Consider the following 57,671-nt stretch of genomic DNA (forward strand, 5'->3'; position numbering starts at 1 on the left):
AGAACCTGTTGAGGAAGAGCCAACTTGGACTCCGCCCGCATCTTCAGAAACACCAACGACGCCAGTAGCGCCGACTCAACCAACACAACCAACTCAACCAACTCAACCAGTTCAGCCAACACCAACTCCAACGCCGACAGAGCCTACTCCAGATCCAGAACCAAAGCCGGATCCAGAACCAACGCCGGATCCAACCCCAGAACCAGATCCGACTCCGGAAGAACCAACCGATCCGGAAGTTCCAGCGTCCTCTGAGGTTGAAGACAGCGCTGAATAATGAAATAACTCTCATAAATATCAAAAAATTAAATATCCGTCTTTAAACTTAAACAGGGAAAGTTTTCTAATAACTTTCTCTGTTTTTTTGCATTCTTTCGAACCTTATCTACTACCTACAACCCTAATGTTTCGAAATAGAGATAACAAACAAATGTTATAAAATAAGCAAAAGTTCAAAAGTAAATATCCGCTAAATTTAGGGCAAAAAGCTTAAAAAGCCCTAAAAGTTGCTGTATAATACCAATATAGAAATTATTATAATTATAAAATACCGATAGGATTAACCGAATTAGTTTTGCCGTTCAGAAAGGATTAAAACATGAATAAAAAAGTGAGACACTACAGAGACCATGCAGGAGCTTCTTATGCTATGCCCATTACAGACATCTATTCGCCAGAGACTGACCGCCTAAAAATCGGGCCAGCCTTTGACGAGTTGTTTGCATACGATGGTGTGTTAGGTGTGCAATATTCACCGCAAGCTTCTTTATTTCGCCTGTGGTCACCGGTCGCTGTTAGTGTTGATTTGGTTTTATATGACGTTTTGTATAGTAATCGCAAGCGCCATTTGCCGATGCAGGAAGTGGCCAATGGGACCTTTGAGATTGAGGTAACCGATGACTTAGATAACACAGCTTATATGTACGCGGTTCACTATCCAGATGGCAGCTTTATTGAAACGGTGGATCCTTACGCAACGGCTGTAACCCTTAACGGTGAGCGCTCGGTCGTTGTTAACTTAGCTTCTACTAATCCTGAAAACTGGACAAATCGCATGACCGCCTTCAGTGCACCAACTGATGCTATTATTTATGAAGCCCATATTCGCGATTTTACGTTTTCTGAACAGATTAAGGCGACAAATCGGGCGAAATTCCTCGGTGTTATTGAAGAAGGTCTGAAAACGACAAATGGAAAAACAGCGGGCTTTGACTATTTGAAAGAACTGGGTATCACTCATTTACAGCTTCTGCCGATGTATGACTTTCAAACCGTTGATGAAAAATACCAATTCGCCAGCTATAATTGGGGCTACGACCCACAGAACTACAATGTGCCGGAGGGATCTTATGCCACCGACCCATCCGATCCTAAAACACGAATTCGTGAAATGAAACAGATGGTCCAAGGGCTGCATGATGCGGGGATTCGCGTTATCATGGATGTAGTCTACAATCATGTTTATGAGCCGATTGGCCATCCGTTTGAGAATGTTGCGCCAGGTTATTATTTTAGACAAAATCCAGATGGGTCACCGTCTAATGGAACAGGTGTTGGGAACGATACGGCATCTGAACGCCTGATGATGCGTCGATATATAGTTGATAGCGTCCGCTATTGGGCAGAAGAATACCATATTGATGGTTTCCGTTTCGACTTGATGGGGATTCACGATGTGGAAACAATGTTGGAAATTCGGGCAGCGCTTGATGAGATTGATCCATCGATTATCATGATTGGAGAAGGTTGGAACTTAGATACCAACCTGCCTGCCGACCAAAAAGCAAATGCTAAAAATGCCCATCAAATGCCACGTATTGCGCACTTTAATGATGCTCTTCGCACTGCTATTAAAGGGCGAGATATGGACGGCGGTCATGATACAGGTATTGTGACGGGTAAGAGTTTTATGGAGCAGTGGGTTGCGATCAATCAACAGGGTGGCGCCTACTACCCTCAAGATGTGGCGACTTATCAAGAACCAGACCAGGTTGTTCAATATATCGAAGCCCATGATAACTTTACCCTTTATGATAAACTAAAGCTGAATATGCCTAGCGATGATGAAACGACTCGGGCGAAACGTCATCTGCTCGCACAAAGTATGGCTTTCTTGGCTCAAGGTATTCCGTTTATTCATGCTGGACAAGAATTCTTCCGTACGAAACAAGGTGTTGAAAATTCTTACAAATCGCCAGATGCGATCAATTTCTTCGATTGGGAATTGAAGGATAAAAACCAATTTGCGGTGGATTATATGAAGGGTCTTATTGCCTTGCGCCGCTCTGAACCACTCTTTCGCATGCAGACGGCTGATCAAATCATCCGTCATATGTCTATTTTAAAAGCGGACTACTACCAAGTCGTTTGGCAGCTGGAAGATGAGGATCATTCCTATTATGTTTTATTTAATGCTAATGGTAATGCAGTTAGTTTCGACATTGAGCTAGGGGATTACGAATTATTGGTGAAGAATCAAACCGTTAATTTAGATCATCCAGAACAGTTGAAAAATAGTTCAAGTATCGTCGTAGATGGTTTCTCTACAACCATTTTACGTATGAAAAAATAAATGAATTGACCAGTCCTTTAGTGAAAAGGGCTGGTTTTTTGGTACAATGGATGAAAGAGAAAAAAGGGGTGCAGCCATGATCAAATTAGTAGCGATTGATATCGACGGCACGTTGGTGAATGAGGAGAAAGTTGTCACGCCAAAGGTTCATCAAGCCATTCAAACTGCCATCGACCAAGGAGTAAAAATTGTTTTGTGTACAGGTAGACCGATGGAAGGAATTCGTCCTTATTTAGAAGAACTGGGACTTCAAAACGAAGAAGACTATGTGATTTCACATAACGGAGCCTGCATTACACGGACCGATAGTCATGAAGTTGTAGAAGAAGTGCCTTTGCAGCTAGCTGATCTTCGTGAGCTGTATGAATTTGGAAAAAACTTTCCAGCCGATATTTGTACCTTAAACGAAGAGGATTTTCTTTTATTAGTTGAGGATCCACAAACCGCCTCTATTTCAAAGCGTATGAGTGACGAGAGTGATACTGTTAATATGAAACTTGACCTGGTTACTATTGATGACTTGAATGAGCACTCGCAATTACTCAAGTTATTATATGTAGGGGCGAAAGAAGAACTAGATGTCATTGAAGCAGCCATTCCAGCCGATTATCGTGACCGTTTTTATATTGTGAGAAGCCAAGATTTCTTGATTGAAGTTATGGTGAAAGGGATCAATAAAGGGACCGCTCTTGAAAAACTAGCCAAGCACCTTGGATTCACTATGGATGAAGTAATGGCGATTGGCGATGGGGAAAATGATTACGAAATGATTCACGCTGCTGGTCTAGGCGTCGTGATGGCGAACGGCACAAAGCGCTTGCTTACAATAGCCAATCAAGTTACTCTTTCAAACCAAGAGGATGGCGTTGCCCATGCCTTTGAGAAGTGGATCTTTAGATAAAACAAGAAGTTGGGGCTCCCCAACTTTTCTTGTGGACTAGGGGATTATAAGTTCAGCCATCAATGTCTAGCTCCCAAGTCCTGGCCTACTGAAAAAAAGATAAATTTGCCCCATTGCGCGCTTCGCTGCTCGCTAACGCATATCATTCGACTAACCCGCTGAAGCGTGAAGTCTCCTGACAATTCAGGGTCAAATTTCCTATTTTTTCATAGGCCAAGGCGGACTTGTCCGCTTTTCTTGTGCCCACGCAAATGGGAGATACAGCCAAAAAAATAAACCGAGAGGCGAAGTCTCGGTTTATTTAAAAGTTATCCATAGGTGAAAAGCCATGATGAGTTACATTTGAGCGGTAATTGGTCACTAATTTATTGAAATGGATGAGGTCATCTTCATAAGCGAGTATGGCGCTCATTAAATGGATGGGACCGTAACCTTTTTGGTTAGTAAAATCGCTGAGTTCGCCTTCTTTGCGGGTATGATCGAAGAAGCGTTTCACCAATAGTTGGCGTTCTTCTTTATTAGCTTCAAAGAAGTTAACTTGTTCAGCTGGCACACGCCCGCTAAATTTCAACATAATTTGTTCGTGGCCGCTCATCAAGGTTTCAAGCCGTTCTCGAATCATAATCCTCATATCTGGTGAGAAACTAAAGAAGACATTTTCGTGATCATGTAGGACTTTTAAAACATGATAAGCTGAACGAGAGCACGCTAGCATGCGTCGGTAGATAACTAACTGTTTGAGCTCTAACATTCTTTTTTTTCTAAAAGGCATATGACTTTCTTGCATGAGTTGGAAATATTTATCCATCAGCCCTAATTGTTGGCGAGCCCATTTCAGATCTTTATTCATAATAGAAAATTCAGTGTTTTTACGTAGGCCTGCACGCAGCCAAACTAAAAATTCACTAGTCGCATAGTCCACTGTGTGAAAGAGGCGATCGTCATATTTTGGTGGATGAATAAATGAATTGACCAAAAAGGCTACCACAACACCAATAAAGGTTTCTGCTACGCGAATAGCCGCTGTATAAAAGAGATTGTCGCTTGTCGACATCATGATAACGATCATAGTTACAACGGATAGTGAAATCACCTTGCCTAGGTTAAGGTAGTTTAGAAGTGAAATCAGTATGACCACGGAAAGGCCAATAATGAGAAGGTTGGAACCGATAGACCAGGCAATGAGACCTGCTAGCACACCACCAATGGTATTGGCTAATAATCTTTCTTTCATAAAGGTATAAGATCTGGCTACAGAAGGTTGCGTAGACGATACGGCAGAGATACCTGCAATAACACCACTTTCAGGAAATAAAAATTGTGCAAGTAATAAGGATAGTGCGACAGCGAGTCCTGTTTTGAACGATCGGGCTCCAAGTTTCATTTTTTTCAGCTCCGGAATATATATTTAGATCAAATTGTAATCTTTCACTTTATTCAAGTACGCCAGATATTATATATCTAAACGAATAGAATAGAAAGACCAATCAGTCATTTACTTCTATTTTAAGCGACATCGGTCATAAAGACAATCTTGGAGCGTATTTCCAATTGAAAGTATTTTTGCTATAATCAATTTATAAAGAATGTTTTCGTAAATAAGCCATAGAAAGAAGGGAGAAGAGAGTGCACGCTATTGTTAGAGATTCCCTTAATAAGTTACGCAATGAAAAAATAAGAATCACACCGCAAAGAGAAGCGATTCTCCATTATATGGCAGAATCGGATACCCATCCAACGGCTGAGGAAATTTATCGCGCTTTGCATGCTGATTTTCCAAATATGAGTCAGGCAACGGTCTATAATAACTTACATTTATTTAGCAAGATTGGTTTCGTTAAAGAGTTATCCCATCGTGATACGTCCAGCCGATTCGACTTTACTAATACGCAGCATTATCACGCTATTTGTGAAAAGTGCGGGGTTGTTGTGGATTTGTATTATCCTGTTTTAGATGACATTGATGAGGTAGCACATAGCTTGATTGGTTTTGAAGTTTCTCATCATAAAATGGAAGTTTATGGCAGCTGTCCAGACTGTCTCAAAAGTGAACAAAAGTTCGAAAATTAGGCTGTTTCCACTATAGGAAATAGCTTTTTTCTAAGCTATAATAGAAGGTGTTAGTTCAAATTAAAGTTATTCTTCATTGAACTAGATGAGGAAGGAGAATCGCATGCCAACTTTATCAGATGTGGCTAAAGTCGCTAATGTGTCGAAAATGACAGTTTCACGTGTCATCAATCATCCTGAACAAGTAACAGAAGAATTACGTGAGCTTGTTTATGCGGCGATGACGGAGCTGGACTATCGGCCAAACAAAGTGGCTAAAGCTTTAGCGCAGAATCGGACACTTGTTGTCAAAGTAATGATTTTAGAGGAATTGGATACTACCGAGCCCTACTATATGAATTTGTTAATTGGAATTGCAAATGAGTTGAATAACAACCATTACGCGCTGCAATTAGTAACACCATACAGCAACGATCGTACTGAATGCGATGGCTTCATTATAATGGGGATGAGAGAAGAAGATTATGCTTGGATAGCAGAGATTGACAAACCGGTCGTATTATTTGGAGAGAATGACTACGGTTTCAATTATGTCGATTCCGATAATAGAGAAGGAACCCGCAAGGCTACCTCCTACGCAATTGCCAATGGTTATTCCAAGATTGTGTTTATTGGAATTGATGTGGATGCACGATTTGAACGGTCGCGTGAACAAGGTTATTTGGAAGCCATGGAGTCGGCTGGCTTGCAAACAGAAATTATTCGTTTTGGTAATCATTCCACACACTCGCGTAATTTTATTCGTGAAAACCTTGCTCATTATCCAAAAGATACGTGTTTTGTCTGCAGTTCAGACCGTTTAGCTATTGGTGTAACAACTGGGATTAGACAGGCAGGAATGCGTGCGCCGGAGGATTATGGTGTGATTGGCTTTGATGGGGTATTTTTAGATCAGATTTCGGAACCGAAATTAACGACTATTAAGCAAGACGTCTATAAAATAGGAGAAAGTTGTGCGGCTGTCTTGTTAGAAAAAATCAACTATCCTGATAAAGAAATTGAAAATATTGCCTTTTCACCACAACTGGTCATTCGTAATAGTACGAGAGTTATTAACAAATAACAAAATCGCAGTGAAACAATCAAAATTTTGATTGTTTCACTGCGATTTTCATTTTATTCAGGGGCTGGATTTTTTCCAGCGCCTTTTTATTTACTTAAGTGTGCGATACAGCTTCAAAAAATGAGCTGTATCGCACATTTAGACCCTTGAATGTAAGATACAGCTGATATTTTTAGTCTGTATCTTACATCTCGACAAAAAAGACTGGGGAAAATCCCCAGCCTCTAAAATCTATCGGGGCTAAACGCCTTTTGTCGCACTCTTTCTATTTATTCATCTCAATCGACTTTTGAATTGTTGCATCCACACCTGCTATAACCGCTGCTCTTAGGCCAGCTTCTTCAGCTCGAATAACTCCTTCAATAGTAGATCCGCCAGGCGAACAAACTTGGTCTTTCAACAAGCCAGGATGACTGCCTGTTTCTAAAATCATTTTACCCGTTCCAACCATCGCTTGTGCGGCAAAGGTATAAGCTTGTTGGCGTGGCATTCCAGCCTTAACGACTGCATCCGCCATCGCTTCAATGACCATATATAAGAGTGCTGGCGAGGAACCGCTAGCGCCAACAACCGCATCTAACAAGCCTTCATCAATGATTTCAACTTTCCCAACACTAGCAAATAATGACTTCATTAACTGCTCTTCGTCAGAAGTAAGTTGGTCGTTAAAGCACAATCCGACCATTCCCTCACCAACGAGGGCAGGGGTATTCGGCATAGCGCGCGCCACTTTCACTTTTTTTCCAAATTGCTCTTCAATAAAGGCGATACTCTTGCCGGCTGCAATATTCACCACAATGACGTCATCTTTTACAAAGTCTTTTACTTCCGCGATAACATCCTCATAAACGTGTGGTTTCACTGCTAAAAATAAAACATCTGCCTGGGCAGCGACTTTCTTATTATCTGTCGTTACCTGAATAGCCGTTTCATTCTTTAACTGATTGAGTAAGTCTTGGTTTCTCCGAGACGAAATGATCTGATCTGCTGTCGCAAATCCTGTCTTAATTAAGCCTTTTATAATGGCGGTTGCCATATTACCTGTTCCAATAAAACCTATTTTTTTATCCATCCTGCCACTCCTTCCAGCCTCAATAGCTTTATTATAACTTTTTATGCCTAAAATTGATATCGGTAACAGCTAAAACATCTTTGTAAGTTAACCGATTTCACGGTAAGCTATAGCTAAGAAGAAGAGAAAAAGGAGGATATTGTAATGGAGCACCAACCATGGTGGCACGAAACGATTTTATATCAAATTTATCCCATGAGTTTTCAAGACAGCAACGCAGACGGCGTTGGCGATATTCCAGGTATTATTAAACGATTAGATTATATTCAAAGCTTAGGCGTCAATATGATTTGGCTGAATCCCATTTTTGCTTCACCTAAAGTTGATAACGGTTACGACGTTTCGAATTATATGGCAATCGATCCACAATTTGGCACAATGGCCGATGTGGAGCAATTAATCCATGAAGCCCATATTAGAGGGATTAAAGTCATTTTTGACCTCATTCTCAACCATACGTCTGACCAACATCCTTGGTTCCAAGAAGCCATTAAAGGTAGGGACAATCCTTACCGTGACTACTACATTTGGCACGATGGTAAGAACAATGGCCAAGAACCTCCTAATAATTGGGAAGGGTTTTTCCGTGGCTCTGTTTGGGAGAAGGAGCCGAGTGACGACCAGTATTACTTCCATTTATTCGCCAAGGAAATGCCAGATTTAAACTGGGAAAATCCAGATGTTCACCGTGCGCTAGAAGATATTTGTTTCTTCTGGTTAGATAAAGGAATTGATGGCTTCCGGGTGGATGCTTTTATCCATATTCAAAAGGAAGACGGATTCCCAGATCTGGATTTACCAGAAGGGGAGATTGCAATTGCTGAACAGTACTATGCTAACTTGCCCAAAGTAAATACTTACATGAAGATGTTTACATCGCGTTTACGTGAACGATTCCCTGATATTTTTATTGTTGGCGAGGCCGCATCAGCTGATGTTCACTTAGCGAGAACCTACAGCGATCCAAATGAAGGCGGTTGTAATTCAGTGATTACCTTCCGCTACTTCCCCGTCGACGAAGAAAGTAAGGACTGGCGCCTAAATGGCAACATGCAGCGTGCACCGCTACTCTTCGACCGTTTCAAAGAAACGATGAACGAATGGCAAGAGGAAATGTCTGACATTGGTGGCCCAACTCTTTACTGGAACAACCATGATATGGCCCGCGTTGTTTCTCGTGTTGGCGATGATCATATTTACCGAGATAACAGTGCTAAAATGCTAGCCACTTTGATGTACCTTCAAAAGGGCATACCTGTTATTTATAATGGAGAAGAAATTGGCATGAAAAATCTTTATATCGATAACATTGAAGATTTCAATTCACCAGAAGCCGATGATTTTTATAAAAAAGCACTTGAATACGGCTACACCCGCGAGTGGGTGCTCCATAATATGAGGGAAACGTCAAAAGACGCTGGAAGAGGTGCTATGCAGTGGAATGATAGTGAGTTTGCTGGATTTTCAGAAGTAAAACCGTGGAGTGGTGTGAATATTGAACCGTCCTATACAGTGAAATCACAAACTTCCAACCCTACTAGTATTCTTGTTCATTATAAAAAAGTTCTTGATTTAAAACGGACCGAGCTCTTTATCTATGGGGACTATCGATTGATTGAAACAAGTCCTGAGCTCTATGTTTACGAGCGCGAGTACCGTAATAAGTTAGCGACCGTTATTTGTAATGTCACTGATCAACCACAACTCTATCCTCTTTCTGAGGAAGGAGAGAATGACTACCGTCGGGTGATTCTAGAAAATGAAGGTGTTCGTATTATCAAAAACCATGCCAAGCTAAGTCCTTACGGCGCAGTCGTTTTATTAACAGACTTTGAAGATACTCATGAATAAAAGAAAGGAAGATTAGATGGCTATTCAAACTGATACGCGTTTACGCAATCAAGTGATTTACTCCATTTATGTACGCAATCATACACAAGAGGGAACATTTGAATCAATTATTCCAGACTTGTCAAGAATCAAGGGGCTGGGTGTCGATATCATTTGGCTGATGCCAATTCATCCTATTGGAGAAGTGATGCGTAAAGGGGTAGCTGGGAGCCCTTATGCTATTCAGGATTATCGCAGTATTAACCCTGAATATGGAACGATGGAAACTTTCGAACAGTTTGTCTCTGAAGTGCACAAACATGATATGAAAGTGATGATTGATGTGGTTTATAATCACACATCACCAGATTCAGTTTTAGTCCATGAGCATCCAGAATGGTTCTACCGCCGACCTAACGGCAATATGGGAAATAAAGTAGGAGAATGGTACGACATTGTCGATCTTGATTATAGCCACCGCGGATTATGGGACTATTTAATCGACACGCTAAAAATGTGGGCGGAAAAAGTAGATGGCTTTCGATGTGATGTCGCTAGTCTTGTTCCAATTGCATTTTGGGAAGAAGCCAGAGAAGCCGTCTCTACTGTTAATCCTGATACCATTTGGCTAGCCGAATCTGTGCATACGTCATTTTTAAGACAACATCGTGATCGTAAAAACGTTGGACTTTCTGATAGCGAAGTTTACCGTGCATTTGATATGACTTACGACTATGATGTTCATCATTTCTTTGAACAATATATGTGGAAGGAGATTACGCTGAAGCATTATTTGGATATTTTGATGTTCCAAGATGGTATCTATCCTGAAAATTATGTGAAGTTGAGGTTCTTGGAAAATCATGACCAACCTCGTATTAGGAGTTATATTAAAGATACTGATGCCCTTGCAAACTGGACGGCTTTCTCCTACTTCCAAAAAGGAACTGCCTTATTGTTTGCAGGACAAGAAAAAGGGTTTGACCATTTGCCCGACTTATTTAATAAAGACGTGGTGAAATGGAATGAAGCTAATGTTGATTTAACACAATTGATCCAAAAACTTTATCGTTTCAAACAGGATGATGCAGTTCGTGAAGGTGCTTATTCTTTAAGGGCTGCTGAAGGTGTGGAAGTGGTGCTTGGTTCCTATATCCATAACGAAAAAACTATAGTAGGTATTTTTAACCTTGACGGTGGGACTCATGTTATTCAAGTGGATGTACCAGATGGTAGTTATAAAAATCTACTTCATGATGAAGAGTATGTTGTTCGTGATGGCGTTTTGTTGACGAGTGGAAAGCCAATTATCTTTGCTTATTTTCACGAGGCTCAGTTGAGCCAAGTTTAATGAGAAAAAACTCATTGTTATGATTCTGTTACCGATAACAATGAGTAAACGCTTGCAATAAAGGTGTAACAATTACATAATAGAGTTGTAATAAAAAACTAGTACATATATTTAAAGGAGGATGTCCAATGGTTTCAGATTGGAAAAAAACAAAATTAGGTTTGATTACAGCGTCAGCAGCATTCTTATTAGCTGCATGTGGTGGTAGCGGAGATGCTAATGAGAGTGAAGCACCAGCAGGAAGTGATACAGCTGACACAACAGAGACAAGTGATGCAGCAGGAGATTTTTCTGGACAAACATTAAAAGTAACAGTGGAGGGTGACTATACATCATTTGTTGAATCAATTATTCCAGCTTTTGAAGAAGAGTATGGTGTCACAATTGAGTTAGCAGAGATCAATATGTTTGATAACTTAGAAGCATTGCCATTGGATGGCCCTGCAGGATTAGGTCCAGACGTTATGATTGCACCTTACGACCGTGTAGGTGGTTTGGGATTACAAGGTCACTTATTAGAAGTTGAATTGCCAGACGATGGTCGTTATGACTCAACGGATGAACTTCAAGTTACTGCTGATGCTACTTACTTTGGTTCCCCATTCGTTATTGAAGCATTAGTAATGTACTATAACAAGGATTTAATTGACACTGCTCCAACAACCTTTGCAGAATTGGAGGCACTAACAGAAGATGAGCGCTTTGCATTTGCATCTGAAGCAGGTAAATCAACGGCCTTTTTAGCAAACTGGGTAGACTTCTATAACTCATATGGTTTACTAGCAGGATTTGGTGGTTATGTGTTTGGTGAAGAAGGAATAAATATTTCTGATATCGGTTTGAATACACCAGAAGCCATTGAAGCGATTGAATACGCTCAAAAATGGTTCCAAGAAATTTGGCCACAAGGAATGTTAGATAAAACAACGTCAGGTAACTTCATTAATGATCAATTTATTAGTGGAAAAACTGCTGCGACTATCAACGGGCCATGGGGAGCTGCTGGCTACCGTGATGGTGGCGTGAACTATGGTGTTGCACCTGTTCCGACATTACCAAATGGTGAAGCATACGCACCATTCGCGGGTGGTAAGGCTTGGATTATCTCTTCTTACTCAGAAGTAGGCGAATTAGCACAAGAGTGGTTGAACTATGTAACAAATGAAGAAAATATGATGGCATTGTTCACAGATTACACAAATGAAATTCCTGCTAACCAAGCAGCACGCAAACAAATTGCTGATGCAGGTGATAATGAATTAGCTGTAGCCGTTATCGAACAATACAATACTGCTGTTCCAATGCCAAATATTCCAGAAATGGCAGAAGTTTGGGCTGGTGCAGAAACAATGATGTTTGACGCGGGATCAAATAAAAAGACAGCTGAAGAATCAGCAAATGATACTGTAGAGCTTATCAAACAAAATATTGAACAAAAATATTAAGATAATCTGCGGCTAAACTAAGTAACGCAACATTATCGGCAGAGACGGACATTCTGTCTCTGCCAATTTTATTGAAAAATAACTTTTATTTTTAGAGGAGGGGGAATTAAAGTGGCTGATAAAGAAAGCAAGAAAAAAACGGTTGTTTATACTGAGGAGCAAGAAAAAAATATAAAAAAAGCGACGCTTCTTTCACTTATTCCAGGACTCGGACAGCTTTACAATAAGCAAGTATTTAAAGCTCTAGTCTTTTTTGCTATTTTAATTGTTTTTATTATTGAAATGGTTGTATATGGAGCAGGGGCTCTTGAAGGGTTAGTTACTCTTGGAACAGTCCCAAGGGAAGATCACTCCCTGTTTATGCTAATTGAAGGTTCCATGCAAATTCTCATTATGGTGGTATTTATTTTAATTTACGCCATTAATATTTATGATGCACGTCGCGTTGCGAAAATGCGTGCGCTAGATCCTAAGTCTGTTAATTACACAGTGAAAAGTATTTTGCTAAATGCCTATAACAATGGCTTTGCATATATGTTAACAGTTCCAGCCTATTTCGTGATGCTGTTTGCTATTCTCTTTCCTGTGTTAGTAACCATTTTTATTTCCTTTACTAACTATGATTTCTACCATATTCCACCAGCTAATCTCGTGGATTGGGTAGGGTTCGAAACCTTTGCAAGTATTTTCTCATTGAGTACCTACCGCGATACCTTCTTTGAGGTCTTTTCTTGGACAGTTATTTGGACCGTATCGGCTACAACATTACAGCTGGTTCTTGGTGTCTTAACCGCGGTTGTATTAAACCAACCCTTTATTAAAGGAAAACGAATTTTTGGGGTAATTTTATTGTTACCTTGGGCAGTTCCTGCCTTTATTACTATTATGTCCTTTTCTAATATGTTTAATGATAGTGTGGGGGCAATCAACTCTCAAGTTATTCCGTTTATCAATAACCTACCATTTGTCGATATTCCGGCTATTGCTTGGAAAACAGATCCATTTTGGACGAAAATTGCCATTATTGCGATTCAAGGTTGGTTAGGATTCCCTTATATTTATGTATTAGTATCGGGTATTTTACAATCTATTCCATCTGACTGGTATGAGGCATCTGTTATTGATGGTGCTACGTCCGTTCAAAAATTCCGTTATATCACGCTACCGCAAATTTTTGCTGTGGCAGCACCTATTTTTGTGACACAGTATACCGGTAACTTTAATAACTTCTCCATGATCTACCTCTTTAACGAGGGGGACCGGGTAGTGTCGGCTCAGGTGCAGGCTCAACTGACATTTTGATTTCTTGGATTTACAAGTTAACAACTGGCCAGTCACCACAGTTTAATATTGCATCTGCGGTAACATTGATTATTTCAGCTGTTGTTATTACAATCTCAATGCTTATCTTCAGCCGCACACGTGCATTTGAAATGGAGGATTGATGGAAATGACACAGACTAAACCAAAGAAAATTAGAACACAAAAGACAAGTCGTCGACTCAATAAACTATTTACCTATGCTTATCTGATTACATTAAGCATCATTATTATTTACCCACTGTTGATTACAGCAACTTCAGCATTCCGTGCAGGTAACATTCTAGCGTTCGACTTGAAATTAACAGGTCCATGGACATTGAATAACTTTAAACGCTTATTCCAAGAAACATTATACCCACAGTGGTATATGAATACCTTAAAAGTTGCTATTACTACAATGGTTATTCAAGTAACAGCCATTACATTAGCTGGTTTTGCTTACAGTCGCTATCGTTTTATTGGACGAAAACAATCCTTGAAATTTTTCTTAATTGTTCAAATGGTACCGACAACTGCTGCTTTAACAGCCTTCTACGTTATGGCCCTATTAATTGGTGGTCTAGACCAACACTGGTTCTTGATTTTCGTTTATATCGGTGGTGGTATTCCAATGAACACCTGGTTGATGAAAGGATATTTTGATACGGTTCCCCTTGAATTGGATGAATCAGCTCGCTTAGACGGCGCGGGACATTTCCGTACATTCTGGCAGATTATTTTACCTTTAGTTAGACCGATGATTGCTGTTCAAGCACTGTGGGCATTTATGTCACCGTTTGGAGAGTACCTACTTGCTCGCTTCTTGCTTCGATCACCTGAAAACTATACTGTTGCTAATGGCTTGCAAACATTTATTAATAACCAAAGAGACCAACGTGTAGCACTGTTTGCTGCGGGGGCAATCTTAATTGCTGTTCCAATCGCAACACTGTTCTTCTTCTTACAAAAGAACTTTGTTTCTGGTTTAACAGCAGGGGGAACAAAAGGTTAATCACTGGCTGCCGTGTTGCTTGAATTGCATGCTTCAACTAGAATAAAATGAATCAATTTAAAAAAGGATGGATGAACATGCAAAACAAATCATTTCCAATAAACTACTTTAATAGTGTTTTAACGCCTGTGAAGAATTTTATAGGAAGAAAACAACTCAGTTGGCCAAAGCTACTATTTGTTATTTTGTTTTTAAATGGGATTATGATGATTCCTATTGTTATGAACTTTACTCAAACTGAAGCCATTCAATTAAAATCCACTTTTCCAGCTATTTACGACTTAATTGATGAAGACGTCGTTGATAGTCTGAATCAAACCACTTCCGAAAAAGGGCAGGTCACTTTTACAGAGCCTTTTATCCTTGAAAAAGAAGTGGGAATCGTATTAGGTGGCGTAGACGAACAGGAAATTGAAGAGGCTTTAGAGATGACAAACGCTCTCGTGTTTGCAGAAGACCGATTCTATCTAAAAGAAGGAGACTTACCAGTTAGCGAAATTACTTATACAGCTGATGTCCAGCTAAATGGCTGGCAGACAGTTGATGACTTGCAGGCGGAGATAAACCGCCAGTGGTTCCAATACAACCGAGTGTTTATTGTAGCGACCTATTCGTTCATGATAACGGGAATGCTACTAATGATGAATCTCTTATTAGTATTTGGAGCAGCCTTCTTTATCCGCTTAGCTGGACGCAGCGCGATGATAGAAATAAATACATACAAAGAAAGTGTTAATTTAATTTTGAATGCGATGGGGATTCCCGTTTTACTTGCTTTCCTATTAGGGTTAGTGATGCCAGATATATCGATGATTATGAGTGTGCAAACATTTGGTCTAGTGGTTATGCTAGTGCTGATCTACTTCCGCACACAGTTTTCAGAGGACTATGTCGCAAAACGAAAACGAGAAGCAAGTAGTCATAGGGGTGGCGCCTAATAGGATGAACCTTGTCATCGCTTCGAAGTCAATATAGCTTGGAAGGAGTAGAAATTTCGGTGAAACGATTATTTGATATTGATCCTTGGAAATTAAAAACAACAACCTTACATAAAGAGGACAAACGATTGCAAGAAAGTTTAACGTCAATCGGTAATGGTTACATGGGACAAAGAGGAAACTTTGAGGAAGGTTATTCTGCAGATACCCATGAGGGCACTTATTTAGCTGGTGTATGGTACCCAGATAAAACACGTGTTGGTTGGTGGAAAATCGGTTACCCAGAATATTTTGGTAAAGTGATTAATGCTATGAACTTTATTAAGGTGGGGATTGAAGTTGATGGTCATCCGGTTGACTTAGCGACCGATAACTTTAGTGACTTCTATCTTGAATCAGATATGAAAACAGGTGTCTTAAATCGCCATTACACATGGAAAAGTGCGTCTGAAGAGGTTGAAATTCGGTTTAGCTTCAAGCGTTTCTTGAGTATTGTAGACAAAGAGATTGCTGCTATTCAGATTTCAGCTGAAATTTTAAAAGGAAATCCAGAAATCAAACTGACATCTGCCTTAGATAATAATGTACAAAACGAAGATGCTAACTATGAAGAAATGTTCTGGGAAGCTGTAGAAACGAGTGTTGAAAAACCAGCTTACTTAACAGCTAAAACAGTTCCAAATAATTTTGGTATTGATCGTTTTACTGTGACTGGCGCAATGGTTAACCAAGTAACGGCTGTTAATTATACTGCTAGTTCTTCGGAGTCGTTGCTGGTCGCAGAAGAATTTAGTGGAAAAGTTGCAGCGGGTGACACGGTAACATTGAATAAATATGTAGCGATTGTAACGAGTCGAGATGTTGCGGACTCTGAGCAACGTGTACAGGCTCGTCAATTAGTAGAAGCTGCAGCTCATAAGGGCTTTGACCAGCTCTTAGTTGAAAATACAGAAGCTTGGGCAACGCGTTGGAATAAGGCAGACGTGAAAATTCAAGGTGATGATGAAGCACAGCAAGGGTTACGTTTTAACCTATATGGCTTATTCTCTACTTATTATGGTGAAGATAGCCGACTAAACGTTGGACCAAAAGGATTTACTGGTGAAAAATATGGTGGTGCAACCTATTGGGATACAGAGGCATTTATTTTACCGATGTATCTATCCGTTGCAGACCCAGAAATTTCTCGTAATTTGCTCGTTTATCGTCATAACCAACTAGATGGCGCTGTTCACAATGCTCAAATGCAAGGGTTGAAAGGCGCGCTTTATCCAATGGTTACCTTTACGGGTGTGGAATGTCACAACGAGTGGGAAATTACTTTTGAAGAAATTCACCGTAATGGGGCAATGGTCCATGCGATTTACAATTATACGAATTATACCGGCGATGAGTCATATGTTTTAAACGAAGGTGTGGATGTCCTTGTTGCGATTTCGCGTTTCTGGGCAGACCGTGTGCATTACTCTAAACGCAATGACCGCTATATGATTCATGGCGTAACCGGCCCTAACGAATACGAGAATAATATTAATAATAACTATCACACAAACCGCATGGCTACTTGGACGCTAGAATATACACTAGATACTTTAGCAAAACTATCTCATGAAAAAGCGGCAGAATTGGCCGTTTCTGATGAAGAACGTCAACAGTGGCAAGATATTATTGAAAAAATGTACTACCCATATGATGATGAGCTAGGTATTTTTGTTCAACATGATACTTTCTTAGATAAAGATTTGACACCGGTAGCAGAATTAGATCCAGAGAATCTCCCGTTAAATCAAAACTGGTCATGGGATAAAATTTTACGTTCGCCATACATTAAACAAGCCGATGTGCTTCAAAGTATTTATTTCTTAAATGATCGCTACACACAAGAAGAAAAACAAGCTAACTTTGATTTCTATGAACCGCTAACTGTTCACGAATCGTCATTGTCTCCAAGTATTCACGCAGTATTAGCTGCTGAATTAGGTATGGAAGATAAAGCAGTTGAGTTATATTCTCGTACAGCGCGTTTAGATTTAGATAACTATAACAATGATACAGAAGACGGTCTACATATTACATCAATGAGTGGTGCATGGTTAGCAATTGTTCAAGGCTTTGCTGGCATGCGTATTGTAGATGGTCGTCTATCATTCAAACCATTCTTACCAAAACAATGGGATAGCTATGACTTTAAGATTAACTTCCGTGATCGCTTGTTGGATGTTCATGTCGCAAAAGATGGCTTAAGTCTATCTTTAGAAGAGGGCGAGTCAATAGATGTTCTCTTATGGGACGATGTGGTTACTTTAAGTGATTCAATTAAACAACCATTAAAATAAAAATCAGCTTGGGATTTTTCCCAAGCTGATTTTTAAACAGATAAGTAGGAGGAATGTCAGATGATTAAAGGTGTTGTTTTTGATTTAGACGGTGTTATTACAGATACCGCAGAATTTCACTATTTAGCTTGGAAAGAACTTGGTGAAAAAATTGGAATTCCTTTTGATAGAGCATTCAATGAAAATTTAAAAGGAATTAGTCGAATGGATTCTTTAGAACGCATTCTAGAATTAGGTAACAAGCAAAATGACTATTCACAAGAAGAAAAAGAAGCTCTTGCCCACGAAAAAAATGAGCAATATAAAGAGTTGATTAAGCAAATTACACCTTCAGATATTTTGCCAGGAATTTCGACATTCATCGAGGACTGTAAAAGTAAACAGTTGAAGCTAGCTCTAGCAAGCGCAAGTAAAAATGGACCTGCCATTTTGGAGAGTCTGGGTCTAAAAGAAGAATTTGGTACGATTGTTGATCCTGCATCGTTGGCAAAGGGGAAACCAGATCCAGAAATCTTTATCAAAGGTGCTGAACTATTAGGTTTGAAAGCTGAGGAATGCATTGGTGTAGAAGATGCTGAAGCAGGAATTGCTGCAGTTAATGCAGCCGGCATGTTCTCTGTAGGAGTAGGTAACGCTGAATCAATGAAGGCAGCAGATCTATTTGTGGAACATACTGCGGATTTAAACTTAGAAGCTATTTTACAAGCAGTTAATAATAAATAGAGAAAGATCGGAGACTAGCAAGTCTTTGATTTTTTATATAAATCCATAAAAAATAGACATTTCGCTTTACAAGAAAACGTTTTCATGTTAATATACAAGTGTAGAGACGGATACAAATTACATTTCGTAAGAAACAAAAGCAGTAAAGATAAGAGAAGTGTATGCAAATCTTTCTTTACGTAGAGTCGTAAAGGTTCTATTAATAGAAACGTCTTCTTTCTATATAATGTAAGAGATTTAAGTATAGAGATGAAAATCTAGAAAAAGTCAGTAGCAGGACAAGAAGAACGTTTAAATGAAAGAACAATTTCAGAAAAAGAGATTAGAAGTTCGTTTTTACTGAAGATGTTTCTTGGAACCTTACGATTCATGTATGGTATAGAACACTGTAAGTTCTATATCAAAGAAAGTCTAATCAAATGAGAGGCGAGATGCCCGTTTGATGGTAAAAGACTTTCGCATTATACAACTTCATCTAGTGGCATTGTTCCTTTATAAACGGGAAAGCCGAAAAAGGATAATTAAAAATCGGATCCCCTAAAAGTGGAACATCAAACCGAAGTTAAATGAAAATTTACCAACGGATGTAGTGTTGGTACTTAGTTTAAGGAACTTTGTTTACTAAGATGAAGGGGGAAGGGCTACAATTGTAGCTCTTCCTTTTTTCTTGAATTGTAGTATTTGACAACGTTACCAACTCTATGTTATGATTGTTTATGTCATCTTTTAAAATCTTTTTTAAAATTCTGTTGACACTTGTATAGGCAGATGCTATTATTTAGAAGTTGTCCGAACGACCTGTCTACTTTTAAAAAAGTTTTGACAAAGGCTTGTTAAGATGATAGGATATAAAAGTTGCTTCTCAAAAAGCAGCAAAAAAAACTTTTTAAAAAAAGTTTTTAAAAAACGATTGACACATAATTAACACCGTGTTAATATATAGAAGTTGTCACGACACGAACTTAACGTAACACGTGATAACGGATTTGACCTTTGAAAACTGAACAAAGAATGAACGAACCAAACGTGCAGGGTAATTCTTATTTATAAGGATTACACAACGAATCGCGATAGTAATCGCAAAAACATTAAGTCAGCAAAAAGAGCTATTCAGCTTTTCATGTCGGGTTTCTGTACAAGAGCCCACATTTAACATGAGAGTTTGATCCTGGCTCAGGACGAACGCTGGCGGCGTGCCTAATACATGCAAGTCGTACGAATTGATTAAGGAGCTTGCTCCTTATGACGTTAGTGGCGAACGGGTGAGTAACACGTGGGTAACCTACCTTCAAGAGGGGGATAACATCCGGAAACGGGTGCTAATACCGCATAGTTTCAGCTTTCACATGGAAGCTGAAGGAAAGACGGCCTTTGTGCTGTCACTTGGAGATGGACCCGCGGCGCATTAGTTAGTTGGTAGGGTAACGGCCTACCAAGACGATGATGCGTAGCCGACCTGAGAGGGTGATCGGCCACATTGGGACTGAGACACGGCCCAAACTCCTACGGGAGGCAGCAGTAGGGAATCTTCCGCAATGGACGAAAGTCTGACGGAGCAACGCCGCGTGAGTGAAGAAGGTTTTCGGATCGTAAAACTCTGTTGTTGGAGAAGAACAAGTAGGAGAGTAACTACTCTTACCTTGACGGTACCCAACCAGAAAGCCACGGCTAACTACGTGCCAGCAGCCGCGGTAATACGTAGGTGGCAAGCGTTGTCCGGATTTATTGGGCGTAAAGCGAGCGCAGGCGGTTCCTTAAGTCTGATGTGAAAGCCCACGGCTCAACCGTGGAAGGTCATTGGAAACTGGGGAACTTGAATGCAGAAGAGGAGAGTGGAATTCCATGTGTAGCGGTGAAATGCGTAGATATATGGAGGAACACCAGTGGCGAAGGCGACTCTCTGGTCTGTAATTGACGCTGAGGCTCGAAAGCGTGGGGAGCAAACAGGATTAGATACCCTGGTAGTCCACGCCGTAAACGATGAGTGCTAAGTGTTGGAGGGTTTCCACCCTTCAGTGCTGCAGTTAACGCATTAAGCACTCCGCCTGGGGAGTACGGCCGCAAGGCTGAAACTCAAAGGAATTGACGGGGACCCGCACAAGCGGTGGAGCATGTGGTTTAATTCGAAGCAACGCGAAGAACCTTACCAGGTCTTGACATCCCTTGACACTCCTAGAGATAGGACGTTCCCTTCGGGGACAAGGTGACAGGTGGTGCATGGTTGTCGTCAGCTCGTGTCGTGAGATGTTGGGTTAAGTCCCGCAACGAGCGCAACCCCTATTGTTAGTTGCCAGCATTCAGTTGGGCACTCTAATAAGACTGCCGGTGACAAACCGGAGGAAGGTGGGGATGACGTCAAATCATCATGCCCCTTATGACCTGGGCTACACACGTGCTACAATGGATGGTACAACGAGCAGCAAACCCGCGAGGGCAAGCGAATCTCTTAAAGCCATTCTCAGTTCGGATTGCAGGCTGCAACTCGCCTGCATGAAGCCGGAATCGCTAGTAATCGCGGATCAGAACGCCGCGGTGAATACGTTCCCGGGTCTTGTACACACCGCCCGTCACACCACGAGAGTTTGTAACACCCGAAGTCGGTGGGGTAACCCTTATGGGAGCCAGCCGCCTAAGGTGGGATAGATGATTGGGGTGAAGTCGTAACAAGGTAGCCGTATCGGAAGGTGCGGCTGGATCACCTCCTTTCTAAGGAAATTATATGGAACCTGCCGATGTTCACATTCTTGTTCAGTTTTGAGAGGTTAACTCTCAAACCAATTGTTCCTTGAAAACTGAATAGTATAACATGAAATATAAAGTAAGAAACCAAAACATTTTACCGCGTTACACGTTGAACAGTTTTTTAACGAAAACAGTTTGATAGTAAAGGCCAGCAATGGCTGAAACTTGACCATAGGTTAAGTGAATAAGGGCGCACGGTGGATGCCTAGGCACTAGGAGCCGATGAAGGACGGGACTAACTCCGATATGCTCCGGGGAGCTGTAAGTAAGCTATGATCCGGAGATTTCCGAATGGGGAAACCCAATATCTTTGATAGGATATTACAAACACGTGAATACATAGCGTGTTTGAGGTACACGCAGGGAACTGAAACATCTCATTACCTGCAGGAAGAGAAAGAAAATTCGATTCCCTGAGTAGCGGCGAGCGAAACGGGAAAAGCCCAAACCAAAGAGCTTGCTCTTTGGGGTTGTAGGACTGGGACGTGAGACTGTAATGGATAGCAGAAGCTGGCTGGAAAGCCACGCGAAACAGGGTAAAAGCCCCGTATGCGAAATCTAAAGCAGCTCTACCAGTATCCTGAGTACGGCGGAACACGAGAAATTCCGTCGGAATCCGGGAGGACCATCTCCCAAGGCTAAATACTCCCTAGTGACCGATAGTGAACCAGTACCGTGAGGGAAAGGTGAAAAGCACCCCGGAAGGGGAGTGAAATAGTACCTGAAACCGTGTGCTTACAAGTAGTCAGAGCCCGTTAATGGGTGATGGCGTACCTTTTGTAGAATGGACCGGCGAGTTACGATCCCATGCGAGGTTAAGTTGAAAAGACGGAGCCGCAGCGAAAGCGAGTCTGAATAGGGCGAATGAGTATGTGGTCGTAGACCCGAAACCAGGTGACCTACCCATGTCCAGGTTGAAGGTGCGGTAATACGCACTGGAGGACCGAACCCACGCACGTTGAAAAGTGCGGGGATGAGGTGTGGGTAGCGGAGAAATTCCAATCGAACCTGGAGATAGCTGGTTCTCTCCGAAATAGCTTTAGGGCTAGCCTCGGATAAACGAATCGTGGAGGTAGAGCACTGTTTGGACTAGGGGCCCTTCTCGGGTTACCGAATTCAGATAAACTCCGAATGCCATGGATTCAAGTCCGGGAGTCAGACTGCGAGTGATAAGATCCGTAGTCGAAAGGGAAACAACCCAGCCCACCAGCTAAGGTCCCAAAGTATCTGTTAAGTGGAAAAGGATGTGGGGTTGCACAGACAACTAGGATGTTGGCTCAGAAGCAGCCATCATTCAAAGAGTGCGTAATAGCTCACTAGTCGAGTGACCCTGCGCCGAAAATTTACCGGGGCTAAACAGATCACCGAAGCTGTGGATTCAACCAATAGGTTGAGTGGTAGGAGAGCGTTCTAAGGGCATTGAAGCTAGACCGTGAGGACTGGTGGAGCGCTTAGAAGTGAGAATGCCGGTATGAGTAGCGAAAGACGGGTGAGAATCCCGTCCACCGTATGACTAAGGTTTCCTGGGGAAGGCTCGTCCTCCCAGGGTTAGTCGGGACCTAAGCCGAGGCCGATAGGCGTAGGCGATGGACAACAGGTTGATATTCCTGTACCAGTTGTTTTTGTTTGAACGATGGAGGGACGCAGGAGGCTAAGGAAATGCGTGCGATTGGAAGAGCACGTCCAAGCAACAAGTCTTGTGGAGAGTCAAATGCTTTCTACTATACGGACAAGTTGTGATGGGGAGGGAAATTTAAGTACCGAAGTTCCTGATGTCACACTGCCAAGAAAAGCTTCTAGTTAGAAACCAACTGCCCGTACCGCAAACCGACACAGGTAGTCGAGGAGAGCATCCTAAGGTGAGCGAGCGAACTCTCGTTAAGGAACTCGGCAAAATGACCCCGTAACTTCGGGAGAAGGGGTGCTGACCGCAAGGTCAGCCGCAGTGAATAGGCCCAAGCGACTGTTTATCAAAAACACAGGTCTCTGCAAAATCGAAAGATGACGTATAGGGGCTGACGCCTGCCCGGTGCTGGAAGGTTAAGAGGAGAGGTTAGCTTCGGCGAAGCTTTGAATTGAAGCCCCAGTAAACGGCGGCCGTAACTATAACGGTCCTAAGGTAGCGAAATTCCTTGTCAGGTAAGTTCTGACCCGCACGAAAGGCGTAACGATTTGGGCACTGTCTCAACGAGAGACTCGGTGAAATTATAGTACCAGTGAAGATGCTGGTTACCCGCGACAGGACGGAAAGACCCCATGGAGCTTTACTGCAGGTTGATATTGATTGTTTCTGCTACATGTACAGGATAGGTAGGAGCCATTGAAGTCGGGACGCTAGTCTCGATGGAGGCGCCATTGGGATACTACCCTTGTAGCAGGACCACTCTAACCCGCCACCCTTATCGGGTGGGGAGACAGTGTCAGTCGGGCAGTTTGACTGGGGCGGTCGCCTCCTAAAATGTAACGGAGGCGCCCAAAGGTTCCCTCAGAATGGTTGGAAATCATTCGTAGAGTGCAAAGGCAGAAGGGAGCTTGACTGCGAGACCTACAAGTCGAGCAGGGACGAAAGTCGGGCTTAGTGATCCGGTGGTTCCGCATGGAAGGGCCATCGCTCAACGGATAAAAGCTACCCTGGGGATAACAGGCTTATCTCCCCCAAGAGTTCACATCGACGGGGAGGTTTGGCACCTCGATGTCGGCTCGTCGCATCCTGGGGCTGTAGTCGGTCCCAAGGGTTGGGCTGTTCGCCCATTAAAGCGGCACGCGAGCTGGGTTCAGAACGTCGTGAGACAGTTCGGTCCCTATCCGTCGCGGGCGTTGGAAATTTGAGAGGAGCTGTCCTTAGTACGAGAGGACCGGGATGGACACACCGCTGGTGTACCAGTTGTTCTGCCAAGGGCATTGCTGGGTAGCTATGTGTGGACGGGATAAACGCTGAAAGCATCTAAGCGTGAAGCCCCCCTCAAGATGAGATTTCCCATCATTTTAAATGAGTAAGACCCCTGAGAGACGATCAGGTAGATAGGCTAGAAGTGGAAGTGCAGCGATGTATGGAGCGGACTAGTACTAATCGGTCGAGGACTTAACCAATAATAAAACGGTAATCAAGTAAAATGGGTTTCAAACCAAAGGTTTCATGTTAACTATTCAGTTTTGAGGGAACAACCTCAAAAGAACACTGTGGGCATAGCCCAAGTGTATCATGTCTGTAAACTGCTAAAGCAGCAACAGCCATGACAATATGTGCGGTGGCGATGGCAAGAAGGTCACACCTGTTCCCATCCCGAACACAGAAGTTAAGCTTCTTAGCGCCGATTGTAGTGAAGGGTTTCCCTTTGTGAGAGTAGGACGCTGCCGCGCATATATTTTTTTAATATATTATTCCGCAATAGCTCAGTTGGTAGTAGCGCTTGACTGTTAATCAAGATGTCGTAGGTTCGAGTCCTACTTGCGGAGTTTTTCTTTTTTTTTTTGGAAAAATTTAAGTTTTGGCATTTTATACTTGGAGAGTTGTCCGAGAGGCCGAAGGAGCACGATTGGAAATCGTGTAGGCGGGAAACTGTCTCAAGGGTTCGAATCCCTTACTCTCCGTTAGCTTATTTTTAAATATGGCCCGTTGGTCAAGCGGTTAAGACACCGCCCTTTCGCGGCGGTAACACGGGTTCGAATCCCGTACGGGTCATTATCATTGCTGTTGACGCTTTAGCGACATTACAGACATGATATACTTGGACAAAGTCCACAGTGTTTCCTTAAATTGTTTATATCATGGAGGTTTAGCTCAGCTGGGAGAGCGTCTGCCTTACAAGCAGGATGTCAGCGGTTCGATCCCGTTAACCTCCATTGGTTCCGTGGTGTAGGGGTTAACATGCCTGCCTGTCACGCAGGAGATCGCGGGTTCAAATCCCGTCGGAACCGTCTTTACTTGTTTCGTAACAGTGACTATGTTAGAATTAATACTCAAGTAAATTTTTATTTAAGGCTTGGTAGCTCAGTTGGTAGAGCACTTGATTGAAGCTCAAGGTGTCGGCGGTTCGATTCCGTCCCAAGCCATCTGGAGGGGTAGCGAAGTGGCTAAACGCGGCGGACTGTAAATCCGCTCCTTCGGGTTCGGCAGTTCGAATCTGCCCCCCTCCATAATTTTACTCATAATAGGGGTATAGTTTAAAGGTAGAACAACGGTCTCCAAAACCGTTGGTGTGGGTTCGATTCCTGCTACCCCTGTTTTGAATTTTGGCGATTGTGGCGAAGTGGTTAACGCACCGGCTTGTGGCGCCGGCATTCGTGGGTTCGATTCCCATCAGTCGCCCTCTTTTAGTGGGGTATAGCCAAGCGGTAAGGCAACGGACTTTGACTCCGTCACTCGTTGGTTCGAATCCAGCTACCCCAGTTATAATATAACGGTAAGACTCAGGAAGATTTCTCTTCCTGAGTCTTTTTTTGTCTTTAAAGATAGAATGAAAGTGAATAGAAATCAAAAAAATTACTTCTATTCACTCAAAACAGCAAAATGAGTTAATAGAAACTGAAAATAGTCTCTGAACTTCCTTGAAATAACGAAATAAGGAACTTCAGCGATAAAAAAGTCTCTGAACTTCCTCCAATCGACAAAATTAAGCGATGTAAGAGGTTTGGGTCAATTGAAAAGGATTCGTAGCTATTGTCGAGGTATAGGGTCGTTCATTTATAATAAAGAAAACGCTTTATTATAAATGGAATCGAGATGATGAGATGCGCTTATTATTAAAAGTAGGTTTATTATCAGTTTCTTTATTGGTTACAACGGCTGGAGCTATCACAGCTAACTTGCCGTCTATTATTGCAGAATATCCACAGATCAACAGCGTTATGATTGAATTTATGATGACGATGCCGTCATTATTGACCATTTTAACAGTATTATTTAGTCATCGATTAGCCAAAATAGTGGGCTATAAGAGTCTTGTTATTTTTGGAATCGTCTTATTATTAGTTGCAGGTGTCTTACCATATTACTTCCATTCGATCTGGTTATTAGCATTGAGTCGCGTGTTATTCGGTGTTGGGATTGGTTTGTTTCATCCTTTGCTTTTTTCATTTGCGACAACTTTTTTTGAAGGTGATGAATTAGCGAAGGTAATTGGTTTACAGAGTGCTTGTGAAGGGTTAGGTGGGATGTTTTCAACCTTTATAGTAGGACTGTTGCTCGTTAATGGCTGGCGCAATTCCTTTTTTGTCCATCTATTGGCGATTCCAGTTTTAGTCTTGTTCATGATTTTTGTACCTCGTATTCAAGTAAAGGATAAGCCAGTAATGAAACATAAAACAGCAGATCAATCGTCATCTCCAATTTGGAGACAAGTTTTATTAGTTGTTGTAGCGATGAGTTTATATATGGTCGTTGGTGTTAAAATGACGGCTATTTTAATGGAGAAAGGCTATGGGAGTGCGACTAGTAGCAGTAATTTATTGGCTTTAATTGGTTTAGGAGCGATGGCTGCAGGACTTTTATTTTCAAAAGTCACACTTACTACTAAAAAATGGACGATACCGATTTCCTTATTAAGCTTGTCATTAGGCATGTTGCTATTTGCATACTCATCAAATCTTCTTACTGATGGGGTGGCAGTTACCTTGTGTGGGTTTTCGGCACGAACCTTTTTCCCTTTCTTGATGAATCAGGTCAATCAAAATGATGATGGGAATAAGGAGCGTAATACCTCGCTTTTATTGATCGGGAATAATATTGCGATTGCGTTTGCTCCGATTAAAATTGCTGCTCTACAGGCTATTAATCCACTAGATGGGAATGTGGGGTTATTGATTAGTGGCGCGCTGATTTTAATTGTTATTGCGGCTATGAGTGCCGTTAAGATCTATCTGAAAGCAAGTCTTTCAACGTCAACCGAAATTAACTAGTACTCAATTGGTAATCTTATCTCTTTCACGATAAAATAGTAAGTAAGAACTAAATAGGGAGAGTTGAGGATGACTAATATTAATCAAAAAGTAACGTTTTCACGTGGTTTAGAATTAAAAAATCCACTTGTTATGGCGCCGATGACAACAAAAATGAGTTTCTATGATGGCGTTGTGACGAAGGATGAGCTGGATTATTATGCGCTTCGCTCTGGTGAACTGGGAGCAGTCATTACGGCTGCGGCCAATGTTCAAGAAGTAGGGAAAGGTTGGGAAGGCGAGCTTGGTGTTTATGATGATAAATTTATACCAGCTTTATCTCGTTTAGCGTCTACCATTAAACAAAGTGGTACTAAAGCGATTCTCCAAATTTTCCATGGTGGTCGTATGACCAATTCAACTATTACAAGAGGGCTTCAAGTTGTTTCAGCCAGCGCTATAGCAGCAGAACGTCCGGGTGCTGAGACACCTAGAGCACTAGAGCATGATGAGATACTCCAAGTGATTCAGGACTTTAAAGAAGCGACGATCCGTGCGATGAAGGCGGGCTTTGACGGAGTTGAGCTACACGGCGCTAATACTTACTTGATTCAGCAGTTTTTCTCGCCACATTCAAACCAACGAAATGACGAGTGGGGTGGCAGTCTAACTAAACGTTTTATATTTATTAATCACTTAGTTGATACAGTAACAGCGGCTGTTGACGAAAGCGGTCAGAAAAATTTTATCGTGGGCTATCGTTTTTCACCTGAAGAGTATGAAACACCGGGGATTCGCTTCGAGGACAGCTTGTACTTGGTGAATCAGTTGGCCAACAAACCGCTCGACTACCTCCATATTTCTTTGAACGACTATACAAAAATATCACAGAGCACCGACTATCAAGACAAGAGCATGCTAGCTTACGTTTATGAAAAAATAAATGGGCGTCTGCCGTTGATCGGTGTTGGTGATGTCCGAACAAGAAAGGATGCGGAAGCTCTTCTAGAATATGCGGACATCGTAGCAGTTGGGCGTTCGCTATTGATTGATCCTAACTGGGCGAGCAAGGTCTTGAATAATAATGAGGATAAGATTCGGAAACAAGTGTCGCTAGATGATAAAGAAAAACTAGCCCTGACAAATGGGGTATGGGGCTTTATGGAAGCGATGATGGGTGATCGAATTCTAGATTAATATAAGTAGTCAAAAAGCTGGGTTTCCAGCTTTTTTTGTCTATTTTCATACATTCGGATTCTAGGTGTTAATTATTTTTTTAACTCTCATCATTTTGCTATAATTAAACTAATAAAAAAAGGAGGAAGTGTGATGAGTAAGAACGACAATAAATCATTTGGACAAGAGAAAGCATCATCTACTTACTGGTTGCCAATTGGGATTGGAATCGGCCTAGCTATTGGAGTGGAATAGATAAAATGCTCTTGGGCTTAGTGTTTGGGTGTTTATTCGGCGTTCTAGCAAGTGTGTTGTTTAAGAAACGATAGGAGTGGGTTATTGTGGAATGGATTAAATTAATAGGTATTGTCATTATTGTCATAGGATTTTTATTAAAGTTAGATACGATTGCAGTTGTATTAATTGCTGCAGTTGTAACAGGATTAGTATCGGGGATTTCCTTTGTTGAAATTCTAGAAATTTTAGGGAAGGCATTTGTTGATAATCGCTTAGTTACTTTGTTTTTACTAACCTTGCCAATGATCGGTTTGTCCGAACATTTTGGCTTAAAGGCGCAAGCGACTAATTTGATTCAAAAAATTAATGGGTTAACATCAGGGATTATGTTGATTATTTATCAAGTGATTCGTGAGATTGCTGCTTTCTTCTCTATTCGTGTTCAAGGGCAAACGCAGTTTGTACGTCCTATTGTAGATCCAATGGTTCAAGCTGCTGCCCAAACGAAATATGGTGAGCTAGATGAAGATGATGTGGATTTATTAAAAGCACAAGCGGCTGCTTCAGAAAACTTTGGGAACTTTTTCGCTCAAAATACCTTTATTGCAGCGTCAGGTGTCTTGTTAATTTCAGGTACGATGGAATCGTTAGGTTACGATATTTCTCCGGTTGCGGTGGCACAAGCTTCGATTCCTGTGGCACTGATTGCGTTACTTTTAGCATCCCTAAATTATTTGCGAATTGATAAAAAGTTAGAACGTAAATATAAAAAACGTGCTAACAATCAAAAGGGGGATGACTAATTATGTCTGCAGAATACATTACAGAAACGTTAGTACCGTTATTGCTTGAATTGTTCTATATTTTAATTGGACTACAGTTGTTCTACACGGCATTTTGTGTTTTACGTCAAAAAGATCATCCTGCTCGTCTAGGAACGGCTGCATTTTGGATTTTACTCGGCTTATTGTTTGCAGGTGGAAAAATCATTCCAAATGCTATTAGCGGTGCTTTCTTGCTAGCTATGGGTGCTTTGACCTTATTTAAACAGGTAAAACTTGGCAAGATTGAATCGAATTCTGATGAAGAACAGGCTCTTTATGCTAAAAAATTCTCTAAAAAGGTCTTCTTGCCAGCTGTTATGCTTGCAATCGCAGCTGTTTTAATTGCCCAATTTACACCGTTTGGCGGTCAAGTTGGGATTGGATTTGCGGCCGTGTTATCGCTTGTATTAGCTATGGTCATTTTCAAAGCTTCGCCGAAACTAACCTTAAAAGAATCTGACCGCATGGTTCAACAAGTGGGAACTGTTGGTATTTTACCGCAATTGTTGGCAGCCTTAGGTGTGTTGTTTACGACAGCTGGTGTAGGTGATGTGATTGCGGACATGATTTCTGGTTTTGTACCGGAAGGAAATCGTTTCGTTGGCGTTATTGCCTATGTTTTAGGTATGGTTATCTTTACCATGATTATGGGGAATGGCTTTGCAGCCTTTACGGTTATTACAGCGGGTATTGGGGTACCTTTTGTGATTGCGCAAGGTGCAGACCCTGTTATTGCTGGTGCCTTGGCGATGACGGCTGGATTCTGTGGAACATTAATGACACCAATGGCAGCTAACTTCAATGCACTTCCAGCAGCCTTATTGGAAATGAAAAATCCAAATGGTGTTATTAAAGCTCAAATACCAATCGCCCTAGTCTTAATTGTTGTTCATATTGCCTTGATGTATTTCTGGGCATTTTAATTAAAGGAGGAAATAGACCATGAAAATTTTAGTAACAGCATTTGATCCTTTCGGAGGAGAAAAAATTAATCCAGCTCTTGAAGCGGTGAAATTATTAGCTGACGAGATTGCTGGCGCAGAAATTGTTAAATTGGAAATTCCAACTGTTTTCCATAAATCTGCTGAAACGATGCGTGAAAAAGCTTTGGAGATTAATCCAGATATGATTCTATGTGTAGGGCAAGCGGGTGGACGCTTTGCTTTAACACCTGAACGTGTGGCAATCAACCAAGATGATGCCCGCATTGAAGATAATGAAGGCAATCAACCGATTGATGTTCCGATTCAAGCGGATGGGGCTTCTGCTTACTTCTCAACCTTACCGATTAAAGCCATGGTTGATAGTATAAAAGCTGCAGGTGTGCCAGCAGCAGTATCGAATACAGCAGGAACATTTGTCTGCAACCACATCATGTACCAAGCTCTTTATCTGACTGAGAAGGAATTGCCAGGAACACAAGCAGGCTTTATCCATGTTCCGTTTATTCCAGAACAAGTTGTCGATAAACCTGAAAAACCGGCAATGAGTATTGAAGACATTGCCAAAGGGCTGACAGCTGCTCTTGAAGCCATGGTTGAATTTCATGGTAAGGAAGATTTAAAAGCAGTAGGCGGCGCAACTCACTAATCACTAAAGATGGACCGAGATTTTGATCTCAGTCCATTTTTTTGATAGACTAGGGGATTATAAGTTCAGCCATCAATGTCTAGCTCCCAAGTCCTGGCCTACTGAAAAAAAGATAAATTTGCCCCATTGCGCGCTTCGCTGCTCATTCAGGGTCAAATTTCCTATTTTTTCATAGGCCAAGGCGGACTTGTCCGCTTTTCTTATTTATAAAAAGACCTAGTATAATGGCATCTCTGGCTCGTTTCTGTTATATTTTAGGTGCAAGTCTTGTAATGGCAGCTCTCGGGGCGGCTGGATTATTAGATTTGCAATGTTTTTATTTAGAGAATCCTAAACTAGCAAGTTTGTTCTCTTTCCAAAATGACGAAGGTCATTTAGTTAAAGTTTTGATCGTCATCGCTGTTTCCTTTACTTTTGTATTAGCTGTATTAACCTGGTTCAATACAGCTAATCCAAAAGTTTGGGAAAACTTCTCTGTCTATCATGAAGAAGTATAGTAAAATAGATGTAATTGCTTTTGAAGGAGTTTTAAGGTGAAAAAAATTGAATTAAGTGCGTTATTTTTAGAAGAACACTTAGACTTGTTCCAGTGTCCGGTTTGCCAACAAGCGTTTGAGGCAGTCATTGGAACAAGTTTGAATTGTGTGGCCAACCACCAGTTTGATTTGTCGAAAAAAGGAACGCTTCATCTTTTGATGAAAGGCGGTCAAAATGATTATGACAAGGATATGCTGACCAGCCGAAAAAATCTAGCTGCGACTGGTTTTTTCCATCCGATGTTGGATGTCGTAAAAGAAAAACTAGAGAGTCGATCGATTGAAGCTGTGTTAGATGTTGGTTGTGGAGAAGGGTCGCATTTACATTATTTAAACCAACAAGGATTGAGTGGGGCTAAAATTGGTTTTGATATTTCCAAAGATGCCATTCAATTGGCAGCCAGTCATTTCTTTGACGACGGCTTTTTTTGTGTAGCTGATTTGGCTCAGTCACCATTCGCCAAAACGCAATTTGACGCCATCATCAATATTTTATCGCCATCTCATTATGAAGAGTTCGATCGTTTGTTAAAGCCAGGTGGTTTAGTGGTGAAGGTGGTTCCTGATTCGGACTACTTGATTGAATTACGTCAACGCTTATATGGGGCAGACGATGACAAGCAGCATTATGAAAATGATTTGGTGATTAATCGCTTTAAAGAGGCCTATCCCGATTGTTTACATGATCATGTGACTTACGAGATTGCTTTGTCGAAAGAGGCATTTTACTGGTTAGTCGACATGACGCCATTAACTTGGCATATGGATGAAGCAAAGCGCCAAGACTTGTTGGCACACCCGCTGGAAAGCATTACGGTTTCCATGTCGATTTTAGTAGGAACGAAGAAAGCCTAACGCTTACATTGATAAAAGTTATGTATAGACATAAAAGGTGTTTACAAGACTATGTTAGCTTGCTATACTGTAACTATCATTTTGTTTCTAGTATCATTGCCATTATACATTAATACAAAATGAATCATCCAACGTATTGGTTCGCCGTGTCTATCACCGAATCTGTACGTTTTTTTGTGTTTTTATTAATGGTATACTATTGAAAAAGGATATGAAGGAAGGTGAGTCAATGATGAATGCTGTTTTAAAAGAAGAGATTAAGGAAGCATGTAAGGAAATCGGTATTGATAAGATCGGTTTTACAACTGCTGATCCTTTTGATTATATGAAAGAACCCCTTTTGGAACAACATGCAAAAGGTCATACATCAGGCTTCGAACATCAAGTCATGGACGAACGACTCTATCCGGAACTTATTTTTGATCAACCTAAATCCATTATGTCGATTGCTTTGGCTTATCCGAGTAAACCACTTGAAAAGCCTGAACGAGTAAAAGGGGAAAGGCGTGGGTCATTTGCTAGAGCATCGTGGGGAACAGATTACCATACGATTTTAAGGGATAAGATGAATCAATTGGTTGATTTTATTCAAGAACGGGTTCCTGATGCGCGCTTTAAGCCGATGGTCGACACGGGAGAGCTAATTGATACGGTTGTTGCTCAACGTGCAGGTCTTGGGTTTATTGGTCGAAACGGTCTCTTAATTACAGAGGAGTTTGGAACTTACGTTTATTTAGGAGAAATTATTACTGATATCCCTTTTGAACCCGATGCTCCAGGTGTTTTTGGTTGTGGGGATTGTATGCGATGTGTGACTGCTTGTCCAACTGGCGCTTTACTCGGTAATGGTGAGTTGAATCCTAAAGTGTGCTTGTCTTTTCAAACGCAAACGAAAGGCAGTATGCCTGAAGAATTTCGTAAAAAAATGGGCCATGTAATTTATGGCTGTGATATTTGCCAACAAAGCTGTCCTTATAATCGGGGCAAAGATTTCCACTTGCATCCAGAAATGGAGCCCGAACCAGACCGCGAAACACCAGTTTTACAACCGATGTTGACCATTTCCAATCGCGATTTTAAAGCGCGTTTTGGTGGCTTAGCAGGCTCTTGGCGGGGCAAGAAACCCTTGCAACGAAACGCCATTATTGCTCTAGCAAACTACCGAGACCGAACAGCTATCCCGCAGCTATTGCAGTTGATGGAACAAGATAGTCGACCTGTCATTCGGGCAACATCGGCTTGGGCGATTAGTCAGATTTTACGAGATGTGACGACGGATATGCTTGATTTTTTCAAGGAAATATTGGAAAAAGAAGCTGATGAAGAGGCCCGTCTTGAAATTGAGAAAGCATTAAAGAAATTAGAAGAATTAGCCGAATAGGCATTGAAGGAGACTTTATTAATGACTAATCATGTCGTTTTATTTGAACCACAAATCCCAGCAAATACAGGGAATATTGCAAGAACTTGCGCTGCTACAAACAGTCCTTTGCACTTAATCAAACCGCTTGGCTTTTCGATTGATGATAAGCATTTGAAGCGTGCAGGACTGGATTATTGGAATGAGGTTGAAATCTACACTCATGAAAACTTAGCGGATTTTTTAGAATTTGTTGGAGACCGCAGACTGTATTTAATTACTAAGTTTGCTGAAAAGACCTATTCAGATGTGGATTATACTGCTGATGAGGATGTTTTCTTTATATTTGGGAAAGAGACAACCGGTCTGCCGGAAGAATTTATGCATGAGCATGAAGCAGATTGCTTACGTATTCCGATGAATGACGAGCATGTTCGCTCGTTAAACTTGTCGAACACGGCTTGTATGATTGTTTATGAAGCACTCCGTCAACAAGGCTTCCCACAGTTAGAAAAAAGCCATGTTTATGAAAATGATAAATTAAAAAAATAGAGAGTGCGATAAAAGGCGTTTAGCCCCGAATCGTTGGACCGAATAAGCACAGGGTGGTCGTAGACCATCCGAGCATTATTTGGGAAACGCATGTCGGGGTTGCCTTTTGGAGCACGTTTTTAAGACGACAAAAGACGTTAGGAATAATTTCCTAGCGTCTTTTTTTATTGCCGAGTTGATAAAACACTCTTGAACGATCTTTGCAATGAAATCGCCATCTAAAAGAGGTATAATGGATTTACTATTTTCAAAGGAGTGATGGATGGATGTCAGTAGACAAAGATTTACTTGCTTTACAAAATGGATCAGATATTCGAGGGATTGCGATTAGTACGGAGAAACATCAGGCTAATCTAACAAAAGAACGGGCGCGCCAGATTGGTTATGCCTTTGTAAAATGGTTAGAGAGTCGAACGGGTCACTCTGATTCGTTAACGATTGCGATTGGTCAGGACAGCCGTTTATCAGGCGATGAGCTGAAAGAGGGCCTCATCGAGGGCATGCAGTCAGAAGGCTTGCATATTATTGATTGCGGTTTAGCGACGACGCCGGCTATGTTTATGGCAACTCTCTATGATGAGTTTAAAGTTGATGGCGCGATTATGATTACAGCCAGCCATTTACCGTTTGAATATAATGGATTGAAGTTCTTTACAACAACAGGCGGGGCGGAGCATGAGGATATCGAAGCGATTTTAGCTTTGGCGGCTGACTATTCAGAGGAACAAACAGCTGGGCAACTTGCGACAGTTAGTCATCAAGACCTCTTGTCTGTTTATGCCAAAGACTTAGTGGAGAAAATCCGCAAGGGTATTATGCAGTCTGAAAATCCAGACAAACCATTAACTGGTCGCCACATTGTTGTGGATGCTGGGAATGGGGCAGGCGGCTTTTTCGTTGAGCAAGTTCTGAATGTTCTAGGAGCCGACACAAGCGGCAGTCAATTTTTAGATCCAGATGGTCGCTTCCCTAATCATGAATCTAATCCAGATAATAAGGAAGCCATGAATAGCTTAAAAGAAGCTGTTTTGAAATCGAATGCCGACTTGGGTATTATTTTTGATACTGACGTTGACCGTTCAGCGCTCGTTGATTCTAACGGCCAAGCGCTTAACCGTAACAATCTAATTGCCTTAATTTCAGCTGTTTTATTAAAGGAACAAGCTGGTGCAACGATTGTAACAAACTCGGCGACATCCAAACATCTAGGACAGTTCTTAGCTGACCGCGGTGGTAAACACGACCTTTATTTGACGGGTTACCGCAATGTGATTAACCGTGCTATTGCACTGGATAAAGCTGGCGATAATGCTGTTTTAGCGATTGAAACGAGTGGACATGCTGCTATGAAAGAAAACTATTTCTTAGATGATGGTGCTTATTTAGTTGCGAAGCTACTGATGGCGGACGCGGCATTGTTGGCAGAAGGCAAATCACTAAGCGATTTGATTATTGATTTGAAACAAGCGGTTGAAACAACTGAGTACCGCTTTGTCATTGAGAAGGGTCCGATTGTTGAAAACGGGAACCGGATTATTAGCGACTTTAAGGACTTTTTAAGAGGAAAAGATGATATTGAATTAATTGAAGATCATCTTGAAGGTGTTCGTGCTAACTTCAGTGGAAAATATGGTGAAGGCTGGTTTATTCTGCGTTTGAGTTTACATGAACCATTATTGGTTTGGACGATGGAGAGCGATGAAAGAGGGAAGCTACCTACTTTAATTGAAGATTTAGTGCCGTTCTTTAGCCAGCAAGATGAACTTGATAAAAACATTATTATTAAATAATAAGGAAGTGGACAATATGACAGTGTCAACAATTACGTTACATAACGGCCTAGCTATCCCACAAGTCGGATTAGGCCTGTTTTTAATGCAAGATGAAAGTGAAACGGCTTGGGCAGTAAAACAAGCCATCCAAGTTGGCTACCGTCATTTTGACACGGCAGCGGCTTATGGCAATGAAGCAGTGTTAGGTCAAACTTTGAAAGACTGCGATGTGTGCCGTGAAGACTTATTTTTAACATCAAAAGTTTGGAACAATATGCAAGGCTATGAAAAAACCAAACAAGCTTTCCAAGAAAGTATTGATAAGCTTCAAACGGATTATTTGGATTTATATTTAATTCATTGGTACGGTTTGGATGTGAAGGGAACTTGGCAAGCTTTAGAAGAATTGTATCAAGCTGGCAAAATTAAGGCGATTGGTGTGTCTAACTTTACTATTGAGCATTTGGAATCAATGAAAGAGTACGCGACCATCAAACCGATGATTAACCAAGTCGAAACCCACCCTTACTTCCCGCAAGATGAGTTGCGTGAGTATATGGCAAAAGAAGGCATCGCTCACCAAGCATGGGGACCACTAAGCCAAGGCAAGAGTGACTTGCTGTTGCATCCTGTATTAAAAGAAATCGGTGATCGCTATGGCAAAACACCTGCACAAGTTGTGTTACGCTGGCACATTGATCGCCAAACAGTCATTATTCCTAAGTCTGTGAATCCTGGACGTATTGCGGAAAATATTAATTTATTTGATTTTGCGCTAACAGAAGAGGATATGGCGAAAATTGCTGACATGAATGTGGAAACTCGTTTTGGTCGCCAACCAAATGACCATGACTTTATTGAAAAGACATCTAAATAAGTAACTGATATAAACTCTCTCGCCATTTCGATGTGGTGAGGGAGTTTTTTGTTGACTGGTGTGGGATACAGCTAGACAAATAAAAAGGGGCTTGGGACGTTAGTCTCAAGCTCCTTTTTGTTATTCTGCGTCGTCTTCGATAGCAGCTTTGTGATTGATGAAGACATCAATTAATTCAATTGAATTCTTCTCTTTTTGAATGACCTTAAATAAAATCCCTTTGTAGTGAATATCTTGACCGACTTGAATGTCGTATTTTTCATTGAGAATCCAGCCGCCAATTGTATCGACGTTATCTTCTTCAATCGCTAAGCCAAAGACTTCATTTACTTCGTCAATCAGCATACGAGCACTAATACGATAATGGTTTTCAGCGAGTTGGATAAATTCAGGCCTTACCTCTGTTTCGAAGTCATCTGAAATGTCGCCAACAATTTCTTCGACAATATCTTCAATCGAGATTAAGCCACTCGTCCCACCATACTCATCAATTAAAATAGCTAATTGATTACGTTCTTTTTGCATCTTCACTAACAATTCCTTAATGGGCAGTGTTTCAAAAACGGTAATGGCAGGACGGACATATTCGTGGATATCAAACTGTTCAGTCGTGCCAGTTTGAACGGCTTCAATATAAGCAGCGAAAATTTCCTTAGCATTAATAGTTCCTAATATGTTATCCTTGTCGCCTTCAACAACGGGATAACGGGTATAGCGCTCTTTTTGAACAGTTGCTGCAATATCTTCTAAGGAATCTTCAGCCCACAATACAGCCATTTCTGTACGTGGTACCATAATTTCACGAGCCATTCGTTCATCAAAGTCAAACACATTTTCAACATATTGGTATTCTTCATGGTTAATTTCGCCACTCTTCAAACTTTCACTCATAATCATACGTAGCTCCTCTTCGGAAACATTATCATCAGATTCTGAGAACGTTTGGAAACCAAGTCCTTTTGAAATACCATTGGCCGTTTTATTTAAAATGAAAATTAAGGGATACATCACTTTGTACCAACTATTTAATGGTCGTGCTAGTTTTAGCCCAAGTTGTTCGGTTTTTGTAATGGCAATGTTTTTTGGAACTAGTTCACCGATAATAACTTGAATAGCCGTCAAAATCACGAAGGAAATGACAAATGACAAAAACGTTGATACTTGACGTGGCAGGGTAAAATTTTCTAGTAAGTGATCAAAAATCCGTTTAAAGGTTGGATCACCCAACCAACCAAGACCTAATGATGTAATCGTTACACCGAGTTGGGTGGCAGATAAATAAGTGTCGAGTTTAACGGTCATATTTTTTAAGATTTGAGCTTGTTTGTTTCCATTATTAATTAAAAAGTCGAGACGTGACGGACGAATTCTTACTAAGACGTACTCGGACATTACGAAAAATGATGCGATAAATAAAATAACAAAAAACAAAATTAATCCACTTGTTATTGACATATGTTGGGCTCAGAAACTGAGCGTCACCTCCTAATAGTGCTATTTCAATTTATGAAATAGGTGTAAGAAAGCTTCTGGTAGGTAAAGATAGGGTGTGGAAACGACCAAAAGCAAACATCTTCCATGCTTGGTTTTGGTCTATCATTCTTTTACTTTTGTTTGGCACTGCCCCATGTCATCACCCACCTATCAACAATTTAACAAAAAATTAGCCTTATTTAAAATAAACTATGATAAAATTATAAATCAAATAGACAAATTTGCAATGGTGACTCATTGATTCAGCGAAATTATTAGTCACATACAACTAAAGTCGGTTTGAAAGGCGATAAAAAAGCGCTAGAATAGATGATAGGTAAGTAGATTGTTTTTTACTAAAGGATGACGATGATGAAAAATGAATGGAAAGAAAAAATAAAAAAATGGCTGTCGCAAGTGTATACCAAATTGAAAAACTTTTGGCGACGCTATCGCATTAATAAGTTAGTGGTACTTGTCTCCTTAATAGGCGTTTTAATAGGGAGCAGTTATTTGGTTTATTTAGCCAAAACTGCTGATGTGGAAAACTTAAGGGCAGGTTTAGAACAAACGACTGTTGTCTACGACCGTTACGGCCAAGAAGCAGGGGAACTTTATTCTCAAAAAGGCACGTTTACTACCTTACAGGACATATCACCTTATATTCAGGATGCCGTTATTTCAACAGAGGATAAACGGTTTTACACCCATAAAGGGGTCGATCCGATTGGGATTGCTCGTGCCGCAGTTGGCATTGTCTTAAACCGAGGAGCGATTACAGGTGGTGGCTCAACTATTACCCAGCAGCTAGCGAAAAATGCTTATTTAACCTTGGATCAGACACTAATTCGAAAGGCAAAAGAGTTATTCTTAGCCTTTGAAATTGAGAAAAAGTATGAAAAAGAAGAAATTTTAGAGATGTATCTGAATAATTCCTACTTCGGAAATGGGGTATGGGGTGTTGAAGATGCGTCGCAAAAATACTTTGGTAAGTCAGCTTCAGAGGTCACTCTTTCAGAAGCGGCTGTTTTAACCGCTATGTTAAAAGGCCCGAGCTTGTATAATCCAATTGATGATTATGAAGCGAGCATTAACCGCCGTGATACAGTTTTACAATTGATGGCTGATAATGGCTTTACTGATCAAGCAACAGCGGATGCGGCTATGGCGGAAGGTATCTATCTTTATGATAACTATGCCTCATACTCTAGCTATAATTATCCTTATTATTTTGATGCGGTTATTGAAGAAGCAGTTTACACTTACGGTATTGATGAGGAAGATTTATTGAATCGTGGCTATAAGATTTACACAGGTTTAGACCAAGACTACCAATACCAAATGGACCAAACCTATGATTATGCTTATTTTATTGACGGTGCGGATGGTACGCTGATGCAAAGTGCGTCAGTTGCTATTGAGCCGTCAACTGGTGACGTGTTAGCAATGGTAGGTGGGCGCGGTGAGCACACGTTCCGTGGATTTAACCGTGCCACTCAAATGAGTGTGCCACCGGCTTCGACGATTAAACCATTGTCCATTTATACACCTGCATTAGAAGCAGGATATGATGTGGACAGTATGATTATGGATGATGACACGTTGACATATGGGCCAACTGATTATGCGCTTAAGAATTATGATCGTTACAGTGAGTATGCAGAAATTCCCATGTACCGAGCGATTGTAGAAAGTAAAAATACAACGGCAGTATATTTGCTCGATAAAATGGGCATTGACAAGGCCGTTAATAAATTGGCTCAGTTTGGGATTCATGTTCGTGAAGAAGATAAAATTTACGGTGATATTGCCCTTGGGGATATGGATGGGGTGTCGCCCCTTCAAATGGCGAGTGCGTATTCAACATTTGCTAATGATGGTTTGCGAGCAGATCCACGTATTATTACGAAAATTGTGGATGCGACTGGTGCAGTGGTGGTCGACAATACGGCTGTTCAAACAACGCGTGTGGTATCTTCGGAAATCGCTAATAAAATGACGTCGATTTTACTTGGTGTTTATGCGCCGGGTGGAACGGGTTATGGCGCGCAACCTTATAATGGCATGCAAGTCGCTGGTAAAACGGGGACGTCTGAGGCTATTGGAGAAGATGGGCCTTACGATCGGACGAAATGGATGATTGCTTACACGCCAGATATTACGGTGGCAACATGGATTGGTTTTGACGAAACAACCGAAGAAAATAACTTGAGCGACATTGGAATGATGTTCTATAACTTATTTAGTAATGAGATGGGGAATTTACTTAATGTAAGCCCAAGTACGACCTTCGCAGTTGGAACTGTTGATGAGGAATTGGGTAATCAAACCCCAGAAAGCAGTTGGGTTGATCGAGTGGATGGCTTCATTGATCAGTTTACGGAGTTTGGTGGAAAAGTAGAGGAAAAATCTAAGGAATGGTTTAACAGAGCGGTTGATTTCTTCCGCTAACAAAAGAGAAAACGAACGTATTTTCGGCTTTTTTATGGAAATTGATTACCATTAATGGTATGATGAAGAAAGAAAATTGTAAAGGACTGACATGATGAAAAATATTTATGATATCGCCTACGAATTAGAAAGCGCATTGCGTGAACAACCTGCATTTGCTGAACTCACAGAGTCATACAAAGCAGTTACTAAAGATGAGGAAGCAGCACAATTATTTGCAGACTTCACTCGTGTTCAACAAGAAATCCAAATGAAACAAATGAGCGGTGAAGGACTAACTGATGAGTTTATTCAAGAAGCACAAGACATTGCTGGTCGTGCATCAACCAATGAATTGATCAAAGGCATGATGACTGCAGAACAACAATTGAGCGTTGTTATCGAAGATATCAACAAAATTATTGTTCGCCCATTGCAAGACATGTATGCAGAAAATGCACCACAAAACGAAGCATAATAGCTTAACATAAACATCTAGGCTTTGTCTTTTTGATACGGAGCTGGCTTGGAGAAGCCAGTTTCGTTAAAAAGGCAAAGCTTTTTTATTTGACTACAGATCTAATTGAAAGAGGTGAGAAGATGATTCGTTTTATCCATGCAGCTGACCTGCACTTGGACAGTCCCTTTAAAGGACTGAAAAAAATGCATCCTTCTTTATTTGACGCTATTCATCAATCAACATTTGCGTCTTTTAAAAAAATTGTCACAACAGCTATCGAAAAAAAAACGGATTTCGTCTTACTTTGCGGAGATATCTATGACGGGGAAAATCAAAGTGTCAAAGCACAGTCATTCTTTCGAGAACAGATGAAACGACTTCAAGCAGCACATATTCCGGTTTATCTTTTACACGGTAATCATGATTTTATGGGGAGAGACAGTTTAAGAATTCAGATGCCAGATAATGTCTCTATTTTTAAAACAGAGGTGGAAACCCAATTATTAACGACTGCCAGCCAAGAACGGGTTGCTATTAGTGGCTTTAGTTACCCATCACGTTGGGTGAAAGAGCGGATGATTAACCATTATCCGAGTCGGAAACGAGCAGTCGATTATCATATCGGTATGTTGCATGGTTTCTTTGAAGGATCCGCTTCAAAGGAGGATGTTTATGCGCCTTTTTCTATGGCGGATTTACTTGAACGCTCTTATGATTATTGGGCTTTAGGGCATATTCATAAGCGGGAAGTTTTGAACCAGCAGCCAATAGTAGCGTATTCAGGTAATACACAAGGGCGAAATCCGAATGAAAGTGGCGATAAGGGCGTTTATTTAGTTGAGTTGGAAAAAGGCAGCGAACCAACCATGACCTTTATCGAAACAGCTCCTATCGTTTGGAAAGAACAACAGTTGTCGTTGAAAGGATTATCTAGCTTACAAAGCGTTTACGCTGAAATTGAAGGCTGTTTAGAAAGAGCATCAGAAGCGAAGAAGACAGTCTTGTTATCGATTCGTTTCGATGATTATGATTGTCTCTCTAAAGACGTATTGGAACGAATTAAAGAGGGCGACTTGTTGGAAGGATTTAACCAACAGCAATCGGACAAAGGCATTTATCTCTACCATTTGTCGCTCAATCCGCTAAAGGAGCAATTTTTATTCCGTTATGATGAGGCCATGCAAGCTAGCTTTGAAAAAAGTGGTCATGCATTTAGGGAAAAGGACTACTTACAGACAATTTTACAAGACCTGTTTAAACATCCAAGTATGAGAGGTCGGTTTAGTGAGTTGGAACAGGACGAGGAGTTAGCTGAAACGATTATTCAATCGGCACGTAACTTATTGTTTGAAGACATTGCGTTTGAAGAAGGTGACGAAACAAGTTGAAAATTGAATCCATTGACATTTACGGCTACGGTAAGTGGTCACAACAGACATTCGATCAGCTAACTGATTTACAGGTTTTTCTTGGGGATAACGAGGCTGGTAAGAGTACCTTGTCTTCATTTATCCAAACTATCTTTTTTGGTTTTCCATCTGCCCGTAAGAAAGATAGCAATCTGTATCTGCCTAAACAAGGAGACAGCTATGGTGGCCGTTTGTTTCTCAGCGGCACACGGTTTGGCAAGGTGATTGTCGAACGGATGAAGGATCGTAATCGTGGTAAGGCAGTGCTTACCTATGAAAATGGGCAACAAGAAGTTGTCGATCATTTAGCCTCTTATTTGTTAGGTGTTGATCGTCAAACCTATGAGTTGCTCTATGTCTTTAAAATTGACCGTTTGCTGGATCTGTCTCGTGTTAAAAAAGAAGATTTGAACCGTTATTTATTAGGGATTGGCACTAGCGGCAGTGAACAGCTCTTACAAATTGCTGAAGATTACCGTAAAGATGCTAAAAAAGAATTTTTACCAACAGGAACGAAGCCGCCCCTTAATCAGAAAATTAAGGAAACGGAGAACAAATGGCTTCAATTGCAAGATGCGAAAGCAAAAAATCGCGATTATGAGGGCCTATTAGTAAGAGCAGCTGACATTCAAGATGAGCTAGCTAAGTTAAGTCAAAAGCAAGAAAAATGGGAAGCGGAAAATCGTGATTTAAGTGAAGCCATTCGTTTGAATGATTATTATCTAGAATGGCGCCAACTTGAACAAGAGATTTCAGCTGTGGATGCTAGTCATCTGCCACCCAATGTTCGTCAACGTTGGGAATGGCTGCAAGAAAAGATAGCTGAGGAATTAAACAAGCAAACTGCCTTGCAAGAGCAAGAAAAACAAAGTTTGAAAGAATTAGACGACTTCAGCCAAGCTAAGTGGTATCGTGACCATCAAGCCGAATGGGATAGTCTTAATCATGCTTTTACTAAAATTTCCAGCGCGTTCAATGAAAGTCTCTTTTTAGAAAAAAACCGCCGAGAAGAAGAGGCTGAGCTGATTCTCTTTAAGCGGGCAATGGGGCTTCAGTCAGAGCAAATGCTTCAGCCATTAACGGCAGAAAAAATGCAAATGGCAGAATCCTTACTTGAAAAAGAAAAACAGATTTCTCATGACTTAACTGATCTCAACCAAGCAATTAGTCAAAAAGAAAGTCATTTAGCTTCTTTAGAAATGAAGATAAAAGAACTTTTGGCTGAACGTTGGGCTGACGGTCGCTTTAAAGACTGGCAATCGAAAGCAGAACAAGGAAAGGCTGACGTGCAATCAAATAGCCTATCTATTCCGATGATGGTTAGTTTCGTAGTGGCGATTATCGCTACTATGATTGCTATTTTTGCGCCGGCACTACGACTGGTCGCGATTGGAGCTGCTGTACTTTCTGTTGGTGCAGGGGTTTATTTCTCTAAAAAAGCTAAGGTGATGACTAATCATCCAACTGATGAATTTAATATGGCTGATTACATTCAGCAAGCTGCTCTGAGAGAGCGGATCAAGGAATTGACAGTGGAGGAGCAAGGCGAACAGGAGAGCTTTATTCAACTGCTGAACCGCCAAGAAGAATTGGAAATGGCGCTTGAAAAGGAAAAAGATAATCAACGAGAGTGGCTCAATCAGGCGGCTTATCCGTTGAATTTTTCACTGGAAACGGTAGTAAGGGAAGAACCAGCTCAAAAAATTGCGGAGCGTGAGCAGAAGTTAAGTGCCATCAGTGAAAAGCAAGCTCTTATTGAGGCCAGCTTAGATCAATGGTTTGAAGACGCTGATTTTATTCGTCAGCAGCTACGCTTAACTCACCTATCTCGCAGTGATTTTGTCGGGCAGTTTACGGAGCTACGACAAGCGCTCATTTTAGAAGAAAATATGGCTAAGCATGCTGAAGAAAAGTTAGCGGCTATTACCGCACAAAAAGCGGATTTAGAAGCGAGTTTAGCTAAGCATCTGAAAGAACGACAGGATATTTTAGAAGCAGCTAAGGTCGAAACGGAAGCGGAATTTTATAACTTGCTTCATGCTAAAGACCAACAGGCTGAACAAAAGAGACGGCAGAAGTTTTTAGATGAGCAGCTGCATGATAAAGAGGCGCTATTCAAGCGTTATCCTGATAAAGAGCAAGCACTGAAGCGTCTGGCTAATAATAAGAATCATTTAGTTGTTATTCAAGAGGACATTAAACGGCTTCAAAAAGAAGAAGTCAGCTGCCAACATGAGATTCGTTTGCTTGAGGAGGGTGGCACTTATAGCACGCTTCTACAAGAGTACGCGGTTGCTGAAACAGAAATGCGCGACATGATTGTTGACTGGGCCAAAAAAGTAGTCGCGGCCGAATGGTTAGAGGAAACACTGCGTTACGGCAAGGATGATCGGCTACCATTATTATTAGATGATATGACGGATTACTTTGTCCGACTGACAGCAGGTAACTACCGCCGAATTATTTTTAGAAAATCAGGCATTAAGGTCCAACATGCAAGTGGAACAATTTATGAGCCGTTTGAATTATCGCAAGGAACAGTGGAGCAACTTTATATTGCCATGCGGTTTGCCTTTATTAAAAACACTGCTGATATCGCCAATTTACCCATTCTGATTGATGATGGCTTTGTGAATTTTGACAGCAGTCGAAAAGCAACTATGTATGAATTAATGGCGGAACTCAGCCAGTCTATCCAAGTTTTCTTTTTTACATTTGATGACACTGTCGGCGAAATAATGAGTCAAGAGCAAATCAATGTGCTAAACTAATAGCGAGTGAAAAAGGGAGTGTTACTGTGACTAAAAAAGTATTTGAATATAACCTAGATGAACCATTTGAACTATTTATGTTAATTAAGGGTGCTGATGTTCGTAAGGCAAAAAATAACAAGCCGTTTATCGCTTTTACTTTCCAAGATAAAAGTGGTCAAATTGACGGCAAGTTTTGGGATGCTAAGGAAGAAGAAATCAATCGTTTCCAAGCTGGTGTGGTAGTGCATATTACGGGTAAACGAGAGATGTATCAAAATAATCCACAATTACGCATTAACAAAATGCGTTTAGCGCAAGCGGGTGAGCCATCATCTCCTGAGCTTTATATGGAACGTGCGCCGATTCGAACAGAGGATATGGTTGAAGAAATCAATCAAACCTTATTTGAAATAACAAGTGCACCGATTAATCGTGTGGTTCGATTCTTGATAAAGAAATTCCAAAAAGAATTTTTTGAGTATCCAGCTGCAAAACGCCATCACCATGCTTTTCCAGGTGGATTGGGCTTCCATACTATTTCGATTTTAAGAATGGCTAAAACAGTGGCTAAGTTGTATCCGTCTGTTAATCCATCGCTTCTATATGGCGGCGTGATTTTACATGATATTGGAAAGACAATCGAGTTAACTGGAAGTTTATCAACGGAATATACGTTGAAAGGCAACCTGATTGGTCATATTGTGTTAATTGATGAAGAAATTACTAAAGCCTGTGAAGCTTTGAAAATTAGTGACGACAATGAAGATATTATTTTATTGAAACACTTAGTTTTAGCTCATCATGGAAAAATGGAATTTGGTTCGCCAGTTAAACCGCATTTACTTGAAGCTGAAATTATTCATCATTTGGACAATTTGGATGCTTCAATCAATATGATTGATACAGCCTTGCAACGGACAGCTGAAGGTAGCTTCAGTGAACGTATTTTTGGATTGGATAACCGAATGTTCTACAAACCAAACCCAAGTCACCCAACTTCAGCCGAATAAGTTAAAAAGAAGTAGCTCGCCAGCGAGCTACTTCTTTTTTTGTAGGCTAATGTACGATGCTGCTAACTTTTTTAGTTTGTATCGATCATATCCTGCTCCCAACCATAAAAAACCAGACTTGGGTTCTGCCCAAGTCTGGTTTAACTAAATTATTCTGCTGATTCTTCAGTTGCAGCTTCATCAGATGCTGCGTCTTCAACAGCATCTTCTTCAATAACTTCTTCTTCAACTAGGAAAGCATCCATTGCTGATTTCAAATCTGCATCTTTAATTGAGATGTCAGCTTCTCTTAGGATAGCAGTCATTTGCTCATCAAGGTAAGCTGAGTCAGATAATTTTTCAGTCATCATCATTTCTCTGATGTTTTCTTCTTCCTCTTCAAATGTTCCTTTTTCAGGTTTTTCTGTTAAAAGGATGATATGGAAACCATATTCTGTCTCAACAGGTGTTTGCGTCATTTCGCCTTCTTTAAGTGCGAAAGCAGCTTCCTCAAATTCTGCTACCATTTGACCGCGACCGAATGAACCTAGTGATCCGCCATTTGAAGCCGATCCGTCAGTTGAGTGTTCTGCAGCTAGTTCTGCAAAGTCTGCGCCATCATTGATTTGTTTGATTAAGTCTTCAGCGACTGCTTTATCTTCTACTAAGATGTGAGAAGCTGTAATGTTAGGTTCGTATTCTTCATAGAAAGCTTGCACTTCTTCGTCAGTGAAGGTTGTTCTTGCGCGCAATGCGTCATCCATTAATAAGTTTAAGTGAATTTGGCTCGTATATTCTTCTTGAGAAGTGAATCCCATTTGTTGGATTAAGCCTAGTAATGTATCCACGCCACCAACTGATTCGATTGTTGCTAAAACTTCAGTTTCAGCTTGTTTTTTATATTCATTTTCGCCAACGAGATTTTCTAGAGCCTGCGTTAGAATAAGACGTTGAATGGTACTTTCCCCAACAGATGCCTTCATTGATTCGTAAAGGTCGTCTTTTGTAATTGTATTTTCTCCAACCGTCGCTACGGTATCGCTAGATGCACAACCTGCTAACGTTACTGTTGCCAATAGGGCAAGTGCTGATGCTGTAAATTTCTTCATTCGATTGACACTTCCATTTCTTAAATTGTATCTATTTTATTTATAAAACTAACCTTTCTAACTATAACACACAGAGAATTCGAATGAAAAGAAATCTTTAAAAACGCTTTAAAATTTCACACATTCTTCACGAACAGACTGAATTATGAAAAAAATGAAGCCGGCCACTGACTATCTTCATCATTCATTTTATTTTTGTAATTTTGCGGTTTCTTTTTCAACGGTGTCTGATAGCTTTGCAACTTGGTCAGTAATTCGTCTGATGCGAGGTTGATTACGTTGTGAAAAATCCTCGATAGATGTGGTCACTTCCTTTGAAAAGGTATCAGCTACTAACATGCCTTCGTTTGATAGGCGAGAAACAGCAGCTTGTAAATCGTTTAGACTGTCTGTCAGTTCATTAACAGAATCTGTATTGGTTTGGATATAGTTTTGTAAGCGGCGACGGTTTTCCTCACCACTTCTCGGTGTGTTTAATAAGGCTACGAGGCCACCAACAATCGTTCCGAAAATTAACCCTTGAGTGAAGTTCTTCATCATGCTTCCTCCAATCTATTTTTTATAGCAGTTGCCATTGCTTGGAAAGCTTCTTGGTCGAAATCTGCTTCATGAGTTTGCCATTTCAAACCAAAGCCATCTACCTCAGTGTCTTCATAACGCGGAATCAAATGGATGTGCGAATGGAAGACGGTTTGGTGAGCAAGTTTGCCATTGTTATTTAAAAGATTCATACCTTTAATAGCTGGATCATGCTGTTTAATGGCTGTTGCAATAGCAGGGATTTTACTAAAAACGCGAGCTGCTAGCTCAGCATCATATTCAAAAATATCCGCCACATGTGTCTTAGGAATCAATAGCGTATGTCCCTTGCTAACTTGGGAAATATCCAAAAAGGCTAAAACATCATCATCTTCATAAACCGTGTAACTGGGAATTTCTTTATTAATTATTTTACAAAAAATACAATCGGTCATTAAACACTACCTCATTTCTTTTGTTGTATTAACGTTACTTTACCACATCTGTTTTTTAAATGACACAATTTACCTACCGACCTATGTTATAATTATAGCAGTAAAAAAGAGAAGGGAAGGCCCTGCATGACACTGACACTAAACGACCTAACAGGTGGTTACACTGCTATTCCTGTTATAAAAAACGTCTCATTTCAAATCAAAGCTGGCCAATTAACTGGTTTGATTGGTTTGAACGGAGCAGGAAAGAGTACCACTATTAAACACATTATCGGTTTGCTGACACCTTTTTCAGGCAGCGTGACCATTAATAACAACCAACTGAAAGCAGATCCAGAAACTTACCGCAAGCAGTTTACCTTTGTACCAGAAACACCGGTTCTTTATGAAGAGTTAACCTTGAGAGAGCATATCGAAGTCACTGCGCTTGCTTATGACATGCCTTACGAAGAAGCCATGCAAAAGGCTGAGCGTTATATTAAAGCCTTTCGCCTTGAAGCGAAAATGGATTGGTTTCCGGCCTATTTTTCAAAAGGAATGAAGCAAAAAGTGATGCTCGTTTGTGCCTTTATGGTGGACGTTCCACTATATGTGATCGATGAGCCGTTCTTAGGACTTGATCCACTGGGCATTCATACCTTTTTAGATATTATTAAAGAAAAAAAAGCAGCTGGTGCAGCGATTTTAATGTCTACCCACGTCCTCAGTTCTGCTGAGAGAGAATGTGATGACTTTGTGCTCCTTCACGAGGGAGAAGTTAAAGTAGCAGGGACTCTGGCTGATTTGCAAGATAATATGAAGATGCCAGGAGCGACACTGGATGACCTTTATATCCAGTTAACAAAAGAGGAGACTGGCCTATGAGTTTTGACGACTTACTGATTAAACGGCGTAAAAAATATTTTAGCAAACTCAGTCGCTACGCCAAGTATGTCTTTAATGACCATTTTGTGCTTGTCCTTGTTTTTTTGTTAGGAGCATTAGCTTACCAATATTCTGAGCTGTTAAAAACATGGTCTGATCAACTTGTTATTGGGAAGATAGTCTGGATTATTGCCTTAAGTTTTGCGGTCTTTTTTGGAAAATTACTGACACTGGCTGAAGCAGCAGACCAAGTCTTTTTAGTCGTTAAAGAAGAGGAATGGCAAACTTACATCAAGGCATCTAAAAAGAGAAGTATGGTTTTACCAACCACCTTCTTATTGCTGTTATTAGGAATGGCTATGCCTATTTTGATATTAGCTGGTCGTAATGGCTCAATGGATTATCTGTTGATAGCATTCAGTTTAATGAGTTTAAAATGGAGTCACTTAACACTAGAAGAACTTGCTATTAGAAAAGAAGCAGGACCGAAAGCTGCTTATCTAAAAAAAGGACTATTCATGGTGACTGTTGTCGGTTTATCACTAGCCTTTTTCTGGAATAGTTTAGTGGCAGCACTCGTTAGCTTAGGTTGTGCAATCGGCTTACATATGTGGCTGAGTCGCTCAGTTTTTAAAAACTACCCACTAATTGATTGGGAAAATTTAGTGCACATGGAAGAAAAACGTCTTTCAAAAGTTAATCGACTGATTAATCTATTTACCGATGTTCCGCTAGTTAAAAACAAAGCGAAGCGACGGTTGTATTTAGATGGCTTAGTGAAGCTAATGTCGGGAAGTAATAACACCTATCAGTATCTCTATGCCCGCTTGTTTGCTAGAGGCGCTGATTATATTGGGCTTTATAGCCGTTTAGCTGTCATTGGCATGGGAATTCTACTTTTTTCTTCCCAAATTTACATGAGTCTAATCATAAATGCTCTAGTATTATTTTTAATAGGCTTTCAATTAATTCCTTTTTACAATGAGCTAGACCAGCATATTCTCGCTCAATTGTATCCAAAAGCAGTCAAAGAGAAGCGTCAGGCCTTTAAACGGATTCTGTTTTATTTATTAGGGTTAGCTAGTGTGTTATTTTCATTAGCCACTCTAGTGGGAGCAGATTGGCTGATTGCTATCATTTCCGTTGTCACAAACCTTGGTTTTACAGCCTTTTTTGTTTTCTTTTACGTGGATAATCGTCTAGGAAAATAAATGTTTGATAAAATGTAAACAAATGGTAACTATGTTTACCTTGACGGAATGACGAAATGAACCTAAAATAAATGGTAGACTATTATGCCTGCTTAGGCAGGGCGATTAAAGACGATTAGAACGGATAGCTGTAGAATGGAATGAAGTGACTTTTCCCGTATATAAGTGCGTAAGCGCGGAAAGGTCACTTTCGTTTCCATACGGATATGATTGAGGATTGGGCATTCCGTTCTCCAATTCACTACATTGAGCATCGATGCGTCAATCAGAAATGAGAATGAGTAAGGAATGAACAACATGGACTATAAGATGGATTCGGGGTGGAAACTTCATCCCATTGGAGGAGATACAGGGCATGCTTATATGGGGGTACGAGCGGAAGAGAAGGTCTTCTTGAAACGCAATTCGTCACCTTTTTTAGCTGCGCTCTCGGTTGAAGGTATTACACCGCGTCTGATTTGGACGAAACGAATCGGTAACGGTGATGTTCTGACAGCTCAAGAATGGTTGAATGGCCGTGTTTTAAATGGGGACGAGATGCAATCGGAAGAGATTCTTTCTTTGCTTAAGAAAATCCATTATTCTGACCATTTACTCAATATGCTCCGTAAGGTAAAAGGACAAGTGTATGATCCAGAAATGTTTATGATGGATTACTTGGCTGATTTGGATGAGGAATTGCGGACCAATAGCTTTTTAACGATGGTAGCTACTTATTTAGAGGAGAGTCTGCCTATCATTAAAGGGGCTAAGTATGCTGTTTGTCACGGTGATTTGAATCGTAAGAACTTCATTTTAACGAATGACAGTCGCTTGTATTTAGTGGATTGGGAAATGGTGAAAATTGCTGATCCGATGTCTGATTTAGCCATGATTTTAGTGAAGTATGTTAATCCTGATCAATGGTATGACTGGCTGAAACGCTATGGTTTACTGCAACCGGAAGAATTAAAAAATAGTATTGAATGGTACAGCATGATGAATCGCTTAATTTTGATTAAACGATACCACTCAGCTGGCGAAAATATTAAAATGAATGGACAAATCTTGTTTTTGAAGGAAGCCTATGAAGACCGCCTTCACCAGCAAGACAAATAGCCCACAGCTGTTTGGCTGGGGCTATTTGAATGAACGGAGGAAAAAAGAATGAGAGTAAGAAATAAACCATGGGCAGCTGATAAATTAGCTGAACATACCAATTATGTTGTGACTAATCCAGAAGCATTAAAAGGAAAATGGAATGACCATTTTGAAAAGAACCAACCGATTCATATTGAAGTGGGATCTGGTAAGGGCCAATTTATTGTGGGTATGGCTAAGCAAAACCCAGATATTAACTACATCGGGATCGAGCGCCAAACCAGTGTTGCTGTTATGGCTCTAGATAAAATTTTAGAATCTGAATTACCTAATGTGAAATTATTAAATACAGATGGTGGCTTGATTTCAGATTATTTTGAAGCTGGTGAAGTAGACCGCGTTTACTTAAACTTCTCTGATCCATGGCCAAAATACAAGCATGAAAAAAGAAGACTAACGTACCGTTCATTTTTAGAAAATTACCAAACTATTTTGAAAGCAAACGGTGAGGTTCATTTTAAAACGGACAATCAAGGTTTATTTGAATATTCGCTTGGTTCATTCTCGCAATATGGTATGGTTTTAAATCAAGTTTGGCTTGATCTACATGCCTCAGACTATGAAGGTAATGTTCGAACTGAGTATGAAGAAAAATTTGCTGCAAAAGGGCAACCGATTTACCGAGTTGAAGCGCAATTTAAAGATTAATTTAAAAAACATTCAAAAAGCCAACGGGTCTGTTTGATCAGTTGGCTTTTTATAGACTAGGGGATTATAAGTTCAGCCATCAATGTCTAGCTCCCAAGTCCTGGCCTACTGAAAAAAAGATAAATTTGCCCCATTGCGCGCTTCGCTGCTCATTCAGGGTCAAATTTCCTATTTTTTCATAGGCCAAGGCGGACTTGTCCGCTTTTCTTATATGGGCAAATGGTCGATACAGATCCAAAAATTGAGCTGTATCTTGCATGCCACGCAAAATTCAGAGCAAAAAATAAAGACTGAGCATAGCGCTCAATCTTTTACAGCTTATAAATATCTAAAACTGTACCTGTGTAGGCATCAGCGATAAATTCGTATTGAATCAATTCGCCGTTTTCTTTTCTGGAAATACCGCCGTAGTATACGTCTGTTTCTGATGAAAAACGCGTTAGTGGCACAGGATGAAGTTCAATCCATGACCCTTCGATTGGTCCTTCAGCTAAAAACATTTTTTTGACATTGTCTAAAATGTGGTCGCCATTTACTTTTTTATTACGGTTTAAAAAGAGTGCCGTTAATGTCGATCCAATAACTAGGCCTGATCCAAATAGGACGCCAGCTAGAATGGATTCTTTATTCTTATCATAAAAAGAGCGTTTTTCAAATAGCATGATGATTACCTCCCGCTAGGTCGTTTCTTTACTCAGTATAGCACAAAGGCGGGGGATTATTCTACCATGACCAGATAAAGACTAAAGTGGACTTATTGCCGGTTTATGGCTCTTTCTGTATAATGGTTAAGAGATTAGTTATAAAGTCAAAAATAGAGGAGGAAGAAAGACGAGAAAGTGACGTCTTTCCTATGCATTCATGAATGACAAGACATTTCAATTAATTAAAGAACTCACTGAAATACAAGGAACAAGTGGCAATGAGAGCCGCGTTCGCAATTATATGCGTGAAAAAATGACACCGCTAGTTGATTACATCCAAACAGACGGACTAGGTGGCATTTTTGGTGTCCGCGAAAGTAAACAAGCAGACGCACCCCGTATCATGGTAGCTGCACATATGGATGAAGTGGGCTTCATGGTTTCTCAAATTACAGCAAACGGTATGATAAAAGTAGTACCCTTGGGCGGTTGGAACCCTTATGTGGTATCGGCGCAACGCTTTACACTACAAACACGAGAAGCAGATATTCCCGTTATTTCATCATCTGTACCCCCACACCTATTAAGAGGTGGTGCTGGACAAGCTGATGTGAAAGTGGAAGACATTTTATTTGATGCTGGTTTTGATAGCTTTGACGAAGCCATGTCATTTGGCGTTCGCCCAGGAGATGCGATTGTTCCTGAAGTCGAAACCATTTGGACTGCAAATAAAAAGAAAATCATTTCAAAAGCTTGGGATAACCGTTACGGAAATACGGTTATTATTGAAGCTCTGGAAGCTTTAAAAAATGAAGAATTGCCAAACACCTTTATTGCAGGTGGTAACGTTCAAGAAGAAGTTGGCCTACGCGGAACAAAAGGTGCTGTTAATATGTTGAAACCTGATTTATTCTTTGCTGTTGACTGTTCACCTGCCAACGATTTACAAACAAAAACCAATACCTTTGGCCATTTAGGTGAAGGATTCTTATTACGTCTACAAGACCCAGGTATGATTACGTTGCGTGGTATGCGTGAATTCTTACTTGATACGGCAGAAACACACAAAATTCCTTACCAATACTTTGTATCAAAAGGCGGTACAGATGCAGGTGCTGCTCATCAAATGAACAATGGTGTACCGAGTGCCGTTATTGGTGTTTGTGCGCGTTATATCCACACTCATCAAACCATGTTCCACATTGATGACTATGATGCTGCTAAAGAAATGGTGATTCAAGTTGCCAAGTCATTAGACAAGAGCACTTACGAAACAATTATGGAAAGAAACTAGAAAAGGGGCGACTGAAATGGAAATTTTAACAACAATAGACCAATTAAACCAGTTAAAAGCAAGTGAGCGTACAGTGTTTATGTTTACAACAACATGGTGTGGCGATTGTACGTACATTAAGCCATTTATCCCATCGATTGAAGCACATTTTCCAGACTTCACTATTGTTGAAGTAGACCGTGATCAATTTATGGACTTCGCTCAAGAATTAGGAGTAATGGGGATTCCTAGTTTTGTGGTTTACCACCAAAACGAAAAAGTTGGCGATTTTATTTCCGCTGACCGCAAAACCCAAGAAGAAATCGAAGCCTTTTTAACGGAAATTAATCAAAAACTATCAAAATAATGAATCAATGAAGGAGTCAGTAACATGTGGTTGAGTTTTTATAATGCCCAAGTTGGTTGGGACGTTTTAGCATTAACAAAAGGGGATATTTCGCGCTACGATTTATCAACTGAATCAAAAGGATCAGTAACGCGTATTTTCAATACAGAGACAAATGAAACAGTGAGTTTCAATGTATTTAGTATTTCAGAGCACTTTACGCCAACTGGCAATGGACAAGTAATCTTGTCAGAAGAACAAGAAGCAGCAGTTAATCAAGTGATTAAAAAAGCTGGTTTTGACGATCAGATTACTGTAGACCGTTCAGCTAAATTTGTAGTCGGTTATGTAACCGAATGTGTGCCTCACGAAGATTCTGACCATTTATCAATAACACAAACAGAAGTTGATAATGGCGAAGTATTACAAATTGTCTGCGGCGCAGCTAATATTCGTAAAGGTCAAAAAGTCGTTGTTGCTAAGCCTGGTGCTGTTATGAATGACGGTTTAATTATTTGGCCTGGTGAACTACGTGGCGTGAAGAGTAATGGTATGATTTGTTCGGCTAAAGAGCTAGGTGTAGAAAATCCGACAGGTAAAAAAGGAATTCTAGTGCTAGATGAGCAAGCAGAAACTGGAAAAGCATTTTTCGACTTATAATCTAAACAGAAGAAAGGGGTGTTGCTTCCATGGTACGCAATCACTTTGATGAGGAAAAACGCTCAAATCCTTTGCAGCGTAAAGCATTTCCTAATTATTTAATCACACAAACAGATAATGACCAAAATAAAGAGGTTAAGGAAACAAAACAAGCTGATTCCTTTATAGCGGAGAGTATGTTGGATGCAACACCGACTATACCTTTCCTCCGTCAGTCAAAAGACAGCTTTAATGACCATCTTTTTGAGCAAAAGGAAGAAGAAAAAGTTGTCCAAAAAGACTATTTTGTCGAAGAAAAAAAACGCTTCGAAAAGGAAAAACGAACACAGGCTAGTGCAACATCATTTTCGCTTTATAAGAGTCGTCGACCGTTTAAGCCAACCGAAGTTCCTTCCCTTTGGAATAGTTTAACTTACCGTACCGAAACCGATGATAAACAAGATTATTCACGTCTAAAAAAAGAACTTCAAGTAGCTGATGAAGATTTAATCTTGGTTGATTTAAATCCGAAACAAGCAGGACAACCACCTCAAATAAGCAAACCTCTCGTTCAAGAAGAGGTTGAAGCTGAATTACCAAATAAAGCCAAAAAAGCGCTCAATCGCTCGCTTTTAGGAATTATGGAAGAAGAAGGCTTAGCTAATCAAGCCCTAGCAAATAATGCTCGTCCAGCTAAACCGAATCATAGTGGCTTTCATTCGTTTTTTGAATAAGAGTCATCCACAAAGCAGTTGACTTGTTTTTTTTAGTGAAAGTGGTATACTTTCGAGGTGTGTTTTTTTATAAATTTACGTATATAAGTTTCTTGTCGTGTTATTTTAAAGAGGCAAGTGTTTCGAGTTAGTGGAGGAATATAATGAATAATGAACGAATTTATCACTTTGTGGGGATTAAAGGATCGGGTATGAGTGCATTAGCCTTGATTCTTCATGGTAAAGGTTACCAAGTGCAAGGGTCAGACGTTGAAACTTACTTTTTTACTCAAAAGGGTCTCGATGAAGCGAACATCACCATTTATCCGTTTGGAGCCGACAATATTAAAGAAGGGCTAACTGTTATTGCAGGAAATGCCTTCTCAGATGATCATGAAGAAATTGTCCGAGCAAAAGAGCTTGGTCTTGAAGTCATTCGCTATCACAATTTTATTGGCGAATTTATTAATGACTATACAAGTATTGCCATTACAGGATCACATGGAAAAACATCAACAACAGGCTTATTATCACATGTTTTAGGTGGCATTAAACCCACATCATACTTAATTGGTGATGGAACGGGCTACGGCCGTGAAGATGCAGATTTTTTTGTATTGGAAGCATGTGAATACCGTCGTCACTTTTTAGCATATTCTCCTGATTATGCAATTGTAACGAATATTGATTTCGACCATCCTGATTATTATACCGATATTAAAGATGTTTTTTCAGCTTTTGAAGAATTTGCTTCTCAAGTGAAAAAAGGGATTATTGCATGCGGAGATGATTTGTATATCCGCCATTTTAATCCAGATTATCCGGTTATGTTTTATGGGTTTAACAGCGACAATGATGTTGTGGTAACGAATGTTGAAAAAACAACAGCAGGATCTATTTTCGATGTAACTATTAAAGGCGCATACTATGGCCGTTTTAGTATTCCATCATTTGGCGACCATAATATCTTGAATTCTTTAGCAGTGATTACGTTCTGTTATTTAGAAGGATTAGACAAAGAAGCTGTTCAAGCCCAATTAACAACCTTTACAGGTGTGAAACGTCGCTTTACTGAAAAAGTTGTGGAAGATATGGTCATCATTGACGACTATGCCCATCATCCACAAGAAATTAAAGCAACTCTGGATGCAGCTAAGCAAAAATATCCACAACGTGATATTATTGCCGTATTCCAGCCACATACCTTTACGCGTACAGTGGCATTGATGAGTGAATTTGGGGAAGCCTTGAATGAGGCCGATGCCGTATTCTTATGCGACATTTTCTCTTCTGCTCGTGAGCAAAAAGGAGATGTTTCTATCCTTGATCTAGCTGGAAAAGTAGAAAAAGGGGCCGAAATTCTTGTTATTGACAATATGTCACCATTATTAGCCTATAAAGGTGCAGTGGTGATTTTCATGGGTGCCGGCGATATTCAAAAATTCGCTGCGTCATATGAAGAGCTACTAAGCCACAGTGTGAGACGTACAAACTAACTGATACTAAAAGACGGGAGAAATCCCGTCTTTTTTTGTAGACTAGGGGATTATAAGTTCAGCCATCAATGTCTAGCTCCCAAGTCC

At 40.6% G+C, this 57,671-nt stretch carries 44 protein-coding genes, 10 tRNA genes, 3 rRNA genes and 1 pseudogene (1 of these 58 cut by a window edge); 51 read left to right on the forward strand and 7 right to left on the reverse strand.

What is annotated here, in order from left to right:
• The 3 genes from G7057_RS11765 to G7057_RS08515 form a co-directional block, all read left to right on the forward strand.
• Positions 1 to 277, forward strand: the 3' portion of a protein-coding gene (locus G7057_RS11765) for an SGNH/GDSL hydrolase family protein (RefSeq protein ID WP_193566082.1). Its footprint begins 1,016 nt before the window's first position; 277 of the gene's 1,293 nt are visible here — the last part of the coding sequence; its start codon lies beyond the left edge, outside the window; the stop codon is at positions 275 to 277.
• A 321-nt stretch (positions 278 to 598) separates the two neighbouring features.
• Complete coding sequence (gene pulA / locus G7057_RS08510) at positions 599 to 2,572, forward strand: type I pullulanase (protein ID WP_166162783.1); 1,974 nt, start codon at positions 599 to 601, stop codon at positions 2,570 to 2,572.
• 76 nt (positions 2,573 to 2,648) lie between these two features.
• Entirely contained in the window at positions 2,649 to 3,473 is an 825-nt protein-coding gene (locus G7057_RS08515; protein ID WP_166162786.1) for a Cof-type HAD-IIB family hydrolase, read from the forward strand.
• Between the two features lie 301 nt (positions 3,474 to 3,774).
• Here the strand turns inward: G7057_RS08515 and G7057_RS08520 are convergent, their stop codons facing one another.
• Positions 3,775 to 4,857, reverse strand: coding sequence for an FUSC family protein (locus G7057_RS08520; protein ID WP_166162788.1), 1,083 nt, complete (start codon positions 4,855 to 4,857; stop codon positions 3,775 to 3,777).
• Positions 4,858 to 5,099: 242 nt separating this feature from the next.
• Here G7057_RS08520 and G7057_RS08525 point away from each other — a divergent pair, with 242 nt between their 5' ends.
• On the forward strand, positions 5,100 to 5,543 hold the full coding sequence (locus G7057_RS08525) for a Fur family transcriptional regulator (RefSeq protein ID WP_076766928.1): 444 nt from the start codon (positions 5,100 to 5,102) through the stop codon (positions 5,541 to 5,543).
• A 103-nt stretch (positions 5,544 to 5,646) separates the two neighbouring features.
• The gene (locus tag G7057_RS08530; RefSeq protein WP_166162791.1) at positions 5,647 to 6,606 is read left to right on the forward strand and encodes a LacI family DNA-binding transcriptional regulator; all 960 of its coding nucleotides are present in this window, start codon (positions 5,647 to 5,649) and stop codon (positions 6,604 to 6,606) included.
• A gap of 265 nt (positions 6,607 to 6,871) precedes the next feature.
• Here G7057_RS08530 and proC read toward each other — a convergent pair whose 3' ends face one another.
• Positions 6,872 to 7,678 carry a pyrroline-5-carboxylate reductase gene (proC, locus tag G7057_RS08535; protein WP_166162793.1) on the reverse strand — a complete coding sequence of 269 codons (807 nt, stop codon included), beginning with the start codon at positions 7,676 to 7,678 and terminating at the stop codon, positions 6,872 to 6,874.
• Positions 7,679 to 7,822: 144 nt separating this feature from the next.
• On the opposite strand from proC, the gene G7057_RS08540 reads away from it, so the two are divergent.
• The 32 genes and pseudogenes from G7057_RS08540 to G7057_RS08695 all read left to right on the forward strand — a co-directional run bounded on the left by G7057_RS08540 (position 7,823) and on the right by G7057_RS08695 (position 37,013).
• The gene (locus tag G7057_RS08540) at positions 7,823 to 9,529 is read left to right on the forward strand and encodes a glycoside hydrolase family 13 protein (RefSeq protein ID WP_166162795.1); all 1,707 of its coding nucleotides are present in this window, start codon (positions 7,823 to 7,825) and stop codon (positions 9,527 to 9,529) included.
• Positions 9,530 to 9,545: 16 nt separating this feature from the next.
• Entirely contained in the window at positions 9,546 to 10,859 is a 1,314-nt protein-coding gene (locus G7057_RS08545) for an alpha-amylase family glycosyl hydrolase (protein WP_166162798.1), read from the forward strand.
• A 128-nt stretch (positions 10,860 to 10,987) separates the two neighbouring features.
• The gene (locus tag G7057_RS08550) at positions 10,988 to 12,304 is read left to right on the forward strand and encodes an extracellular solute-binding protein (protein WP_166162801.1); all 1,317 of its coding nucleotides are present in this window, start codon (positions 10,988 to 10,990) and stop codon (positions 12,302 to 12,304) included.
• Between the two features lie 111 nt (positions 12,305 to 12,415).
• A pseudogene (locus G7057_RS08555) lies at positions 12,416 to 13,749 on the forward strand (ABC transporter permease subunit).
• 5 nt (positions 13,750 to 13,754) lie between these two features.
• Entirely contained in the window at positions 13,755 to 14,618 is an 864-nt protein-coding gene (locus tag G7057_RS08560) for a sugar ABC transporter permease (RefSeq protein ID WP_166162804.1), read from the forward strand.
• A gap of 77 nt (positions 14,619 to 14,695) precedes the next feature.
• Positions 14,696 to 15,556, forward strand: a complete 861-nt coding sequence (locus G7057_RS08565) for a DUF1189 family protein (RefSeq protein ID WP_166162807.1) — start codon at positions 14,696 to 14,698, stop codon at positions 15,554 to 15,556.
• A gap of 59 nt (positions 15,557 to 15,615) precedes the next feature.
• Positions 15,616 to 17,892, forward strand: coding sequence for a glycoside hydrolase family 65 protein (locus G7057_RS08570; protein ID WP_166162810.1), 2,277 nt, complete (start codon positions 15,616 to 15,618; stop codon positions 17,890 to 17,892).
• A gap of 60 nt (positions 17,893 to 17,952) precedes the next feature.
• Complete coding sequence (pgmB, locus tag G7057_RS08575; protein WP_166162813.1) at positions 17,953 to 18,615, forward strand: beta-phosphoglucomutase; 663 nt, start codon at positions 17,953 to 17,955, stop codon at positions 18,613 to 18,615.
• A gap of 1,150 nt (positions 18,616 to 19,765) precedes the next feature.
• Positions 19,766 to 21,321: ribosomal RNA gene (locus tag G7057_RS08580) — 16S ribosomal RNA — on the forward strand.
• Between the two features lie 210 nt (positions 21,322 to 21,531).
• Positions 21,532 to 24,447, forward strand: a 23S ribosomal RNA gene (locus G7057_RS08585).
• Positions 24,448 to 24,601: 154 nt separating this feature from the next.
• Positions 24,602 to 24,717: ribosomal RNA gene (gene rrf / locus G7057_RS08590) — 5S ribosomal RNA — on the forward strand.
• The 16S, 23S and 5S rRNA genes sit together here with 10 tRNA genes alongside, the layout of an rRNA operon.
• A 22-nt stretch (positions 24,718 to 24,739) precedes the next feature.
• Positions 24,740 to 24,813: transfer RNA gene (locus G7057_RS08595), tRNA-Asn, on the forward strand.
• Positions 24,814 to 24,861: 48 nt separating this feature from the next.
• Positions 24,862 to 24,948 (forward strand) — tRNA-Ser (locus G7057_RS08600).
• Between the two features lie 19 nt (positions 24,949 to 24,967).
• Positions 24,968 to 25,039 (forward strand) — tRNA-Glu (locus tag G7057_RS08605).
• An 88-nt stretch (positions 25,040 to 25,127) separates the two neighbouring features.
• Positions 25,128 to 25,200: transfer RNA gene (locus G7057_RS08610), tRNA-Val, on the forward strand.
• Positions 25,201 to 25,202: 2 nt separating this feature from the next.
• Positions 25,203 to 25,275, forward strand: a tRNA-Asp gene (locus tag G7057_RS08615).
• A gap of 62 nt (positions 25,276 to 25,337) precedes the next feature.
• Positions 25,338 to 25,410, forward strand: a tRNA-Phe gene (locus G7057_RS08620).
• A 3-nt stretch (positions 25,411 to 25,413) separates the two neighbouring features.
• Positions 25,414 to 25,494 (forward strand) — tRNA-Tyr (locus G7057_RS08625).
• Between the two features lie 16 nt (positions 25,495 to 25,510).
• A tRNA-Trp gene (locus G7057_RS08630) sits at positions 25,511 to 25,581 on the forward strand.
• Between the two features lie 12 nt (positions 25,582 to 25,593).
• Positions 25,594 to 25,666, forward strand: a tRNA-His gene (locus G7057_RS08635).
• A 9-nt stretch (positions 25,667 to 25,675) separates the two neighbouring features.
• Positions 25,676 to 25,747, forward strand: a tRNA-Gln gene (locus G7057_RS08640).
• Between the two features lie 341 nt (positions 25,748 to 26,088).
• Positions 26,089 to 27,255 (forward strand): MFS transporter, encoded by a 1,167-nt coding sequence (locus G7057_RS08645; protein WP_166162816.1) that lies wholly within the window; start codon positions 26,089 to 26,091, stop codon positions 27,253 to 27,255.
• Between the two features lie 69 nt (positions 27,256 to 27,324).
• On the forward strand, positions 27,325 to 28,431 hold the full coding sequence (locus G7057_RS08650; protein WP_166162819.1) for an NADH-dependent flavin oxidoreductase: 1,107 nt from the start codon (positions 27,325 to 27,327) through the stop codon (positions 28,429 to 28,431).
• Positions 28,432 to 28,751: 320 nt separating this feature from the next.
• On the forward strand, positions 28,752 to 29,450 hold the full coding sequence (locus tag G7057_RS08655; protein ID WP_076766902.1) for a DUF969 domain-containing protein: 699 nt from the start codon (positions 28,752 to 28,754) through the stop codon (positions 29,448 to 29,450).
• A gap of 2 nt (positions 29,451 to 29,452) precedes the next feature.
• A complete protein-coding gene (locus G7057_RS08660; protein ID WP_166162822.1) occupies positions 29,453 to 30,394 on the forward strand; it encodes a DUF979 domain-containing protein in 942 nt (313 codons plus the stop codon).
• Positions 30,395 to 30,413: 19 nt separating this feature from the next.
• Complete coding sequence (gene pcp / locus G7057_RS08665) at positions 30,414 to 31,061, forward strand: pyroglutamyl-peptidase I (protein WP_166162825.1); 648 nt, start codon at positions 30,414 to 30,416, stop codon at positions 31,059 to 31,061.
• 224 nt (positions 31,062 to 31,285) lie between these two features.
• Complete coding sequence (locus G7057_RS08670; RefSeq protein ID WP_166162827.1) at positions 31,286 to 31,558, forward strand: hypothetical protein; 273 nt, start codon at positions 31,286 to 31,288, stop codon at positions 31,556 to 31,558.
• Between the two features lie 36 nt (positions 31,559 to 31,594).
• On the forward strand, positions 31,595 to 32,452 hold the full coding sequence (locus G7057_RS08675; protein WP_166162830.1) for a methyltransferase domain-containing protein: 858 nt from the start codon (positions 31,595 to 31,597) through the stop codon (positions 32,450 to 32,452).
• 229 nt (positions 32,453 to 32,681) lie between these two features.
• Positions 32,682 to 33,833, forward strand: a complete 1,152-nt coding sequence (queG, locus tag G7057_RS08680; protein WP_166162833.1) for a tRNA epoxyqueuosine(34) reductase QueG — start codon at positions 32,682 to 32,684, stop codon at positions 33,831 to 33,833.
• Positions 33,834 to 33,854: 21 nt separating this feature from the next.
• A complete protein-coding gene (trmL, locus tag G7057_RS08685) occupies positions 33,855 to 34,364 on the forward strand; it encodes a tRNA (uridine(34)/cytosine(34)/5-carboxymethylaminomethyluridine(34)-2'-O)-methyltransferase TrmL (RefSeq protein ID WP_166162836.1) in 510 nt (169 codons plus the stop codon).
• Between the two features lie 266 nt (positions 34,365 to 34,630).
• Complete coding sequence (locus G7057_RS08690; protein WP_166162839.1) at positions 34,631 to 36,154, forward strand: phosphohexomutase domain-containing protein; 1,524 nt, start codon at positions 34,631 to 34,633, stop codon at positions 36,152 to 36,154.
• Positions 36,155 to 36,170: 16 nt separating this feature from the next.
• Positions 36,171 to 37,013, forward strand: a complete 843-nt coding sequence (locus tag G7057_RS08695) for an aldo/keto reductase (protein WP_166162842.1) — start codon at positions 36,171 to 36,173, stop codon at positions 37,011 to 37,013.
• Between the two features lie 120 nt (positions 37,014 to 37,133).
• Here the strand turns inward: G7057_RS08695 and G7057_RS08700 are convergent, their stop codons facing one another.
• Complete coding sequence (locus tag G7057_RS08700; protein WP_166162845.1) at positions 37,134 to 38,468, reverse strand: hemolysin family protein; 1,335 nt, start codon at positions 38,466 to 38,468, stop codon at positions 37,134 to 37,136.
• A gap of 381 nt (positions 38,469 to 38,849) precedes the next feature.
• Between G7057_RS08700 and G7057_RS08705 the strand changes: the two genes are divergently transcribed.
• The 5 genes from G7057_RS08705 (at position 38,850) to G7057_RS08725 (ending at position 46,548) form a co-directional block, all read left to right on the forward strand.
• Positions 38,850 to 40,937: a PBP1A family penicillin-binding protein gene (locus G7057_RS08705; protein WP_166162847.1), complete on the forward strand. Its 2,088-nt coding sequence runs from the start codon at positions 38,850 to 38,852 to the stop codon at positions 40,935 to 40,937.
• 94 nt (positions 40,938 to 41,031) lie between these two features.
• Positions 41,032 to 41,394, forward strand: a complete 363-nt coding sequence (locus tag G7057_RS08710) for a YlbF family regulator (RefSeq protein ID WP_166162850.1) — start codon at positions 41,032 to 41,034, stop codon at positions 41,392 to 41,394.
• Positions 41,395 to 41,516: 122 nt separating this feature from the next.
• On the forward strand, positions 41,517 to 42,764 hold the full coding sequence (locus G7057_RS08715; RefSeq protein WP_166162853.1) for a metallophosphoesterase family protein: 1,248 nt from the start codon (positions 41,517 to 41,519) through the stop codon (positions 42,762 to 42,764).
• Positions 42,761 to 45,556, forward strand: coding sequence for an ATP-binding protein (locus G7057_RS08720; protein WP_166162856.1), 2,796 nt, complete (start codon positions 42,761 to 42,763; stop codon positions 45,554 to 45,556). The genes G7057_RS08715 and G7057_RS08720 overlap by 4 nt, the downstream gene beginning before the upstream one ends.
• A gap of 77 nt (positions 45,557 to 45,633) precedes the next feature.
• Positions 45,634 to 46,548: a 3'-5' exoribonuclease YhaM family protein gene (locus G7057_RS08725; protein WP_166164191.1), complete on the forward strand. Its 915-nt coding sequence runs from the start codon at positions 45,634 to 45,636 to the stop codon at positions 46,546 to 46,548.
• Positions 46,549 to 46,697: 149 nt separating this feature from the next.
• Here the strand turns inward: G7057_RS08725 and G7057_RS08730 are convergent, their stop codons facing one another.
• From G7057_RS08730 to G7057_RS08740, 3 genes are all read right to left on the reverse strand, one after another.
• Positions 46,698 to 47,636 carry a peptidylprolyl isomerase gene (locus G7057_RS08730; RefSeq protein WP_166162859.1) on the reverse strand — a complete coding sequence of 313 codons (939 nt, stop codon included), beginning with the start codon at positions 47,634 to 47,636 and terminating at the stop codon, positions 46,698 to 46,700.
• Positions 47,637 to 47,825: 189 nt separating this feature from the next.
• On the reverse strand, positions 47,826 to 48,173 hold the full coding sequence (locus tag G7057_RS08735) for a YtxH domain-containing protein (RefSeq protein WP_166162862.1): 348 nt from the start codon (positions 48,171 to 48,173) through the stop codon (positions 47,826 to 47,828).
• The gene (locus tag G7057_RS08740; RefSeq protein WP_166162865.1) at positions 48,173 to 48,610 is read right to left on the reverse strand and encodes an HIT family protein; all 438 of its coding nucleotides are present in this window, start codon (positions 48,608 to 48,610) and stop codon (positions 48,173 to 48,175) included. The genes G7057_RS08735 and G7057_RS08740 overlap by 1 nt, the downstream gene beginning before the upstream one ends.
• A 126-nt stretch (positions 48,611 to 48,736) precedes the next feature.
• Between G7057_RS08740 and G7057_RS08745 the strand changes: the two genes are divergently transcribed.
• From G7057_RS08745 to trmB, 4 genes are all read left to right on the forward strand, one after another.
• Positions 48,737 to 49,474, forward strand: a complete 738-nt coding sequence (locus G7057_RS08745) for an ABC transporter ATP-binding protein (RefSeq protein ID WP_166162868.1) — start codon at positions 48,737 to 48,739, stop codon at positions 49,472 to 49,474.
• A complete protein-coding gene (locus G7057_RS08750) occupies positions 49,471 to 50,685 on the forward strand; it encodes an ABC transporter permease (RefSeq protein WP_166162871.1) in 1,215 nt (404 codons plus the stop codon). Before G7057_RS08745 ends, G7057_RS08750 begins: the two co-directional genes overlap by 4 nt.
• A 297-nt stretch (positions 50,686 to 50,982) precedes the next feature.
• Positions 50,983 to 51,783, forward strand: coding sequence for a phosphotransferase family protein (locus G7057_RS08755; protein ID WP_166162874.1), 801 nt, complete (start codon positions 50,983 to 50,985; stop codon positions 51,781 to 51,783).
• 48 nt (positions 51,784 to 51,831) lie between these two features.
• Positions 51,832 to 52,473, forward strand: a complete 642-nt coding sequence (trmB, locus tag G7057_RS08760) for a tRNA (guanosine(46)-N7)-methyltransferase TrmB (RefSeq protein WP_166162877.1) — start codon at positions 51,832 to 51,834, stop codon at positions 52,471 to 52,473.
• 311 nt (positions 52,474 to 52,784) lie between these two features.
• Here the strand turns inward: trmB and G7057_RS08765 are convergent, their stop codons facing one another.
• Entirely contained in the window at positions 52,785 to 53,135 is a 351-nt protein-coding gene (locus G7057_RS08765; RefSeq protein ID WP_076766865.1) for a PepSY domain-containing protein, read from the reverse strand.
• A gap of 199 nt (positions 53,136 to 53,334) precedes the next feature.
• Here G7057_RS08765 and pepA point away from each other — a divergent pair, with 199 nt between their 5' ends.
• The 5 genes from pepA to murC all read left to right on the forward strand — a co-directional run bounded on the left by pepA (position 53,335) and on the right by murC (position 57,584).
• A complete protein-coding gene (pepA, locus tag G7057_RS08770) occupies positions 53,335 to 54,411 on the forward strand; it encodes a glutamyl aminopeptidase (RefSeq protein ID WP_166162879.1) in 1,077 nt (358 codons plus the stop codon).
• A gap of 16 nt (positions 54,412 to 54,427) precedes the next feature.
• Positions 54,428 to 54,757, forward strand: coding sequence for a thioredoxin family protein (locus tag G7057_RS08775; protein WP_166162881.1), 330 nt, complete (start codon positions 54,428 to 54,430; stop codon positions 54,755 to 54,757).
• Between the two features lie 24 nt (positions 54,758 to 54,781).
• Positions 54,782 to 55,396: a YtpR family tRNA-binding protein gene (ytpR, locus tag G7057_RS08780; protein ID WP_166162883.1), complete on the forward strand. Its 615-nt coding sequence runs from the start codon at positions 54,782 to 54,784 to the stop codon at positions 55,394 to 55,396.
• A gap of 29 nt (positions 55,397 to 55,425) precedes the next feature.
• Positions 55,426 to 56,109 (forward strand): hypothetical protein, encoded by a 684-nt coding sequence (locus G7057_RS08785; protein WP_166162885.1) that lies wholly within the window; start codon positions 55,426 to 55,428, stop codon positions 56,107 to 56,109.
• Positions 56,110 to 56,252: 143 nt separating this feature from the next.
• Complete coding sequence (murC, locus tag G7057_RS08790; RefSeq protein ID WP_166162887.1) at positions 56,253 to 57,584, forward strand: UDP-N-acetylmuramate--L-alanine ligase; 1,332 nt, start codon at positions 56,253 to 56,255, stop codon at positions 57,582 to 57,584.
• Positions 57,585 to 57,671 lie beyond the last annotated feature (87 nt).

Source organism: Jeotgalibaca arthritidis (assembly GCF_011100465.1).
Taxonomy (GTDB): domain Bacteria; phylum Bacillota; class Bacilli; order Lactobacillales; family Aerococcaceae; genus Jeotgalibaca; species Jeotgalibaca arthritidis.

What these genes read in the sequence shown, in the direction of transcription:
- G7057_RS08785 (WP_166162885.1), top strand. Translation starts at nt 55,426, where the DNA reads ATGGTACGCAATCACTTTGATGAGGAAAAACGCTCAAATCCTTTGCAG.
- G7057_RS08530 (WP_166162791.1), top strand. Translation starts at nt 5,647, where the DNA reads ATGCCAACTTTATCAGATGTGGCTAAAGTCGCTAATGTGTCGAAAATG.
- G7057_RS08660 (WP_166162822.1), top strand. Translation starts at nt 29,453, where the DNA reads ATGTCTGCAGAATACATTACAGAAACGTTAGTACCGTTATTGCTTGAA.
- G7057_RS08670 (WP_166162827.1), top strand. Translation starts at nt 31,286, where the DNA reads ATGGCATCTCTGGCTCGTTTCTGTTATATTTTAGGTGCAAGTCTTGTA.
- G7057_RS08560 (WP_166162804.1), top strand. Translation starts at nt 13,755, where the DNA reads ATGACACAGACTAAACCAAAGAAAATTAGAACACAAAAGACAAGTCGT.
- G7057_RS08700 (WP_166162845.1), bottom strand. Translation starts at nt 38,468, where the DNA reads ATGTCAATAACAAGTGGATTAATTTTGTTTTTTGTTATTTTATTTATC.
- G7057_RS08690 (WP_166162839.1), top strand. Translation starts at nt 34,631, where the DNA reads ATGTCAGTAGACAAAGATTTACTTGCTTTACAAAATGGATCAGATATT.
- ytpR (WP_166162883.1), top strand. Translation starts at nt 54,782, where the DNA reads ATGTGGTTGAGTTTTTATAATGCCCAAGTTGGTTGGGACGTTTTAGCA.
- G7057_RS08695 (WP_166162842.1), top strand. Translation starts at nt 36,171, where the DNA reads ATGACAGTGTCAACAATTACGTTACATAACGGCCTAGCTATCCCACAA.
- G7057_RS08730 (WP_166162859.1), bottom strand. Translation starts at nt 47,636, where the DNA reads ATGAAGAAATTTACAGCATCAGCACTTGCCCTATTGGCAACAGTAACG.
- G7057_RS08755 (WP_166162874.1), top strand. Translation starts at nt 50,983, where the DNA reads ATGGACTATAAGATGGATTCGGGGTGGAAACTTCATCCCATTGGAGGA.
- proC (WP_166162793.1), bottom strand. Translation starts at nt 7,678, where the DNA reads ATGGATAAAAAAATAGGTTTTATTGGAACAGGTAATATGGCAACCGCC.
- G7057_RS08545 (WP_166162798.1), top strand. Translation starts at nt 9,546, where the DNA reads ATGGCTATTCAAACTGATACGCGTTTACGCAATCAAGTGATTTACTCC.
- pgmB (WP_166162813.1), top strand. Translation starts at nt 17,953, where the DNA reads ATGATTAAAGGTGTTGTTTTTGATTTAGACGGTGTTATTACAGATACC.
- G7057_RS08740 (WP_166162865.1), bottom strand. Translation starts at nt 48,610, where the DNA reads ATGACCGATTGTATTTTTTGTAAAATAATTAATAAAGAAATTCCCAGT.
- pepA (WP_166162879.1), top strand. Translation starts at nt 53,335, where the DNA reads ATGAATGACAAGACATTTCAATTAATTAAAGAACTCACTGAAATACAA.
- G7057_RS08565 (WP_166162807.1), top strand. Translation starts at nt 14,696, where the DNA reads ATGCAAAACAAATCATTTCCAATAAACTACTTTAATAGTGTTTTAACG.
- G7057_RS08550 (WP_166162801.1), top strand. Translation starts at nt 10,988, where the DNA reads ATGGTTTCAGATTGGAAAAAAACAAAATTAGGTTTGATTACAGCGTCA.
- G7057_RS08765 (WP_076766865.1), bottom strand. Translation starts at nt 53,135, where the DNA reads ATGCTATTTGAAAAACGCTCTTTTTATGATAAGAATAAAGAATCCATT.
- G7057_RS08515 (WP_166162786.1), top strand. Translation starts at nt 2,649, where the DNA reads ATGATCAAATTAGTAGCGATTGATATCGACGGCACGTTGGTGAATGAG.
- G7057_RS08540 (WP_166162795.1), top strand. Translation starts at nt 7,823, where the DNA reads ATGGAGCACCAACCATGGTGGCACGAAACGATTTTATATCAAATTTAT.
- pulA (WP_166162783.1), top strand. Translation starts at nt 599, where the DNA reads ATGAATAAAAAAGTGAGACACTACAGAGACCATGCAGGAGCTTCTTAT.
- G7057_RS08745 (WP_166162868.1), top strand. Translation starts at nt 48,737, where the DNA reads ATGACACTGACACTAAACGACCTAACAGGTGGTTACACTGCTATTCCT.
- G7057_RS08750 (WP_166162871.1), top strand. Translation starts at nt 49,471, where the DNA reads ATGAGTTTTGACGACTTACTGATTAAACGGCGTAAAAAATATTTTAGC.
- trmB (WP_166162877.1), top strand. Translation starts at nt 51,832, where the DNA reads ATGAGAGTAAGAAATAAACCATGGGCAGCTGATAAATTAGCTGAACAT.
- G7057_RS08520 (WP_166162788.1), bottom strand. Translation starts at nt 4,857, where the DNA reads ATGAAACTTGGAGCCCGATCGTTCAAAACAGGACTCGCTGTCGCACTA.
- pcp (WP_166162825.1), top strand. Translation starts at nt 30,414, where the DNA reads ATGAAAATTTTAGTAACAGCATTTGATCCTTTCGGAGGAGAAAAAATT.
- trmL (WP_166162836.1), top strand. Translation starts at nt 33,855, where the DNA reads ATGACTAATCATGTCGTTTTATTTGAACCACAAATCCCAGCAAATACA.
- G7057_RS08735 (WP_166162862.1), bottom strand. Translation starts at nt 48,173, where the DNA reads ATGAAGAACTTCACTCAAGGGTTAATTTTCGGAACGATTGTTGGTGGC.
- queG (WP_166162833.1), top strand. Translation starts at nt 32,682, where the DNA reads ATGATGAATGCTGTTTTAAAAGAAGAGATTAAGGAAGCATGTAAGGAA.
- G7057_RS08645 (WP_166162816.1), top strand. Translation starts at nt 26,089, where the DNA reads ATGCGCTTATTATTAAAAGTAGGTTTATTATCAGTTTCTTTATTGGTT.
- G7057_RS08725 (WP_166164191.1), top strand. Translation starts at nt 45,634, where the DNA reads ATGTTAATTAAGGGTGCTGATGTTCGTAAGGCAAAAAATAACAAGCCG.
- G7057_RS08650 (WP_166162819.1), top strand. Translation starts at nt 27,325, where the DNA reads ATGACTAATATTAATCAAAAAGTAACGTTTTCACGTGGTTTAGAATTA.
- G7057_RS08705 (WP_166162847.1), top strand. Translation starts at nt 38,850, where the DNA reads ATGACGATGATGAAAAATGAATGGAAAGAAAAAATAAAAAAATGGCTG.
- murC (WP_166162887.1), top strand. Translation starts at nt 56,253, where the DNA reads ATGAATAATGAACGAATTTATCACTTTGTGGGGATTAAAGGATCGGGT.
- G7057_RS08710 (WP_166162850.1), top strand. Translation starts at nt 41,032, where the DNA reads ATGAAAAATATTTATGATATCGCCTACGAATTAGAAAGCGCATTGCGT.
- G7057_RS08775 (WP_166162881.1), top strand. Translation starts at nt 54,428, where the DNA reads ATGGAAATTTTAACAACAATAGACCAATTAAACCAGTTAAAAGCAAGT.
- G7057_RS08715 (WP_166162853.1), top strand. Translation starts at nt 41,517, where the DNA reads ATGATTCGTTTTATCCATGCAGCTGACCTGCACTTGGACAGTCCCTTT.